Consider the following 57,671-nt stretch of genomic DNA (forward strand, 5'->3'; position numbering starts at 1 on the left):
AAGAAGTTTTTAACCTTCTTAACCAACGTGTTAATAAGTACCTTGATACAATTCAAACCCCTAAAAACGTCAATGAAATTACAATGATTCGTCGAGCCTACCTTCAACGATCGCACTTTTTCAACCGTGATTCACGAGTTGATGCCGATAGAATAAATGCGCTCTTTGTTGAAGCGTTTCAGTTAGAGCACTCGTATGTTCAACAATGTCTCGTTGACGGTAAATTCTCCCAATCACTTGCTAACGCGCTTAATGAACAAATTTCAACTGATGAACTTGTAATGGTTCAATCAATGGAATAAAAAATAAAGCTGGAAATCAAGCTTTTTTTAAGAGTCCGTATGGCTAGTTGAGAACGGCGGTTGGTTCGATTAGAACCGTTCTCCGTTCTCAACTAGACACTAGGGCTCTGCTTGATTTCCGCGATTAGACTCAGTAAATCGCGAAATTATCGGTAATGGCAAGAGGCTGAGAAAAAACGTTTTGTTTTTTCTCAGCCTCTCAGTTGTTTAAAGCGATAAGATCAATCCAATTACCGCTGGAATAAATTGGAATAGCCAAATTTTCTTTGTAGCGGTTAAGGCACCATATAACCCAACGACTGCAACGAAAATAAGTAATAAGCGTCCTACCATGATCGCCGTGATCCCCGGGAAAATAAACTGACTGACAATTAATAATGCTCCAAGCATCCCGTTGTAGATTCCCTGATTTGCCATCGAAACTCTCGCGGCCTTTTGTCGGAGAAAAGATTCTTCCATATCAAACGCTTTAGCCTGTTTGGCAGGACTAGCAAACATTTCCAGTACCATAATTCCCAGATGTTCAATTCCAATTAAGATTGTAACGATTTCAAATGCAATTCCCAATTTTTGATTCTCCTATCCGTTTTTGCTTTAACGGTTAATTATAACATTGTTGAAATGCGTTTGCCGTGACCGCAACTTCTGGCTAGGTAATATAGTCAAGATCTGCTCCCTCGGAACTCGCTAGAGCTAACGACCTCCACCTCCGACGACTTATCGCCGTTCGGTGGAGAAATCGTTAGCCACCGGAAGTTTTTAACGGCTTCACACTCTATTTTAAACGTGCTTCGCCCGAGTTTCCTAGAGCTAGCAACCTCCTTCCTAGGCGCAAGTCGCCTTCGTCAGGAGAAATTGCTAGCTTTTCGGAAACTCTTTGGGGCGAAGACACTCTACTTTACATATCTCTCCAAAAACTTTTCAAGATGGTGGCGGTAGGATTGGGGAGCGTGGGCGAAGGAAGAAGCGTGGGAGGCACCGTTAACAACCCATAATTGCTTAGGTCCCTGCGTAGCCCGATAGTTGGAATACACCATGTTGGTTGGTACAAAATGGTCATTACTCCCGTGAATGAAGAGCATTGGCAAATGATTATGGTGCAGACTATTAACGGAACTAGCCTCACCGGTAAAGAAGCCGTTACGAACCCGATTGATTAAGCTAAGGGTTTTAATTAATGGCCAACGAATTGGTGTTGGAATGTTATATAAATTGCCAGCCTCATAATTAAGCTCGTCATTAAGACTGCTGTATCCACAATCTTCAACATAGGCCTTCACTTGTTTTGGCATGTGAAGACCACTCGTCATCATCGTTGTGGCCCCACCCATGCTGACTCCATATATTACAACCTGGCTATTTCGACCATTATGGGTAATCAGTTTTTGCGTCCACTTGCGGACATCATAACGCTCCGGCCAGCCATAGCCAATATATTTCCCCTGACTTTGACCATGCGCACGGGCATCCGGCATCAAAACGTTGTACCCCATCTGGTGAAACAGCGCCGCATACTCACCCATCTTTTCTTTATTTCCCATAAAGCCATGAAGAATTACCACGTTCTTAGTCGTTTGGTGACTCGCAGGAATATAATCCGCCACCAACCGGTAATCTTTAGTGGCAGATTTCATTGTCCATTGCTGTTTTTTAGCATGTTTAAACCACATCTTCTGGTCATATAGCGGATCGCTTTTTTCGATTCGCTGGTTATTATTAACGAATGACTTATGCCCCGGAACCATTCCAACGTGGAAAAAATAAGATCCTGCGCCAAAAAGCGTAATCCCAAGTACTACTAATACCGTGACTATCCCGCGACGTACCCAATGTTTTTGTTTCTTTTTTTGTAAGCTCAAAATAATTAACCCCATGTTGTATTTTTATTAACGGTCATGATTTTATCACAGAATATTTTTAATTGCACATTTTTCCACGAAACGTGGCTTCCAATGTTAAAATAAAGGTTAGTATTAAAGGGAGTGACTTGATGTTTCCAGAAAGATTACGCGCCTTACGTAAAGGGCAAAAGATCACATTAAAAGAATTAGCTGAACACCTTAACCAAAACCTCGGCCCCAACGAAAAGCCGAATACCGCTTCACAAATTGGTAACTGGGAACGGGGAATCCGGACGCCATCTTACATTGAAGCCCGCAAGCTTGCCGAGTTCTTTGATGTCAGTCTTGACTACCTTACCGGAAAGTCAGATCGAGATGATTTTGACCTCGCTAAACTATTAATTTCAGCTCGCAATTTAACCTTTAACCAAACTGATATTGGTAGCGACGACCGTTACGAAATTTTCCAACTGATCGATGGTTATTTAAAGGGGCGAAATAACCGTCTTGATACTGACAAATTCTATGGAAAACAAGAACAGCTTAATTTGAAGCTAAAGTAAGGAGTTATTATGAACCCAAAGCAATTAAAGAAGCTTAAGAAACGGGTCAAGAAGGCCCAGAAAACTCTTCAGCAGCCCAAATATATTGAAGAGCTTACTCAATATCGTGACCTATTTGATCCTTTTCCGGAAGTTAAATTCTTAATTAATAACGCCTTGGAAAGTGACCGGCTACTTAAAAACGGTCTCTTACCACAACCATTACCTCATCTTCTTCTTCCTGATGACATTCAAGATCAAGTATTCACGTACGTTAACCAACATTATCCAAAGGGCGATCCACGGGGTGACGCTTTATGGAATAAATATTCAGCAACCCTTCCTAAGTTAGATAAAGCCCTTCGTAATTTTCGTGACTACCTTGAAGATACTTATGGCATGTGGTCATACGTCAATGCTCCCTTTGCCAAGGCATTAGCGGAATACTTAAATGGTGATCCAGTTCTCGAAATTATGGCTGGAAACGGTTATATCTCTAAGGGGATCCGGAATAATAACGCTACGGAAAAGATTTTTACTACCGATAGCCAAGCCTGGACAAAGGAGAACGAAACCGGGAAACATCCTGTCACCCAGATTGAAAAGTTAGATGCCATTGAGGCAATTAAAAAATATGGTAATCAGGTTAAGTTCGTCATTATGTCCTGGGCACCAGATAAGCAGGAAACCGATTGGGAAGTTCTCCAACTTCTCAGAAAAGATTATCCAGAAATTAACCTTCTCGTGATCGGTGAGAAAAATGGCGCAACTAACTCAAAAGCATTTTGGCATAATGCCCAGTTAAGTCAGGATGAAGCTTTGCAAAAGGTTAACCGGCAACTTCATTCATTCGATTTAATTGACGAGCAAATTTATCTCGCGAAGTAACTAAAGACCGCAAACTTTTTAGTGGCGGGTCTTTTTTTGTGGATGCCCTAGTAATTCAAGTTATTATTCGATACAATATTGCAAGTTTGGAATTTTTAAAGAAAGGAAATCTGTCCGGCATTCTGTCGTTCAGTAAGGGTTGAATACAATGAGATACCGTCTTCAATCAATTTTATTCGTGTTTGTTGCGTTTATGCTCGGTTGTAATGAATACATGATCGTTGGGGTCCTTCCCGATATTGCACACCAGTACCACGATTCATTATCAACGCTTGGACTGCTCGTAACTGTCTTTGCACTTGTTTATGCTATTTTCACCCCAATTATTACATCACTCGCGAACCGCTGGCGACGACACCATGTTTTGCTGGCCTTGATGGTGGTATTTTTTATTGGTAATACCTGGACTGCCCTTGCTAGCAACTTTATTTCAATGCTCTTCTCACGGGTGCTAACGGCTACTGTTGCCGGAGCAATTATTTCAATCGTGTTAGTAATGGCTAGTTTTGTAGCACCACGGGAAAAGCGGGCCAGTCTGGTTTCCTGGGTTTTTGCTGGCTTTAGTATTGCCTCCGTTATTGGGATTCCAATTGGTACGGTAATCAGTACTACTTTCTCATGGCACGACAGTTTCTGGATGATTTCTGGTTTAACAATTTTTGTCTTTATTTCTTTAATCTGGCTGGTCCCAAAAGACACACCACAATTCAAGAGTACTTTAAGCAAACAATTCACCCTCTTAAAAGATACACGGGTCCTGCTTGGGGTTATCTTTATTGTTACGGTCTGTGCCGCCGATTACACTATCTATACTTACATCCGGCCATTAATCACTAATGAAATGGGCTTTAGTAACACCTGGCTAAACTGGTTGCTATTCGGTATGGGAATCTTCTTTATCATCGGGAACAAGTTTGGTGGCTACATTGCCGATAATGGCGGGATTCACCGGTTAGGCGGAATTTACATTGCAATGACGATCCTCTACCTCTTATTTGGACCGCTGCTCTCATTCAAGTGGATTGCTATTATCATCGTCGCATTACTTTGTGTTGCCTTCTCCTCCTATGGTTCTTCAACTCAGCTAATGTTCCTTGATATTGCTGAAAAAGAGTATCCGCAGTCGTTAGATCTTGCTTCATCCCTTAACTCGATCTTCGCTAACATTGGGATTTCTCTTGGATCATTCACCGCTTCCCAAGCAGTAGCCTTTTTGCCGATGCGCAACTTAGGCTACGTCGGTGCTGTTTATGGTCTTGCCGCAACAATCCTCGTCTTAGTTCTAAGTAAGAAATATACTGGAATGCGTTTTTAAAGATCAACATTCATTTCAATAATAGAAAGAAGCTGACGAAAACAAAAGGATTCGTCAGCTTCTTTCTATTATTAAATATTAAAATATTTTTTAGTGGATAAACGTACAATATGCGAATAACAGAAGAACGAACAAAACAAAGTAACCAAAGAAATACCATTCTCTCATTTCGATCACCCCTCGTTTTTATTGTAAGCCCTTTCAACAAAGAAAGCTAGCAATTAGGTAAAAAGAAAAAGCGGACCTAGAGCTGCATTAACAACTCTAGGTCCGCTACGTGTATTGATACTATCTCAGGAAACTAGTCAGTGTCCACTCCGACCATTTCCAGGCACCTCACAATCCGGTGAGTTTTGTGCCCCACATTCGAAATGTCTTATGGTAGCTATTTGGGTTGCTACCAGACCTCTCGACTCATCGCAAAATATAATTTAACACGAGTGAGCTATTTGCGCAAGTCTTATGCCTCTGCTCGTGCTTCCATCACATCGGCAAGATGCTCAGCAAGCCACTCTTGAAGCCGCTCAACAAGGGGATCAATACTTCCTGATAAGTCGGTTTCATTAGCTAACTCATCGATTCGTAGTCCAGACTTATTAACATCCTCACTCTCCATTACCATATAGAGGTTTACCGGGTAGCTAATCTCCTTATCCAAAAGCTTGCCGTCTAGTCGTTCAGCTTCTGCCATTGGGATATTAATCAGGTTGGTATCAAGATGAAAAAACACTGGATCGCCTTTCTTGACCCTAATAGTAATTTGATACTTTCCTAAATGTCCTGTATCCAACGCTTCGATCACTGTCTCGATTGCTTTTTTTAGTATTGTCTTTTGTTGAGCTTTTGATGCGGTTGTCTCATTTTCTGTAATCAGCACCTTGTTACCAACAACCTGATCTAAATAATCTGCAACTGTTAATTTCATATTCCGTCTCTCCTTACCGGATCAAAAAATGTGGTTAATCCACCATCCGGAAATGATCAATCAACCACATTTTACTAAAGATCGTGGTAAAGCTCAATTAAGCCAATAGATCCGCAATTTGATCCGTTGGAATTCCAGTAATGTATTGCTGGGTACCATTCTCATTCAAAACCTTTGCAATTGCGTCATGGTCATACTTAATTCCCTGAAGTTTGACCGCTAATTCATTAATATCTTGTGGACCAAAGAAGTCACCGTAGAACTTTACATTCTTAATCACACCATCTTTAACATCAAACCGGGCATCAATTGTCCCCATGTCGAAGTGCTTCCGCCGTTTAATGGTAAATTCAGGAGACTTACCGTAGACCCAATCCCAGTTGTTATAGTACTGTTCATAAATCTTATCAATTTCCTTTTGATCTTCTGGAGTAACCACGTATTGCTTATCCTTAATTTCGTCTAAACTATCCACGTGAAAGAGTCCCTTAATCAAATCATCACGGAAAGTTGGCACATCAATGTCCTGATATTCCTTATCAAGGAATGGACGTAAGTTAGTAACCCGTGACCGAACTGACTTAATTCCCTTTGATGCGATCTTATCCTTGGCAACGTGGAGGGCATCCGCAACGACGCTCAGATCAACATTCAACATCAATGTCCCATGAGAGAACGTCTTACCATTCCGTGAGTACATTGCGTTACCAGAAAACTTCTTACCATCGACTAGAATATCATTTCGTCCGCTAACTTCTGCAGTCGTTGCCCCCATTTTATGCAGAACATCAACAATTGGTTGGGTAAAGGACTTAAAGTCACCGAATTCTTCACTATCACTTGGGACAACAAAACTAAAACAGAGATTACCGAGATCTTGATAAACGGCACCACCACCGGAAAGCCGCCGGGTTACCCGAATATTATGCTCTTTAACGTAATCTTGGTTAATTTCCTCAAGAGTATTCTGGTTCCGTCCAACAATGATGCATGGTTCTTCATAATAGAAAAGTACTAATGGTTCCCGACCAAAATCCTTATCATTCATCAAGTACTGTTCGGTTGCTAAGTTCATCCCAATATTATGGGAAGTCATTGAAACATATCGCATATTAACTGCAACTCCTTTGTGAAGATTCTAATTATTATTAGACTAAATTCGGTAAATTGTCCTTTAATCTACTTTTAAAGTTTAGTCCTATTTGCAACCGTTTTCAATCATGGAGATTAATTTTACTAAAATTATCTTTTTATTAACTGCGATTTAAGATAAACATTTATAATTAAAGTAACGAGTTCGAAAGGAAGTAAGTTCGATGAAGGATATGCAATATCAAAACATTGTTGCGGCAATCGATGGTTCAAAAGCAACCATCCCCGTGTTAACAGCGGCAGTTAAGTCTGCACTTCAAAATCATGCCCACCTGGATCTTCTCACGATTGAACAAGTAGGCCAAATTACTGACGGCTACATTACCGATACAACGGTCAGCAGCGATCAAACTTATAGCTTAGTGGAAGCCACTAAAGAACGCTTAAAGGATCTTAAAATGCGTGCTTGGAAAATGGGGCTTCTTGACGTTAGTATCCACATTCGTTTCGGTAATCCCAAACGAGTCATTGCTGAGGACTTCCCCAAGGATCACCATAACGATTTAATTGCTATTGGTACTACGGGGCTCTCAAGCGTTGAACGGTTTGTTCTTGGTTCAGTTACTAATTACGTTAACCGTAATGCCATCTGTGATGTTCTTGTTGTTCGGACAGAAGATAATAATTAGGAGGAGCTCGTGAAAAAAATTGTCGCAGGAGTTGTCGCCCACGTTGACGCAGGAAAAACAACCCTTTCAGAAGCGCTTCTTTACCGTGGAGGAACACAACGACAACTGGGACGGGTTGATAATGGTGACTCTTTTCTTGATCCGAACACCCTTGAAAAGCAACGCGGAATCACTATCTTTTCGCATCAAGCAAGCGTCACTTATGACGATTTCCACCTCACCCTGCTCGATACTCCAGGACACGTTGATTTTGCGGGGCAAACTGAACAGGTGCTCCCCGTTCTCGACTACGCTATTCTAGTTGTCTCAGCAACTGATGGAATTCAGGGTTCTACCCGAACACTATGGCGACTCCTAGAGAAGTACCAAGTTCCAACCTTTATTTTTATCAATAAAACAGACGTCGTTGGTGCTGACCCAGCCCAAGTAATTCAAGAATTACAGGCAGAATTTTCTCCTGCCTGCTTACCCTTCTCTGAACCACTAACTGCTGACACAACTGAGTCAATCGCAATGACCGATGATAAAGTTTTAAGTGCTTATCTTGAATCCGGCAAACTTAGCGCTGACACAATCCAGCAATTAATTAGCCAGCGGAAGATTTTTCCAATCTATTCTGGTGCAGCTCTTAAATTAACGGGGATTGATGATTTTATCGCTGGCCTTTCGAAATGGACCGTTAAGCCATCACTACCGACAGAATTTCAGGGACGCGTTTTTAAGATCTCCCACGATAACAAGGGAGAACGTCTTACCTGGATTCGAGTTCTTGGCGGCAACCTCAAGGCAAAGGAAGAACTCCTCCCAAATGAAAAGGCCAATCAATTGCGCGTCTATAACGGTGCCAAGTTTACCGTTGTTCAGAAAATCTTAGCTGGTGATGTTTGCGCAGTTACCGGTCCTACCACAACCTTTCCGGGTCAGGGATTAGGGACTGCTGATGATTTACCACTCAACGAAATTCAACCAGTTCTTAGTTATGCAGTTAAGTTAAATGGTACTGATCCCCATAAGTGCTTATTAGCATTACGAGAACTAGAAGACGAAGAACCCCACCTTAATGTTCAATGGTCAGAACACCTTCAGGAAATTCATCTTCAAATCATGGGAGAAGTCCAGCTTGAAACCATTCAGCAACTTCTTGACCAGCGATACGGGATCAATGTCACCTTCAATGAAGGAAACATTCTTTATCAGGAAACTATTACTTCAAAGATAATCGGCATTGGTCATTTTGAACCACTGCGGCACTATGCTGAGGTTCACCTTTTAATTGAACCAGGCAACCCAGGAAGTGGCCTATCCTTCGCTAACGAGTGTAGTGTTGATATTCTTAACCATAATTGGCAGGAACAGGTAATGACCAGTTTATGGGATAAGGAACATCGGGGCGTATTAATTGGCGCCCCGTTAACGGATGTCAAAATTACCCTAGTTAACGGTCGCGGAAGTATTGTCCACTCTGTTGGCGGTGATTTCCGTGAAGCAACTTCCCGTGCCATTCGCCAGGGGCTGATGGAACTTAAGCAGTCCGGAAACTGTGAACTGCTTGAGCCTTGGTATCAATTCAGATTAACTGTCAGCCAGGAACATGTTGGTCGCGCAATTAACGACATTCAGCAGATGGCCGGTACATTTAAACTTAACGAAAATAATTCTAATTCACCTACCACCGTTATTACAGGGGCTGCCCCGGTAACCGAGATGCACAAGTACGCATCAGTAGTCCGAGCGTATACTCATGGACAAGGACAACTCGAATTAACGGTTAGTGGCTACCAAAAGTGTCATAACGCTGACGAGATTATTACAAAGGCGAACTATAACCCAACCGCTGATTTGCCTAACACTCCAGATTCTGTTTTCTGTGCTCACGGTGCTGGCTATCCTGTTAAATGGGATCAAGTCCCAGCAATTGCACACGTAAAAGATAACTAAAATGAGGTCTGAAAAACGTTTTGTTTTTTCAGACCTCGTTTTAATTAGTTGCTTAATTAATTGCTGCTCGCCAATGATGAATTAGCAACCATTCAATTAGCTTTAAGATCCCGGCACACAAGAGCGTCAATACAACCGTTAACAACGTTCCCCATAGGATTGGTACTACTTGCTGTGCCTGAAGGCCTTCAAACAATAGCTGTCCTAAGCCACCAGCATTAATCGTAGCTGCAATTGTAGCGATTCCCATTGTTGAAGCTAAGGCAACCTGGAGTCCGCTAAAAATAGCAGGCGTAGCAAGAGGAAGTTGAACCTTAAAGAATACTTGCCTCCTTGTCATCCCCATTCCTTTAGCAACTTCAATTAATGCCGGGTCGATCTCCTGAATACCGGTAATGAATGTTCTTAATAGAACGTACTCACAATAAATTGTTAAGACAATAATTGCCGTACGCATCCCTAAGCCAGAAACAGGCAATAAGAGAGCAAAAAAGGCAAAACTGGGAACTGAATAAAGTAACGAGAAAAAGTAGGTTAAACCATTCAACCAGTTTCTTCTGTTCATCAGTAATAAAATAATTACTCCTGCAACTACTAGAGCAATCCCTAAAGAAGCCAGAACCATCACAGCATGCTGTTGCAAGTCGATGATTATCGTTGGCCAGTTAGTTTCCCAGTATTCAATCATGATATTGCCTCCAGAGCTCTTGATTCTGATGAACTGTTCCCAAAAGTTCTTTAACAAAAGGAGTCGCAGGATGAGAAATAATTTCTCCCGGTGTTGCAAACTGTTCAATTCGTCCTTCGTGCATTATCATTACTCTTTGCCCCAAGAAGAATGCTTCATTAATATCGTGAGTAACAAACATGAATGTTTTATTTGCCAGTGATTCATGAATTTGTTTAACTTCTTTTTGTAACTCAATTCGCGTTAGAGCATCTAATGCTCCAAAAGGCTCATCAAAAAGAACATATGGCGGGTTAACAGCTAATGCCCGGGCAACGCCAACTCGTTGTTGTTGCCCACCAGAAAGTTGACTAGGGTACCGATCAGCATATTTTGCTGGATCAAGTTGAACTAAAGCAAGTAATTCCTTCACCCGCTGATCAATTTTTGGCTGCTCCCAATGCAGCATCTTCGGTACTACCGCAATATTTTCCGCAATCGTCATGTGAGGAAAAAGTCCGATCTGCTGAACAACGTAGCCCATATGACGACGTAATTTTACTAGATCAAGATCACTAATTTTTTGGCCATCAATCAGAATTCCCCCAGCATTCGGCTTCCAGAGACCATTAACCATTTTAAGGGTCGTTGTCTTACCAGAACCAGAAGAACCAAGGATTGTCACAAACTCTCCCTGGTTGATCTCAAAACTCAAGTCCGGAATTACCACATTTTCGCCAAACCGCTTTTGAACATGTTTAAATTGAATAACTGGCTTCGTCATACCGCCGGGCCCTCCTAATCAAAAAATCAAATCCAGCCATTGAAAGCAACGCCAGGAGCGCTACACTAACTCCACCGATAATGACATAGGTCATATCATATAACCCCAATCCGGTAAAAATTAATGTTCCTAAACCACCGGCGCCAATGTAAGTAGCAAGGGTTGCACTCGCAATAATTTCAACAAGGGCCAGCTTAATCCCGTTCAATATATAGGGTAAGGCGAGCGGGATCTCGATTTGTCGTCTTAGCTGCTGACGATTCATTCCTAGGGCAGTTCCGACTTCCTTATATAACGGACTAACCTCGTTAAAGCCTAGAATTGTGTTGATTAATAATGGTGGTAATGCCAAAACGACAAGTGCAATCAATGCTGGGGTCATCCCCGTTCCGATAAACGGAATTAATAAAAAGAGTAACGCTAAACTTGGAATAATTCGTAACACCTGGGAAAAAGCTGTACAAAATGCCGCTACTGCCCTAATCCGCGAACCAATATATCCCAATGGCAACGCAATTGCCATTGCAATTACCAATGTAATTCCACTAAGGTAAATATGCTGCCAAACGTATAGCCAGTATTGACTACTATCCGTTTGAAAATAATGAATAATTTGCGTTAACAAAACGTCACTCCCCAACTCCTTTGAAACGACCTATCTGCTAATTCAATACGTGTTCGTTATACCAATTTTTTGCTACTGTCTTATAGTTCTGACCATCAACATCAACCTTTTTATTAAGACTAGTCAACTGCTTGGTAGTCAACTTAGCATCAACCTGGTTCAAAGCTTTTTCCATCTTTGGGTGACTCTTAGCTGCCTTTTTATTTACTAGCGGAACAAGGTTATATGGCGACCATAGTCCTTTATCATCTTTCAACAGGGTAAACTTACTAGTAGCAAGCTGACCGTCCGTAGTAGAAACCGGTGCTGCGTCTCCCTTGTTTTGTGACATAATTTTATACTTTAAGCTATCATCGTAATCCTTATGGGACTTGAAATTATATTTTCCGTATTTCTTATTCATCCCGGGTAACGCATCCGCCCGTTTATCAAACTCACCCTGAGAAACAAACCGAATATGACTTGCATTCTTTTGGAGATCGCTTAACGTCTTAATATTATATTTTTTAGCAACGCTCGCCCGCATTCCAATTCCCTGACGATTGTCACCTGGTGCATAATTAAAAGTTACTAAACCATCTTTTTTTACACCATTCTGTGCTAATGATGCCATCTGTGAAGCATTCTTACCACTAGCGCTTTTCTTTAAGTATGCCTCGACAATTGTTCCGGTGTATTCTGGATAAACATCGATTTGCCCAGTCTTGACTGCACGAAAAACAACAGAATTAGAGATATTCGGCTTCCGCACTACTTTATATCCGGCATGTTCTAACGCTAATGCGTAAATTTCACTAACTGTTTTACTTTCCGAAAAGCTTTTAGAACCAACGATGATCGGCTTACTGCTTGCACTGACGGTCGTTGAAATACTACTACCAACCAAAATCATTATGCAAAGCAAAGCTAGTCTAGCAATCAACTTTCTTAAATGAATTGTCATTCTTCCATCTCCATAATTAGTAACTTAAAAAGTTTCATCGATCAATCTTATAATCCTAAGCTTATATTACCAATAATACGTTGTCAAGAAATACAAACAACTTACTTCTGGATAATTGTAACAACGGCTGTTACAATTAATTATACAGAAAAGGAGTAATTAACATGAGAATTTCAACCCGTTTTAGCGATAGTATCCATATTCTCGCTTTTATCGAAACTTATAAGGGTAAATTACCATTAAGCAGTGAGCACATCGCCGCAAGCATTGAAACTTCTCCAGTTGTTGTTCGTCGATTAATGGGAAAACTACGAAGTGCCGGATTGCTCAAGACCGTCCATGGATCAGCTGACCCTAAGCTGATGCGCGAGCCAAAAGATATTTCACTCTATGACGTTTTCCTTGCGGTCGAAGATGAACAGCACCTCTTTGCAATTGATCCTAAAACAAATCCTGATTGCATTGTTGGTGGTAACATTCAGGCAACCCTTAGTAATTTTTATAATCAGGCAGAAATGGCAGCAAAAGCAAAACTAGCAACAATTTCTTTGCAAGATGTTCTTAACTCAATCCTTGTTAAGCAGAGCGAGAAAGACCCGCAAAAGTTAATAAATAGTAACCTGAAATGAGAAAGCAGGAACCAGAAAATATTTTGTTTTTCTAGTCCCTACTTTCTCTTTTTATTTTTCAATTTTTAAAAGCAACCCGTAAAGCGCACCAAGAAGATTAGCCTCATTACCAAAATTAGCAGCTTTGATCGCTGGCATTATAATATCAGCCATCAATCGACGATCCGCTTGTTGAACTTTAATAAACTGGTTTTTAATTTCCTCAATCAAAATTGGCTGAACACTAATTCCACCACCGATGAGAACCACTTCAAGGTCAAGAACTGCCTGAAGAGCAACGATTAGATAGGCAACCCGTCGACAATACTCTTCAAAGATTTCCCAAGCAAGCGGATCATGAGCAATAATTTTTTGAAATGCCTGTTGACCGTCTGCCGAATCAGGAAGATTGCAGGCTTGGGCTACCATTTCAACCATCCTAACCGCTGAAGTAGTAGCGCCAACCGTTCGTTGTTCAGCTAGTGGATCATCACGATTAGTTACGATCGCACTTAATTCTCCCGCACGACTATGTGGACCATGAAGGAGTGTTCCGTTAACTACGATTCCGCCACCAACAGATGTTCCCAGAGTAATAACCGCGCCATTGTCAACATCGACCAGGTTTCCTAGCCATTGTTCCGCTAATGTTGCACAATTAGCGTCATTACCAACGTAGACAGGCAACTGGGTCGTCTTTTCAAGATACTGGGCCAACTCAAATTTTCCCATATAGCTCAATACCCCTGTAAACTGAACACTCCCCGTTTGTGGATCAACAATCCCAGGAACGCTCACGCAGACGGCAGCAATTACTGGATTTTCTTGGATAATTGTTTGCAAGACCTGCAAGAAAGCATCTTTGGAGCGTGGTGTTAGCTGTCTCCCCTTAGTCATAATATTTCCAGAATGATCAATTCGGGCACTTTTGATCGTTGTTCCACCAATATCAATACTTAGGTACTGCCGTTGCATACTCACTAACACCTCACTTCAGTTATCATTAATATTATACACAACTATTTTCCGTAGAGAAGAAAATCAGTGGTTTGAACTAAAATAATCAATTTAACCCTCCAGAGTCGGCTAAATAGCTAACTCTAGAGGGTTACACCCGGACCTAATGCCGTTTTAGCATCTCTAACTTAACCTGATGCCGAGCTTCATGTTTTTCATCGCGTTCAATAAAGAAGTACGATACAGCAGCAAGCACGGCGACAACTACTCCTACAGTAATTGTTTTAATTGTAAAGTTAGTCACCATATAACAGGAAATTATCAAGGCAAGTGCGGGAATTACATACTTACCTGGTAATTTAAAGCCATGGTTTGGAAATTCATCAGTATGCTTAAACTTAATTACCGCCAAGATTGACGGAACGTATTGAACAAATGAGGCAAGCACAATACAAGATACCAAGAACAGGTAAGATTGCGTTACTAGAAGAAGTGAAATTACTGCGGTTAAAATAATCGCTACCCATGGAGCATCATGAGAATTCTTCTTTCCAATCCACTTTGGTAACATTGCGTGTTCACTCGCCAAAGAGGCAATTAAGGATGGCGTATTAAATGAGGCTGTAAATGCAACACCAAAAATACTAATCAGCATCCCAGCAATAACCAAAATATATCCCCAGCGACCGACACCGGCATTAAATGCATTCGCAATTGGTGTGCTATAATTTACCATTTTCGTTCCCAAAATCCCAATCGCAACTAACATCATTAACGAATATAAAATAGTTACACTAATCATTACTGAAATCAAAACCCGTGGAATGTTCTTCTCAGGATTATTCATTTGTTTGGCAGCAATCGGAATAAAGGAAAAACCAGTAAACATATAGAAAACAACACTAAAGGCCGCACCAAAATGTTTGGCTAACGGCATTGCACCAGTCATCGCTGCATGCGGAATGACTGGCGAAAAGTTTGCAAAATGGATACAAAAGGCACCAATAACAATGAACACGATCATCGTAATCATTTTTGCAGCCGATGATAAGTTATCAACAAATTTTACGATTGTTCTTCCATAAAAATTAATAAGTGAAAAGAACAAAATTAAACCAAATACAGATGAATAATAAACCCAATGATTGCTAAAGACCGGTAAGAAACTCTTCAGCGTTGTTAATAACGCAACAACTTCTGCTGATAAAGTACAGCACCCTAAGAACCACGTAAAGATCCCTAACTCGTAACCCCAAAAGCGTCCAAATGCATTGTAAGAATATAGCCAGGCCGCTCCTGAACCCGTAAACCTACTAGAAAGATCCGCATAACATAGGGCAACCATACTAACGGTAATAGCTGCACAGAGGAGAACAAGCACACTTGCTAAATTCATGTCCTTATAAATAACCTGTGGCAACAGAAATGCTCCAGAACCAATAACACCATTAATGCCTAAAAAGTAAATTGAAATAAAAGATAACTTCTTGGGACTTGTTGCTTTTCCACTGATAATCTTCACCCTCAATCTTTTATAACAAAAATAATATCTACACTTAAATTGTACCCTGCAAGAAATCAGTTTACAAATCTTTTCGTTCAACTTAAGAACAAAAAAATAGCCGAAGAAAAGCAAGCTTTTCTTCAGCTATTTTCAATTTATTAAGTGTTTAATTAGTAATCACCGTTGATTACTTAAGACCCTTCCAAGTCCAGTTAGTAACTTCTGGTAAGTCCTTACCTTCTGAACGGATGTAGTGGTTGTGCTTGTTAATCATGTTGTCCATCTTGGCAACAAATGCAGCACTCTTTTGTTCGTAACCAGGAACACTTTGGATAGCATCCTTAGCTAAGTGGAAACGGTCAAGTTCGTTCAATACACGCATGTCGAATGGAGTGGTGATGTCACCATTTTCTTCGTATGAGTGAATGTGAACGTTCCGGTTTGCACGATCGAAGAACAATGCTTGGATCATGTCACGGAATCCGTGCCATGCAAAGATAACTGGCTTGTCAGTAGTGAAGTAACGGTTGAATTCTGCGTCAGACAAACCTTCTGGGTTCTTGTCTTGCTTCATCAACTTCATAATTTCAATGATGTTGATGTAACGAATCTTCAATTCAGGGAAGTTGTCATGAAGAATGTCAATAGCAGCAAGAGCTTCTTCAGTTGGTTCAGTACCTGCTGATGCAAAGACAACATCTGGTTCGCTACCTTGGTCAGTAGATGCCCAGTTAACGTAGCCAAGACCGTTATCAACTAACTCAGTAGCTTCGTCAATGGAGAACCATTGTGCACGTGGGTGCTTGGAAGTTACGAAGATGTTAATGCATTCTTGGTCGTTGAAGGCCTTGTTAGAAACAGCCATCAGAGAGTTAGTATCTGCTGGTAAGTATTCCTTAACAAGATCTGGACGTTCCTTTTCGAACATGTGAGTTAACAGACCTGGATCTTGGTGAGTGTAACCGTTGTGGTCTTGTTGGAATACAGTTGAAGTATCAACAAAGTTCAATGCTGGGTATTGGTGACGCCAGTAGAGATCCTTAGCCTTACGTAACCACTTCATGTGTTGAGTAAGCATTGAGTCAACAACACGGCCGAATGCTTCGTAAGTTGCGAAGAATCCGTGACGACCAGTTAAGGTGTAACCTTCAAGGAATCCTTCAGCTTGGTGTTCGGAAAGTTGTGAATCAATCATCCGACCTGCAGGTGCAAGGTTTTCATCGTTTGGTTCGTGAATACCTTCCATCCATTGACGCTTGTCATTGTCAAGGAATGCGTAAAGACGGTTTGACTTAGATTCATCAGGACCAAATCCACGGAAGTTGTTAGGGTTCAATTCAGCCATCTTGCTGAGGTACTTACCCCATTCAAGCATATCTTGCTTTACAACAGAACCTGGTGTTTGAACATCAACAGCAAAGTCCCGGTAGTTTGGCAATACAAGTGGCTTAGGATCGATACCACCGTTAGTGATAGGGTTCATAGCCATCCGACGGTTACCTTCTGGTGTGTTCTCTTCAACAAGAGCAACTGGGTGACCGTTTTCGTCAAACAATTCTTCTGGCTTGTATGACTTCATCCAGTCAACAAGCATGTCCTTGTGTTCCATGTCATCTTGTGATACCGGAATAGGAATTTGGTGAGCACGGAATGAGTTTTCGATTGGGTTACCATTAAGATCCTTAGTAGGACCAGTCCAACCCTTAGGGGCACGGAAGATGATCATTGGCCATTGTGGTAATGAGTCATCGTTGTTTTCACGAGCATTCTTTTGGATAGCCTTGATTTCTTCAATAGCAGTATCCATAGTCTTAGCCATTTGTTCGTGAACTTCCATGTGGTCCTTGTAACCATCAAATTCACCTTCACGATCAGCTTCCTTGTAAGCTGAAACGAAGTAAGGCTTCCAGCCCATACCTTCGAAGTACTTAGTAAGTTCTTCGTCGCTCATCCGTGAAAGGATAGTTGGGTTAGAAATCTTGAAACCGTTAACTTGGATGATTGGTAATACCGCACCATCCTTGATTGGGTTGATGAACTTGTCTGAGAACCATGATGCCATCAATGGACCAGTTTCGGCTTCACCATCACCAATTTCAACAGCGGCGATAACGTCTGGGTTATCTAAGATTGCACCAACACCGTGTGAAAGTGAGTAACCAAGTTCCCCACCTTCGTGGATTGAACCTGGAGTTTCAGGTGCGGCGTGTGATGCAGTACCGCCTGGGAATGAGAAGTGCTTAAATAACTTAGCCATTCCCTTAGTATCTTGAGTATATTCTGGATAAATTTCAGTGTATGAACCATCCAAGTATGAATTGTTAACCATAACTTGGCCACCGTGACCTGAACCTTCGATGTAGAACATGTCAAGGTCGTACTTCTTAATTACACGGTTTAAGTGTGCGTAAATGAAGTTTTGAGGAACAATAGTACCCCAGTGACCAATTGGCTTAGGCTTAACGTCTTCTGCCTTTAATGGTTGACGTAATAATGGGTCACCCATTAAGAATAATGTACCAACTGAAAGGTAGTTGGCTGCACGCCAGTAAGCATCAACACTTTCCAAGTACTTCTTGGAATCGTAATCTACTGCCATTCTAATAAACACTCCTTCTGAATAAATAAATACGTTCTTGCCGTTAAACAATACGTAAATCATTCAAATTTACATTACTAATAATAACGGATTTAAAATAAAAGTCAACCTTTTAACAAATTGATCCGATCCAATTTATATAATTTGCTTTTACGGATAATTAGCTTACCAAACTAGTGACGAAAAAAGAATCTCGCTTTACACTTATTAATGTAAGTTTAAATAACAATATGGAGGAGTAATTTTGCAACAATTAGGCGCAAACAGTCAGGCGGATATTGGAGACTTTGTAAAACTTTTCGCTGTGATTACCGTAATGATCCAATCAATTATCAGTTTTCTGATGCAAACTCCCTTACCCGTGGGTCAACAATTCTTGCTTGGAGGAATATATGAAGTAGTTAAGTTTTCCGCATCGGCTTTTATCTTTGGTATTCTTTTTTCATCAACCCGTACCCATCCCCAGGCTCGGCTGTGTGATTATCCTCGGTTTATGATTAATCGTTGGCACATCTTGTTCATTCCTTCAATTCTTTGGACAACGGTCTACCTAGTTTTCCTGCCACAACTACAACAACATGGCCACTATCACGACTTAACCAGCTTTGTTTGGCAGTTCATCAACGGAAATGCCGCCCCACACCTTTGGTACAACGTCATGATGCTTCAGTTTATCGTCTTAATGCCCTTTTTCTGGGCACTAGCCCGTTGGTGTACAGATAACCCGCAACGCGGAATAATTGTCTTTATCCTCACCCTAGCGTTTGAATTAGCCTGGCATTGGATTTACAAATTAGAAATTTTTCACGGTCCGCAAGCACAGCAATGGTACTTGTTTGATCGGATATTTCCGAGTTTTATTATTTTTGCCGTTAGCGGTACCCTCTTGTGGGTTTTCCATGAGTCAATTTGTTTATTCGTAATGAAACATTGGGGACTGCTAGTTAATATTTGGTGTCTCCTTCTTTACTATGTTACTTTCAACTTCTTTAATTATGGTACGCCAGTTAGTTTAGATAACGCTCCCTATTATTTACCATCAATGATTTTCTACAATTTAGCTTCAATTGGCTTAATTGCAACAATTGCGATGTATATGCAAAAGTTTCGCAGTCAATGGCTACCCCTAGTTCACTGGGTGGCACTTTATGCTCACCGTGCTTACCTTTCCCACGTATTCTGGCTTTACTGGAACTGGAAACTATTAGCTCACTGGACAATTCCGTTAATGATTAAATTTCCGCTTCTAATTTTAATGACCGTTTTGTTAGCATTTATTTCCGCCTATGGTTTTCATTGGTTATGGTCAACTCTTAAGTACAACTTTCACTTTCGCCACCTAATTAATGGCTAATTTATGTTGTCTTTTTAGAATTTAGCTGGTAATATCTTAAAAGTTATTTTGGGAGGAGTTATCAACTTATCGTAAGCTAGGACGACAATCACTTGCTGGCAACTGGACTTATGGCGTTCTGCCTACTAGCCTCAATTCTTGCTGGATTGATTGGTAGTCTTACCGGTGGCTTTGGAACAATCATTGCTGGACTAATCGCCGCAGGAGTTGGCATTGCCTTTTTGCAACTCGTTGATGGTAACAAAATCACCAACTATTTTACGGCACTGTTTTTCGGCTTTACATCTAACCGATTAATCTCCATCTTTTTAACCTGGCTATTATCAACGATCTTCTTCTGCCTATGGACAATCCTCTTAATTGTTCCTGGGATCATTAAGGGTCTAGCTTATTCACAAGCCTACTATATTGTTAAGGATCGAGTTGACAATGGAGAGGAACTGACACCAACTCAAGCAATCACTGAAAGTCGGCGGTTAATGGATGGGCACAAATGGGAATTTTTCTTACTTCAATTAAGTTTTATTGGTTGGGCAATCTTAGCAGCAATTCCGTTTGGTCTTGGTTTTCTTTGGCTGATTCCTTACATTCATGCAACTAACGCTAATTACTATCGAAAGTTATCCGCTAATCAAACTGATAATTAAATATTAAGAACGGCAAACCTAATGCTAGCGTATCTATAGCATCAGATTTGCCGTTCTTTGTATTTTAATTTTCCTGATCCAGACTTACGAAGGTATCATATTTCATGTAACGATAATGAACACGCATATTAGAAACCTCAAATGGTGTTCCATCGTCAAGGAAGAAGACCCCTTCCATAATGGCAACCGGTTCAGTCGGCTTTAATTTAAGCAGTCGCTGATCATCCGCCTTTGATGGAGCAACGCTGATCGACATAAAGGATTTTGTAACTCGCTTCCCCTTTGCGGTTTCCAAATAGTTAAAGATCGAACTCTTAACAATGTCTGGTGAAAGTGTTGGAATAATCTTAATTGGAATATAGCCAGTTTCGATAATAAAAGGTTGATCATCAATTAGGCGAAGTCGTTTAACCTTGTAGACAAAATCATTATCTTCAAGGAAAAGGTCCTGCTGAAGGTCTTTACTTGCGGGAATAACCTGATAGTCCATTAGTTTAATGCTTTGCTTCTTGTCACCAAACTTAAAACTGTCGGTAACTCCCAAGTTACTTCCTTCGTAGCGAAACAGTGACCGGTTTTTTAGGTATAAGGGATTAATAAACGTTCCAGAGCCTCGTTTTTTGAAAATAATTCCCTGCTGAGCTAAAACACCAAGTGCGCGTTTGATCGAACTACGACTCACCTTATAGCTTGCACTGAGACTTCGCTCGTCAGGTAATTTCATTCCTGGATATTGATTTGCTAAGATTTTTTGTTTTATATCACTCATCACTGAGCGGTATACTAAATCTGCCATGTCATTTACTCCTCGGATTATTTGATAGACGATTAATTCTGTTTCTAGTATAGCAGACCTATTTAAAATTGGGATCTATTTCAGTAAAAATTGGTTCGTCCCAGAAAAAAGGAGCTTAAGATTTATGAGTAAAAAGAAAAAAAGCAAAATGAAGAAAACCCAGGTTGAACAAATCCTGGATAAAAATAATATTCCATATGAACAAGCAGAATTTCCTACCCACCAAGATGGTGACGTCCGGACGATGAGTGTTGATCATTCTGGTGTTGATGAACACCACATTTATAAGACATTAGTTCTTTCGGGGAATGTTACTGGTCCGCTTGTTGGTGTGATTCCGGTAGATCAGCACCTTGATGAAAAAAAGCTTGCAAAAGTTTCTGGAAATAAAAAGGTAAACATGGTGCCGTTAAAGAACCTCTTAAAGACTACGGGATATGTCCATGGTGCCAACACGCCAATTGGTATTTACGAAAAGTTTCAGTACCCAATTTTCATTGATAATGAGGCGAAAGAACAAGGGGAGATTTACGTTTCATCCGGTAAGCTTGGCCGTTCGGTTAAATTGAATTCAGAGGACTTAGCTAGACTAGTTCACGCTGAATTTGCTGATCTTGAACAACATTCTTAGCATTGTTAACTTATGCGGGTAAATTGATAACCGGTATTAAGAAGCTTAGAATAATAATGACCAATTTTTTATGTTTTATCTAGAAAGGTCTTGAAATAGATGAAGAAAAACTTATCTGCTTGTACCACCGTCCTGGTTGGTAAGGACGCTACAATTGACGGCTCAACAATGGCAGCAAGAAATGATGATACGTTTGGCCCATTAACACCACAGCGGTTCGTCACTTATCCTGCTTACCATAATCACCCTAATCAAGTAAAAGCATACTTAAATAAGTGTGTTGTTGATCGGCCAGCTGATGGTTATCGGTACCAAGGAACTCCAAACGTTAATTACAAAACTGAGGGAGTTTTCGATGAAAGTGGCTTTAACGAAAAGAATGTTGGAATGAGTGCCACTGAAAGTGTTTATGCTAACGAACGAGTTCTGGCATGTGATCCGCTAAATACCGAATCCGGAATTAATGAAGACCTAATCGTTGCCGCAACACTTCCATTTATTGATAGTGCTAAAGATGGTGTTAAGTACCTCGGTCAATTAATCGCAAAGTATGGTTCTGCTGAAGGAAACGGGGTTATTTTTAGCGATAAAAATGATATCTGGTACATGGAAATTGTTACTGGTCACCACTGGGTTGCTGAACGAATCCCAGATGATGCTTATGCAGTAACTGGTAACCGGGTTGCCATCCAACAAGTAGACTTCAACGATTCTGATAACTTTATGTGGTCAGAAGGTATTCAAGAATTTGTTGAAAAGAATCGCCTTAACCCTGATAAGTATGGCTGGGATTTCCGTCACATTTTTGGAACGGCAGATGTATTTGATCAACACTACAACACACCACGGCAATGGTATGGCCATAAGGTCCTCAATCCAAGTGTAGAACAGGATCCGCTCGACTTTGATCTTCCATTCATTATGCGAACCAACCACCGGATTACTTTGGCAGATGTACAAAAAATTTTGAGTAGTCACTACCAGGGTACCCCGTATGATCCGTTAGGCCATGGTACCGAAGAAAAAAAGCACTTGTTCCGGCCAATTTCTCTTAACCGAACACAAAACTCCCATGTTCTTCAAGTACGGAATGATTTACCAGAAGCCGCCTCTACCATTATGTGGATGAGCTTTGGTATCCCAACCTTTACTCCATATATTCCATTCTTTGGTAACGCAGATGATATTGATGTCAGCTACCGTGAAACACCAAAGAAACTTAATATGGATCTAAAGAGCGCTTACTGGATGTATCGAGCACTTTCAATGATTGTTGAAGCTCATCACGCTGAATTTGCTCAAGATGACCTTAACTACTTAAAAGATTCACGTGAATACCTTTACCGGTGGGTCAGTCAAGTTGCACCAAAGGTTGAAGGAATGAGTGACAATGATGCTTGTGCCTATCTCAGTGAAGAAACCCACAAAATGGTTGCAGAAATGGCAAAACGGACTAAAGAGTTAATGAGTAACTTGATTATGCATGGTCTTGAGCTTTCTAAATTAACCTTTATTATGGATAAGAATTTGTAGTACATTCACCACTAAGAGGATGAGAAAAAACTAGGCGTTTTTCTCATCCTCTTTCCATATTTAGCGCTCTCCAAACCTATAGAGTCTAATCGCGGGAATTAACTGAGGGACTCGAGCCTAACGCAGCGGAGCAAGCCTATTTGGCTACGAACGATTCTGATGATTTCATCATCATTCATCGTTCTAGGTTAGTCAACCGTCCCTCCGAGAAAGTTAATTCCCAGCTTCTTATTTTGTTCCATGTGAAACGTTTCTCCTTTCTTCGTCAGTCGCTAACTACATAATCTGCTAAAATGAAGGTAACAATTTTATTGGAAGGACTGACAATGATGGTTATGCCGATGCTAGGATTAAAGGGAAGCAGCGATCAACAGCAAATTGACGATCGTCTTCAATATCACCCAGACGTATATGAGTTTTATACAAGTGCTGCTGATTTTACACCTGAAGGGTATCAACGGCTTGATGAAGCAGTTCAATATGTTCAATCAAAAGGGATTACGAAAATTGTCATCCATCACCCCATGGTCTATAAGAACTGGCACTTAGAAGTAGTCGCACCAGAGAAAAACTTTCCAGAGCTATACCGTTTCATTGAAAGTTCAACCGAAAAGTTAATTGATTTAGCACAAAAACGGGATATCCAGATCCTGGTTCATGGAGGTTATGCCGGAAAAGAAGTCCAGGAAATGGTCAGCCTTTATCCTAATGTTGAAACCGCACGCCAGGCTGTCTATCACCGTCTCGATCGCTTTGCTCGCGCCGGTGGTAATCATATTATGTTTGAGAATTCGATTGCACCAGTATTTGCATATGGTCATCCCGAACAAGAAGACGAGATACTAAGTCACGATTACCGACTAGCATTCGATACTTCTCACTGTTTTATTGAGATGTATGGTGATAATCAAGCCTTACAGGCATCACTTAAGCATTTGCGTGATCACGTTGTCCACTACCACCTTGTAGATTCAATGGGACTAACACATGATAGCCTGCAGCTCGGTAAGGGGAAAATTGATTGGGCACCTGTATTAAAGCTTCTAAACCCAAATGCTAGTAGCATCTACGAAATCAACCTTCACGATCAATGGAATTGCCATGAACAAGTTGAAAGTCACCGTTATCTTACCACCATCGCTAAAAAGTTAATACAAGGAGAATAGCGTGAAAATTAAAATTCAAAAAAACCACCTATCATTAATAATCGCTCTTTTTTGCTTGTACCTGGCAGTGAGGTATTGGCCCGCAGCGGCTAAATTGATTAGTTCAGTTACTAATGCTGCAATGCCACTCTTAATTGGTGGAATTATCGCATACATTGTTAACCTTCTTCTCAATCAGTATGAGCATCTCTATTCCAGAATGTTTAAGACAAAGCGAGCTCAAAAATACCGGCGATTATTCGGGATTATTTTTTCTTACCTAACAATTATTCTGATCCTCGTGATCGTCTCATCATTGGTAATCCCAGAACTCGTTTCTTGTATCAAATTACTGGTGGCTAATCATGGCCAAGTGGTTAATCGTTTCGTAAAGTTTATCGAACATAATAAGGATCTAAATACCTTATGGAATAGTTTTGACTTAGGTAAGATTAAATGGAATCAGGTCGGCAAATACCTTACTACTGGTTTTGGCGGAACTTTTAAGGCAATCATTTCAACTGCATCATCAGTATTTTCAACTGTTGCGACTGCAGTGGTTGCTCTCTTTTTCTCCATTTACCTCCTAATTTATAAGGAAACCCTGAGCCACCAAATAAAACGCCTTATTAATGCCTACCTTCCCCGGTTAGGCAAACATATTTTCTACGTTACCAAAGTTTTTAATGATAGCTACAGCAGCTACATTGTTGGTCAGTGTAAGGATGCCGCTATTTTAGGAATTTTCTGTTTTATTGGGATGAGTGTTCTTCGAATGCCATATGCATCAATGATTGGTGTGGTAACAGCAATTGGTGCCCTAATCCCCATTATCGGTGCAATTCTTGGTGCCGGAATTGGCGTAATTATTATCTTCGCTGTTTCCCCAATTCAGGCAGGAATGTTTTTAATCTTTATTATCGTCCTTCAACAGCTTGATAACCGAATTACCTACCCGCTAGTTGTCGGTAAATCAATCGGTCTGCCTAGCGTTTGGGTCTTTGCCGCCGTTATTATTGGTGGTGGAATTTACGGTATTTTAGGAATGATGTTTACTGTACCGTTGTTTGCTGCCCTCTATAAAATTATTAAGACAGATACCCATAAACGCTTAGCAAATGAATAATTTAATGGGAGAGTTACTCTAAAGTCACATAGGACTCTGGATTAACTCTCCCATATTTTTAATCTTCTTCTGTTTCATTACTATCTGCCATTATTTCTAGCAGGTATCGAGCTTTCAATCCAGCCAGGACAGCGTCAATCCCCAGAACCATTAACTGTTCATTTGACGAGTTGAAATTAGGATTAGTGGGGATCGGCTCATTCCTTAACCGTGCATTAAGGACCTCCACAAACCGATCATAGGCTTGCTTAGGATAATCTTTAGTAGTGACTTGAAGAATTCCTTGTCGAATATCATTAATCGTAAAAGTATTTTTGAAGAAACCAATCAACAATAAGTCAACGATTTGGTTAACTGCATACTTTTTCTTAATTGGTGCTTGAATGGTTTTCTTTTTTACGTAGTTATTAATCATTGACTTGGTAAGAGGTTCCATCCCCAAGCTAGTTAAATACTCATTAATTACTGCTGCTACTTGATCAACATATAATCCCAAGCTTGGTAATTCTTCCCACTTTGGAAAATGCATCCGGGAAATACCATTCTCCCAGCGTTTAAATTCTGTTAAGTTTGTCATTGTTGACCTCCCTCGCTATTAACAATCCCAATCGACTGATTAAGGTAGCGGTTGGTTTCAAGAACCGTCTGGAAAACCGAGACTAGTTGGTTTATTCCTAATTTATCACTAGTCATTGGTTGTCCTTCACCAACAACTGAAACACTTGTATTAGCCGACGTCAATGGTGGAACGCGGACAATCGTATACGGGATTTCAAACTCATCAATCATCTTAATTGCATATTGATGCGTCATTATCATCGAACGTGCATCCTTACCATACCACTTCTCTACTTGCTCAAGTGAAGCATCGTCTGCTGTTCCAGGAACGCTTAACATGATAATTTTTATTGGTAAAAACGTACTCTGATCTATTAAATCGGCCAATTCCTGAACTTCGTCATCCACGTAATCGCTTGGCTTTGGTAACCAGCATAGGATATCGCCTGATTGAAATTGAACCCTGAAATTTGTTGATACAACGGCATCCGGCACCTTCTTCATAATCTTAAGTGCCAATTCGTCCTCCCGGCTATCAACCAGTACTACTCTACCCACATGCATTCCTCCTTAAGCACTTACCAAGTCATCAATTCATCCTCCACCGTTGCGTCCTCAATCCGAACATCAGTAATCGTGCTCTGCTCTAAAAGCGGCAGCAAGACTTGAATATTACCGGTGAAAAGGAAGCGTGTTTCTTTCGGGGCTTCTTCTAACATATGAGCTCCTAATTTTACCGCATTTTCAACCGGAAAACCTGTTCCAATTATTGTTACTACACAATCAACGCTATCCAACATTTCAACATTACGAGCAGATGTAAGGTGGCTGCCTTCAAAATAATAAATTATTTTAGAAAAACGCATCAGTGTTGAAACGTCCTGACTCGTAAAAATGACTAATGAGTCAGTCTTTTTAGTATAGTCCGCAACCAGCTCACTCATTGTTAGGCGACTATTCTCATCAAGACCATCAAAGGCATTATCAAGAAGAACAATCGGCCGACACCAAGAAAGGAGCAGCACAATTCGAAGCTTTTGCTGTTCGTCGGGAGTTAAGTCCGCAATTCGCTTTCCTGGAACAATGCCAAGCGATTCAAGCATTTGATTGGTCTGATCAACCGTTAAAACATTTTGGTGATGCTTAAGGGAATTTTTTACTACCTTTAAAACGGTTTTCCCCTTCAGTTCAACATCATCAAAATGGGCTACCAGTGGGTTCCCGTGACGACGATTTACCTTTCCTAACGGCTCGCCATTTACGAGTACTGCTCCCTCTTCAATACTCCCCTGAGCATCTAAGAGCTGTTTTAATGCTGTTGTCGCACCATTATCATTGCTACAAAAAGCAATCACTTGTGGCGAAGTTAACTCTAACGAAACATTTTCAAGTTGATCCCCAGACTTAGCATCGAATGTTAGGTTATCTAAAACAATACTACTCAAATCAAGTCCTCCCAAATTAAGAAACATTATAGATTAATTTTATCATGTAATTATATAAATAGACTATGTCATCGGTTCAAAATGATTTTTATATTTTGCTAATTACAGATTGCTTAAATATTTCTTAGGCTATTTTTAGAGCTTAATGGTTTTCGCCATTATTTACAATACTATCAGCAATCCTTAACAATAAAATAATTTATACTGTTATTTATCGCCCTATTCATCTAAAATAGACTAAGAATCAATTACGTTATAATAAATAGAAAGAGGATCTCAAATGACAGCAATGAACATTATTTATATCTCTATTGAGGGAAATACGCGTTCATTTCTTAGTCGTATGGAAACATACGCTAAGCAACAACATAGTTTTAATCCCAGCAGCCCACTATTAAACCTTAAGGAAATCACTGACCAAACAGAACCAGCTGATGAACAAGAACCATTTTTTGTTTTTGTTCCGACATACTTGGACGGTGGAGATGGTATTACTTCTGGCTTTACAGAAATTATGACTACCGCTCTAGGTGAATACATCGCTTACGGCAACAATGCTAAGAAGTGTCTTGGAATTGTCGGCAGCGGCAATCGAAACTTCAACGAACAATACTGCCTAACTGCAAGAAAGTATGCTAAGCAATTTGATGCTCCTTTCCTCGCTGATTATGAACTCCGCGGAACCTCTCAAGACATCGAGGTTATCTACGATCGGCTTGCAAAGAGATGGAATGAAAAATAGAGTGTAAGCAGGATAAAAAATAAGAGGATGGGAAAAAACTAAGCGTTTTTTCTCATCCTCTTTCCATATTTAGCGCTCTCCGAACCTATAGAGTCTAATCGCGGGAATTAACTGAGGGACTCGAGCCTAACTACGAACGATTCTGATGATTTCATCATCATTCATCGTTCTAGGTTAGTCAACCGTCCCTCCGAGAAAGTTAATTCCCAGCTTTAATCTTCCTGCATCAATTTACCACTACAAATCAACCAAGTGATTCCGTATTTGTCTACTACCTGACCAACTTGATTATCAGCTGTTTGATTACCGAACGGAATTGTAACGCGCTGTTCATCAGAGCTTGCTACCTTATTAAATAACTGCTTTGCCCCAGCTTCATCTTCGCCAAAATCAATCATAATAGAAACCATTGATGATGGTTGGGGGTTCGTCATCGTTGCATCTGCACAAATTAGCTTCTGACCAGCAACCTGAAATATCCCACGAAAAGTTGTAGTGCTTAACGAGTCAATATCCAATCCCAAGTTTTCCGCTTGCTCTTCACTAAGTGGTTGGTGATAAACAATTTCTGCATCAAAGTTCTGAACATAATAGTCCATCGCTTCCTTTGCATTCTCAAATGTTAAATATGGGTATATCTGTGCAGTCATGTTTTTCCTCCGTTAAAATCCTCTTTTTTGATTATATTGTTCATTTTGTGCCACGTCAAACAAGTGTCCCAAAATGAGGCACCGAAAGTTACCTTTCTAATATACTAGAACGAGTATTTTTTGATTTTTCATTCGTAATTTTGCTTAATTCTGTATAAAAAGCAAAAAAGTTTTGTTCTAGACCAATTATTTATCAAGAGCGAACGTTCTTTTCATATAGATAAAAATCTCGGTTGATCCATTATCTTTGCAAGTCATTCATAGCGAAAACGTTTACCATTTTTAATGCAGAATCGCTGTTGAAAGTATATAATTGTAGCGTTAGAAGATTTTCTGAATATTCAGAAGGAGTGAACATTTTGGCTACAGAAAATAAGGCATTAATTACATTATTCGGTGCAACTGGTGACTTAGCTAAGCGGAAGCTTTACACTTCCCTTTTCAAACTTTATCAAAAAGGCTACTTAGCTGACCACTTTGCATTACTTGGTACTTCACGTCACGAAATGAGCGACGAAGAATTCCAAGAAATGGTTTTAAATTCAATTAAGGATATTCCTGCAAAGGATGGCGAAGCAGAAGCATTTTCTAAGCATTTCTTCTACTGTGCTCATGATGTTACTAAACCAGAACATTATGCTAAGTTGAAGGATCGCTTAACTGAGCTTGACAAGCAATTCGGTACTGAAGGTAACCGTTTATTCTACATGTCAATGGCTCCACAATTCTTTGGTACTATTGCTATCAACATCAAGAAGCAAGGCTTATTAACAGATGATGGTTACAACCGTCTTGTTATCGAAAAGCCATTCGGTCGTGACTTCGATTCAGCTAAGAAGTTGAATGATGAATTGTCACAAACATTCGAAGAAAACCAAATCTTCCGGATTGACCACTATCTTGGTAAGGAAATGGTTCAAAACATCCAAGCATTGCGTTTTGGTAACCCAGTTATCGAAGCTCTCTGGAACAACCGTTACATTGACAACATCCAAGTAACTCTTAGCGAAAAGCTCGGTGTTGAAGAACGTGCCGGATACTACGACAATTCTGGTGCTTTACGTGATATGGTTCAAAACCACATCATGCAAGTTGTCGCTCAACTCGCAATGGAAGAACCAGTTGCCTTTACTGACGACGATGTTCGTGTTGAAAAGATCAAGGCATTGCGTAGTTTACGTGTCTACACCCCATCACAAGCCGCTGCTAACTTTGTTCGTGGTCAATATGGTGCTGATGGTAGTCAACCTGATTACCGCCATGAAGATGGTGTTGATCCAGAGTCAGGTACTGAAACATTCGTTGCTGCTAAGTTAATGTTTGATAACTACCGTTGGTCAGGTGTTCCATTCTACGTTCGGACTGGTAAGAAGTTAGCTGACAAGTTTACACGGATTGATGTAGTCTTCAAGAAGCCATTAATCGATATTTTTGCTAATCCAAACTCTGGTAATGAACAAGCACTTCATTCCAACGTTTTAACTATCTTTGTTGAACCTAAGTCTGGCTTTGCTCTTCAATTAAATGCTAAGCACGTTGGTCAAGGCTACACAACTGAACCAGTTGACCTGAAGTTCCTCCAAAGCGATTCTGCCAAGAAGGAATCACCAGAACCATACGAACGTCTTTTCCACGATGCTCTTGAAGGCAACCACACTAACTTTGCTTCATGGGCTGAAATTGCTTACGCATGGAAGTTCGTTGACGTTATTCGGAACCTTTGGGACATCGAAAAGCCACAATTCCCTAACTACACTCCAGGATCAATGGGTCCTGCCGCAGCTACTGAATTGTTAGCTCGTGACGGTCGCAAGTGGGTTTACGATCTTAACAAATAACATAAATTATCGATAAGGTCTGAGAAGAAAATAATTTTCTTCTTGGCCTTTTTTGTTTTTACTTTCAAAGTCGTTTGCTGTATAATAATTATTGTGAAAATAAACACAAGATTAGCTAAGGAGTGTAAGAATATGTCAGATCAAAAAGCACAAATTGGTGTTGTTGGTTTAGCTGTTATGGGTAAGAACCTCGCCTTAAACATTGAAAGTCGCGGTTTTACTGTTGGTGTTTATAACCGTCACCGTAATCGAACTGATGAAATGATTCGTGATCACGGTGATAAAAAATTAGTGCCAAGTTACACAATTGAAGACTTTGTTAACTCACTAGAAAAGCCTCGCCGGATTCTGATGATGGTTAAGGCTGGTAAAGCTACTGATGCTGTTATCGATGAATTATTACCATTACTTGATAAGGGTGATGTTTTAATTGATGGTGGTAACACTAACTTCCATGACACAATGGCCCGGAATGCCAAGTTAGATAAGTCTGGGATCAACTTCATTGGCATGGGTGTATCTGGTGGTGAATTAGGTGCTCTCTATGGTCCATCATTAATGCCTGGTGGTCAAAAAGAAGCTTATGACTTGGTAGAACCAATTCTTACTAAGATCGCAGCTAAAGCTGAAGAAGACGGCAAGCCATGTGTTGCTTACATTGGTCCTAACGGTGCTGGTCACTACGTTAAGATGGTTCACAACGGAATCGAATATGGTGACGAAGAACTGATCGATGAAAGTTACAATATCATGCGGAACGTCTTAAAGATACCTGTTGACGATATTGCTAAGACCTTTGCTGAATGGAACAAGGGTGAACTTTCCAGCTATCTTGTTGATATTACCGCTGACATTCTTACCCGAAAAGATGACCTTGGCGATGACAAGAGTAAGCCAATCGTTGATATGATTCTTGACCGTGGTGCTAATAAAGGAACGGGTAAGTGGAGTTCTGAAACCGCTCTTGACGGTGGTGCACCACAATCCGTTATTACCGAAGCCGTTTATGCTCGTTACATCTCAATGATGAAGAAGGAACGGGTTCAAGCAAGTAAGGAATTGCCTGTTGATACTGAAGCTGTTTCAATTGACAACAAAGAAGAATTAGTTGAAAAGATTCGTCAGGCTCTCTACTTCGGTAAGGTAATGAGTTACGCTCAAGGATTCGAACAAATGCGGATCGATTCCGAACGTTACGATTGGAATCTCCAATACGGCGAATTAGCTCAAATTTGGCGTGCTGGTTGCATCATTCGTGCCCAATTCTTACAAAACATTACCGATGCCTTCACAAAGAACCCTGATTTGAAGAATCTCTTATTTGACGACTACTTCAAAGATATTGCTAAGAAGTACCAAAAGGCTATTCGGGACGTTGTTGCACTTGCTGTAAAGGCTGGTGTACCAGTTCCATCATTAAGTGCTGCAATTAGCTACTATGACTCATTCCGTGCTGAAGTTCTTCCTGCAAACTTACTACAAGCACAACGGGATTACTTTGGTGCTCACACCTACGAACGGACAGACCGTCCTGGTAACTACCACTACAGCTGGTACGAAGAACAATAATTTAACTAAATTTCTATTGAATTAAGGACTTATGATAAGATCATCATAAGTCCTTTTTGTTCATCATTAAATAAATATTTACTAATCGTTCATTTCCCCTAGCCATTTTATTCTCACTAAGTCATCGTTGCTTGTTGTATTTCGCCTATTAGCACTATACCAATTGAACATTTTTTACCTAATGGGCAAATTATTTAGCAAATTTTTTCGTAAAAATTTACTAAAAGAATATTGACATCTTTTATGAAAGCGCTTAACATAATGGCTGTAAGTTATTATAAATGTTGATGCAGAAAAGGGGAGTCTACAATGAACAATAGTTCTAAGAGTCAAGAACACGTTGGTCGTGCCCGTTTCGCCTACTCAATGGGTGCATTTGGACACGATGCCTTCTATGCCTTGCTCTCTACTTACTTTATTATGTATGTTACCGGACACTTATTCCATTCTGGTAACAAAGCCTTCAACGATCACATGATTCTATGGATTACCACAACTATTGCGGTTCTCCGGATTATCGAATTGTTAATTGATCCAATGATCGGGAATGCAATTGACCGGACCCATACTCGTTGGGGTAAATTCAAGCCTTGGGTTGTTGGTGGTGGAATTATTTCCGCTGTTATCTTAGCAGCACTTTTCACCCCACTAGGTGGCTTAAACGTTTCTAGCCCTTATCTTTACTTAATTATTTTTGCCATCTTATACATCATTATGGATATCTTCTACTCATTCAATGATGTTGGTTTCTGGTCAATGCTACCAGCCTTATCATTCAATTCACATGAACGTGATAAGATTGCTACCTTTGCCCGGGTTGGTTCAACCGTTGGTGGTCAGATTGTTGGTTTTGTTATTATGCCAATGGTCCTATTCTTCTCTGCTAACCAAAATGGTGGTACTGGTGATGACCGTGGTTGGTTTATCTTTGCAGCAATTATTGCCGCCATCGCTGCCATTACTGCTGTTGGTGTTGGTTTAGGAACTCACGAACAACAATCATTACTTCGTGAAAACAAGGAACAGACTAAACTTAAGGATGTTTTCAAGGTTCTTGTTAAGAACGATCAATTATTCTCCATTGCAATGTCCTACTTGTTCTACACAACCGGGATTACGCTTGTTAACAGTATGGAGCTTTACTACTTCACATACATCCTTGGTAATGCCAAGGCCTTCTCAATCCTTGGTGGTTTGAACACGGTTGTCGGTGTTATCTCAGTTCTTACTTTCCCAATGTTTACTAATAAGATTAGTCGGCGGAAGTTATTCTATGGCTCCATCAGTATGTTGGCACTAGGATTATTAATTTTTGCTTTTGCTGGTCATTCTTTAGTAATGGTTCTGATTGGTGCTGAATTATTCTTTATTCCACAACCACTTGTCTTCTTAGTTGTTTTAATGACAATTACTGATTCAGTTGAATATGGTCAATTAAAGTTAGGACACCGTGACGAATCATTAACCCTTTCGGTTCGGCCGTTGCTTGATAAGTTTGCTGGTGCCGTTTCCGGTTGGATCATCGGACCTACTGCAATTGCCGCCGGAATGACTGCCGGAGCTACCGCATCATCACTTTCTGCATCAGGCGTAACAACATTTAAGCTTGTTATGTTCCTTGCTCCTGCAATTATGCTTGCCATTTCTGTTATTATTTTTGCTACTAAAGTTAAATTAGACGAAAAGATGCACGCTAAGATTGTTGCTGAACTTGAACAAACTTGGGGTAAAGAGCTTAACAAGAGCGATGACGAAGGGACCATCATTGCTGATGAAGATGAATCAGTATCAACTTCCAAGCCTGGTGTAACGGAAATCCCTGCCCCAGTGGCTGGTACTGTTGTTGACCTGAAGAATGTTAGCGACCCTGCCTTTGCTAATGGAAGCATGGGACAAGGATTTGCAATTAAGCCATCTGACGGCAAGGTTTACGCACCATTCAGCGGTACTGTTCGTGCAACCTTCTCAACCCGTCACGCTGTCGGTTTAGTTTCTGATAATGGTATCGCATTGTTAATCCACATTGGTATTGATACTGTTAAATTACACGGTACTGGATTTGTTACCTACTTCCACAAGGGACAACACGTTGCTAAGGGTGACGAATTAATGGAATTCTGGGACCCAACTATTAAGAAGGCTGGTCTTGACGATACCGTTATCGTTACCGTTACTAACAGTGAAGAATTTAACTTCAAGCAATTAATTTCTGCTAACCAAGAAGTTACAACAACTGATAACGTTATGGAAGTTACTAAGAAGGACCAAGAAAAGTAGTTCTTATCCTCTGAAGAAAAAGGCAACTGAGATTTTTCTCAGCTGCCTTTTTTTGTTCTATAATCAAGGACGGAGGTGTGAAAATGGCTAAAAATAAAGTTGTCGCCTGGTTTTTCGTTATTCTGTGGGCAATTGTCCTCATTTTAACGTTTATGAATAAGATGATGCCAGCAATGGATCTGATGGCAATTGGGATGTTCCTTGATGCAATCGTCTGTTTAATTAAGTCCTGAGTGTAAAAAGAGTACGAAGTCAAAATTGTAATTCAGCGAATTACGGGTTTGACTCCGTACTCTTTATTTATTGGGTTATGTGTTCTTGGCAACATAGTCAAGATCTGTTCGCCCTAACCTTCCTCGAGCTAACGACCTCCGACTCCGACGGCTAATCCGCCGTTCGTCGGAGAAATCGTTAGCCGCCGGAAGGTTTTAACGGGCTCACACTCTATTTTACCTGATCCACAGCCGTACGAACGACGAGGACGTCAACAGGGGCATTACGCTTAACATAGGACGTAACAGAACCCATGATAGCCCGTTGCATCCGTGACAAGCCACTGGCACCCATCATAATCATATCGTTATGGTGATCCCGAACAAAATCAAACGCGATAATTGTCTTTGGGTTTCCTAAACGAATGTGGATATCAATATTATCAAAGTTTTCCTTATCCTTAACACCCTTCAAAACGTCATCGAGGTATTGCTTAGACTTATCAACCAATTGATAAGCAATACTGCCATCAGACATTCCAGCAAAGTTGTAAGCCATTGCACGGGTATCAATAACGTTTAATACATCAATGTGTGCCTTACCATTACGCTTAGCAACCGCTACTGCACGTCCTAACGCTAATTCAGATTCCTTTGAGCCATCCATTGGAACTAAGATGTTTTCATATTCTTGATCCATAATCGAACCCTCCATTCAACCTCTTACATTTATTAATTACTATTGTACCATTAATTAATCCGCGCTTGTAACTATGCAGTTATTATTTATCACTTTTAACAATTATTCTCTACTGATTAAGCATTTGACTTGCATCATGCAATCAATTACAATCAACGGTAAATAATATTAAGATTTAATTAGGGATGCTTAATTAATTCTAATTTTGCATCTAATGAAATGAGGTAATTAACGTGGACAAAATTGATCGAAAAATTGTCAATATTTTACAAACAAACGCTCGAGCGTCCCTAAAGGATCTCTCAAAAGAATGTTTTATCTCCTCCCCTGCAATTGCAGCAAGAATTAGCAAGTTGGAACGTTCCGGTATTATCAAGGGCTATCAAGCAGATATTAACCTCGAAAAAATTAACTTCCATGTTAAAGCTTTTATTCAAGTTCAACTTGAACCTCGGCAAAAGAAAGAATTTTATCCTTATATTCAGAACATTCCGAACGTCATTGAATGTAATTGTGTCACCGGTGATTTTTCCGAAGTAATGGAAGTCGTTTTTCCATCAACAACTGATCTTGATGACTTCATTAATGATATTCAACAACGCTTCGGCAAGACAAGTACCCAAATTGTCTTTAGCACCAGCGTTGACCACCGCGGCGTTCAATTAAGTGATCCCCAAGAATAGGAGCGATTACTAATGCTTAGTTTTCGTCGAGCAACCACAAATGATCTGCCAAGAATCGTTGCAATTTACAATAGTGCAGTTCCAAGCCATGATATCACTGACGATGAAATGCCTATCACTATCGATAGTCGCCAAGACTGGCTCAATCATTTCACGGATCATTTCCCAATTTGGGTAGTAATCAGCGATTCAATAATCATTGGTTGGTGCTCACTTGGTCAGTTCTATCCGCATCAGGCTTATCAATTTTCTGCTGAAATCTCAATTTATTTAGCTCCCGGTACCCAAGGACGAGGCTACGGAAAGCAGATTTTAAAGTTCATTGACCAGCAAATTACCGACAACCTTGATATTAAAACTGTGATTGCTTACGTTTACGAAAATAATCTTCCTAGTCAAAAACTTTTTCAAAAGTGTGGCTATCAGCAATGTGGCGTCTTACCACAAATTTCAATCATTGATGGCAAATTCAGAACACTCAAAATCTTTGTTAAACACTTCTAAAAGAAGCCTAAAATTTGTCCAAAGTGAAATTCATTTTGAACAAATTTTAGGCTTCTTTGAATAAGAACTGAGATCCGTTCGCCAGGAGCTGACTCACCCTCTAGTTCTTACCATAAGTATCTAGGTAGTGATTATATTCTTCACGGTTAAATTCTTTTTCAGATTCACCAATAACCAGGGTTGCAATGGAATTACCAACAACGTTTACGGCCGTTCGTCCCATATCAACAAACCGGTCAATTCCGGCGATAAAGGTTAACCCTGCAATCGGCACACCAATTGTCGAAACACTGGCCAAAAGAACAACGAAGGATGCCCCCGGCACACCGGCCATCCCCTTACTGGTAATCATCAAGACAACCAATAAAGTAAACTGGTGGGCAAAGGTTAAATGAATCCCGTATGCCTGAGCAAGGAATAATGCTGCTAATGACTGGTAAATTGCTGAACCATCAAGATTAAAGGTATACCCAGTTGGAATAACGAAGGAAACAATCCCCTTGCTAACACCCATCTTTTGTGTCTTCTCCATTAGCCGTGGCAACGTAACCTCAGAGCTCGCTGTTGTAAAGGCTAAAATAATTTCATCAAGAATAACGTGCATTGTCTTCCAGTAACGCAAGTGGAATAAGTGGGCAGTAATCCCTAAAATCACCACAACAAAAATGATCATTGTCATATAAGCAATCACAATAAACAAACCTAGTGGCAACAAAGCACTAATTCCCATTTCGGCAATTGTCATCCCAATCAGACCAAAGACCCCGATTGGCGCAAACTTCATTACCCAGTTAGTAACCTTGAACATTACTTCAGCAACTGCATTTAACACATCAATAAGGATTTTGGCTTTCTCACCAACCGCAGCAATCCCCAAACCAAAGAGGACTGAGAAGAGAATTACTGGCATCATATCCCCATCAGACATTGACTTAAAAATATTCGTCGGAATAATTGAAAGGATTAGATCCCAGAAGCCACTGTCATGTGAGGCAGTCTTTGCGCTTGCCATGTATTTTGAAATGTCAGTAGCATGAAGCTTATGGATATCAATAAACGTTCCCGGGTGAGTAATATTCCCGATCACTAACCCAAGAATAATAGCAATTGTAGTTAAAACTTCAAAGTAGATTAAGGTTTTCCCACCTATCCGTCCTAACTTCTTAATATCACCAATGTTCGCAATCCCGACCGTTAAACAAGAAACAACGATTGGCATGACGATCATTTGGATCAAACGAATAAAAATAGTTCCTAAGCTCTGCATGACCTTAATCGCACCAGTATTATGATAAAAGATCATCCCACAGATAATCCCTAATACTAGCCCAATCATAATTTGCCAGCCCATGCTTAGGCGTGAAATTCGGTATTTTTTCACCTTAAATCAGACTCCTTAAAAAATGTCTTGTTCTACTTTAGCATATTTTTTAGGGTTTTTCTTAGTAAAATTTAAATTTTGCTTAACAAAAGACGAACAGTTATTTCATACTAATAATTATTTATTCACTTATCCTTTGCTTGGAAGCGGTTTATTTTTCGTGTAAATAGAAGTAGGATATTACTATAGTCTATTTCAAAGGAGGAAATCGACAATTGACCAAACAATGGGCAAATAGTCTCACTGGTCGCTGGTGCTTTTTAGCATTTTCCATTTTGCTAAATGCTTGTTCCAACGGTCTTACCGTTTCTACAAACATGGGAAGTGCAATCTGGACTGCCTCCGCTGCTAACCTTAGTAACTGGCTCCACTGGTCACTAGGAAATATGCTGTTGATTGAAGGAGTTATCGTTGCAATCGCTAATTTGCTTCTGTTAAGAAGATTTGATTACTTTCGGTTAATCCGTAATCTTCTTTACATCATCCCTTTTAGTTATATTCTTCAGGGATTTGCTGACTTCTTCAATCATATTGGCGTTCCCGAACTCAATATTTGGCTTCGCGTTGTTCTTGATATTATTGGGCTATTTGGCATTGCTGCCGCTGTTTCACTTTACCAGCGAGCCAACCTGATTATGCATCCGAATGATGACTTCCCATATATTTTACGGTTTCGTTTTATGCACGGTTCCGCTGTTTGGTCACAATGGACAAGTTATATTCCGCCAATTATTTTAATCATTATCTCAGTAATTGAGACTCACCAGTTAGTTGCCGTTAACTTCGGGACAGTTTATAACATTCTTACACAAGGTTACCTAATTGGTTGGTCTGATCATCATTTCTTTAGCAAATTACACCACCACCTAAATTACAAGTATTAAGAGAGGTAATTTTATTATGAAGGAAACCTACATTAATGGTCATATTTTTGTTGGCGATTCAGAAAATCACTTTGCCAATGGCATGATCGTTGAAGACGGCCGAATTAAATGGATCGGTAATGATCCGGTCCCTGAAGGAGAAACAATTGATCTTAAGGGACAAACCGTTCTTCCAGGATTGATCGACTGCCATACGCATCCAAAATACATTGCCGATGCATTACACGGTGTCGCTTGTACCCCGCCAAACGTTAACAGTATCAAGGAAATGCAAGAAGCATTACGTAAATCTCCCGCCTATGGTAAGGGTGAAGATGTCTGGATCGAAGGATGGGGATTTGACGAAACCAAATTAGCCGAGCACCGGAGCCCTAACCGGGACGATCTCGATACTGTTTCAACTACTCAACCGATTTTTATTTACCGTTCAGACTGTCATTCTTCTGTTGGTAATTCTAAAGCCCTTGAACTCGCTGGAATTGACGAAAATACTCCTGACCCAATTGGTGGAAAGATCGAACGCTTCGCTGATGGCCGACCGACTGGTTTCATGCGAGAGGTTGCCGCATCTCAGCTTTTGATTCGTGCTAAGTCTGCTCAAAGTTATGAAGGCGATGTCCAGAACATGATTAAGAGTTCCAAACATTACCTTGCCAATGGAATCATTGCAATTGGCGAAATGATGGGACGAATGAAGCCATATACCTCTCTCAAGCTCTACCAGGATGCGATTAAGGGTGGTTTTGTCCCTAAGGCATCAATTTACTATGTCTTTGATGAAATTGATCCTGAAAAGGGCCTCCAACCAAGTGGCGACGCTAAACTCCGCGTTGCTGGGATTAAAGTTTTCATGGATGGTAGCATTTCTGGTGAAACAGCATTTAACGCTGAGCCATACCCATCAGGGAAAATGGGAGTTAGTCTTACATCGAAGGAAAAGCTGGCTCGTGCTGTTAATATGGCACGTGAAAACAAGCTGCAGTTAGCCGTTCATGCAATGGGCGATCAGGCTATTCAAACCGTTATCGACGTTACCAAGGATCTCGATCCATGGCTTGATGAAATGCCATCAGTGCGGATTGAGCACGCATCCTTAATGAATGATGAAATGTTCGCTGAAATTGCTAATAGTAAAATGAAGTATGCCTTAGTAACTCAACCGATCTTCTTCTTTGCTGAAGATGAATCATACCGTCATTACCTTAACGCTGAACAATTCAAGCTAGCATATCGAGTAAAGACAATGTTAAATTCCAAGGCAATGCTTGGGTTGAGTTCAGATGCTCCATGTACTCCATGGGCTGAACCTGACAGCCCCTTCTACAGTATTTATGCCGCTGTCACCAGGAAAGCAGCTAATGGTGATGTTGTGAATGCTGATGAAGCAATTACGGTTCCACAAGCGGTTCTGGGATATACCCGTGATGGTGCTAAAATCGGTGGCTTTGACGATAATGGTACTCTGGAAGCAGGCAAGGCAGCTGATTTCGTCATCCTCAATAAGGATATTTTCTCTGTTCCCCATGACGAGCTTCAAACTGTTCGGGTTAAAGAAACCTGGATGGCTGGGGAAAAAGTTTTTGAAGAATAAATATTTGACTTTGAAAAAGGCTGGGATTGGTTCCTGGCCTTTTGATTTTGGAAATTGCTAGAGTCCTAGGCAACAAAGTCGAAATTGGCTCGCCCTAACCTTCCTCGAGCTAACGACCTCCACCTCCGACGACGAAACGTCGTTCGGTGGAGAAATCGTTAGCCACCGGAAGGTTTTTAACGGGCTCGCACTCTAATTTTCCAATTGATGCCGCTTTCAAAGAAGTTTACAATAGGGTTGTGAATAGATTTGCAAATTAGTTTTTTGGGGATTGGAGTGAGAAATTTGCAAGAAGTTAAGAAAAAGCATCGGTTTCATATGCCGTCAGCGTTCACGATTCTATTTATTATCATTGTTATTATTGCTATATTAACTTGGATTATCCCAGCCGGAACATACGCAACCGACAAAGCGGGAAATATTATTTCTGGCACCTATCGTTCGGTTGCTAGTAAACCTCAAGGGATCTGGGACGTCTTTATGGCGCCTGTTATTGGGATGGTTGGTGACAAAAAAACTGAAGGAGCAATTTCAGTTTCACTATTCATTCTTGTCATTGGGGGCTTTCTTGGGGTTGTAAATAAGACAGATGCTCTCAATGAAGGGATTAGTTCAATCGTTCACCGTTATAAGGGACGAGAAAAATTACTGATCCCGATCCTAATGATCCTTTTTGCCATTGGTGGTTCTACTTACGGAATGGGTGAAGAAACAATTGCCTTTTACCCATTACTGATCCCTGTAATGATGGGCGTTGGCTTCGACTCATTAGTTGCCGTAGCGATTGCCCTTGTTGGGACCCAGGTTGGTTGTTTAGCATCAACCGTTAACCCGTTTGCTACCGGAGTTGCTTCACAAACATTAAATATTTCACCAGGTGATGGTTTAGGTTCACGGGTTCTTCTCCTGATTATTACGACGACCATTAGTATTATCTATGTTTATCACTATGCTTCTGTAATCGAAAAGCATCCTGAAAAATCGCTTGTTTATCACCAACGAGCAGCGGATGAAAAGCGGTTCGCAATTAAAGTTCGGTCTGACGATGGCGATTTCAAAATGTCGAAACGACAAAAAGCAGTTATTTGGCTCTTTGGTCTTACGTTTGCAATTATGATTCTTGGTCTAATTCCATGGACTAACCTAAACAGTCACTGGACATTCTTTGACAGTTTTACTAAATGGCTGACTAGTATCCCGTTCTTAGGCAATTTACTCGGTCATGATATGGCACCACTAGGAACCTGGTACTTCAACGAAATTACCATGCTCTTCCTCTTTATGTCGGTTCTGATTATGTGGGTTTACCACATGAAAGAAAGTGAATTCATCGACGCCTTTATGCAAGGTATGGCTGACTTCCTTAGTGTTGCAATTATTGTTGCCGTTGCCCGGGGAATCCAAGTTGTAATGAACAACGGGATGATCACGGGAACCGTCCTTCATTGGGGTGAAATGGGTCTTCATGGCCTTTCACAAAGTATCTTTATTATTTTGACCTACATTTTCTACATCCCAATGTCCTTCTTAATTCCATCTACTTCTGGACTAGCAGCTGCAACAATGGGGATTATTGGTCCTCTTGGGCACTTCGCCCACGTTTCTGGAAGTCTAGTTATTACGGCTTATCAGGCTGCTTCAGGTTGGGTCAACTTAATTACTCCAACTTCTGGAATTGTTATGGGAGCATTAGCGATTGCTCACGTTAACATCAGTATTTGGTGGAAGTGGATGTTGAAATTGATGATCTACCTATTCATCGTTACCTGTGTATTCTTAGGAATCGCTGCCGTACTCTAGGAGGAATTAAATTATGACAGAATTAGTTACCGAAAAAGAACAACAAGAGGCTGTCGACGCTCTTGAAGAGTTAATTTCCGTACCTTCTTACAATCAAGCTGCTGAAGATGGTGCTCCATTCGGTCGGGGGATCCGGAACGCCCTTGATAAGATGATGGAAATTTGTGAACGGCTTGGATTTAAAACCTACGAAGATCCTGATGGCTATTATGGTTATGCTGAAGTTGGTGAAGGCGACAAGATTTTTGGTGTAATTTGCCACCTTGATACTGTTCCTGCTGGCGATCCCAAGACCTGGGAACATGATCCATTTAAGGGAACAGTAGTTAACAATGCCGTTTACGGACGTGGTTCTCAAGATGACAAGGGACCTGGAATTGCTGCATTATTTGCTGTTAAAGCTTTGATGGACCGTGGTTATAAGTTTAACCAACGAATTCGCTTTATCTACGGAACCGATGAAGAAATTCTTTGGCGGGGAATTGCTCAGTATAACAAGAAGGAAAGCCAAATTGATAGTGGAATTTCTCCTGATGCGGAATTTCCACTGATCTATGCCGAAAAAGGTCTTCAGCAATCCTACCTCGTTGGACCAGGAACGGACCAACTTAAGCTGAGTCTAAAGAATGCCTTTAATGCCGTCCCAGATAAGGCCGTTTATGGTGGGCTAAAACAAGATGAAGTAAAAGCTGCCCTTGATAAGCATGGGTTTGAATACACCAGCGATAAAAATTCAATTACCGTTCTCGGAAAGTCAGTCCATGCAATGTTAGCACCACAAGGAACTAATGCCGTTCTTCGACTGGCAATCGCCCTAGATGATGTCTTTGACTTTAAACCACTTGATTTCATCGGTAAGCTCTTCAAAGAGGATGCCACCGGTACTAACCTCCTCGGTGATGTTGAAGACGAATCTGGGCACTTGACTATCAATATTTCAAGTCTTGAGATTAACGAAAAGGAAACCCGGATGCAAATCGATCTGCGGATCCCGGTTACCGTTGATCGGGATAAACTTTTGGAAAAGCTTGCTCAACGGGTTGCTCCATATGATCTCAAGTACGTTCACTTTGATTATGTTGCACCGCTATACGTTCCAAAGGATAGTAAACTAATTCAAACCTTGATGGACGTCTACAAAGAACAAACTGGTGATACTACTGCCACACCACAAATCTCCGGTGGCGCTACCTTTGCTCGAACAATGAATAACTGTGTGGCCTTTGGTGGAATGCTACCAACCACTCCCGACTACATGCACCAAGCAAACGAACAATGGCCTCTCAAAGACATGTTCAAAGCCATGGAAATCTACGCTCAGGCGATAAGGAGGTTGTGCGTAGATTAGAAGAGTGCGAGCCAGCAGAGAACTTGCGGAAGGTTAGCGATTTCTCCTGACGAAGGCGGCTTGCGCCTAGGAAGGAGGTCGCTAACTCTAGCAAGTTCCTGGTGAGCAGATCTTGACTCAGTTGCAGTAAAACAACAAAAATTGCGGTCACGGCGAGCAAATCTTAGATATGTTGTAGTGAACCCGTTCTAATCATTGATCTAACTAAATAGACTGAGAGTTAAGAAAATTTTTCTTACTCTCAGTCTATTTTTTTCAACAATATATTGTTGATTTCATTTTAGTTTCGCCTTATTATCCATACAAGAGATTAATTGTATGGATTGCAATATAGGAGAGCGATTTGAATGCCAGTTAACGACTTTAGCCATCACCAACTTACCTGGTACCCCGATAAGGGTAAGTTACAACGGCCAATTTATAAGAGCTTACTAGAACAACTAAAAGTCGCAATTAATAACGGAGAGCTTGCTCCAGGGACTAAACTTCCACCGCAAAGAGAATTAGCTGACTTTCTCGATATTAATTTCACTACCATCACCCGGACATATAAATTGAGTGCACAGCTTGGCCTAACTTTTGGGATTCACGGTAAAGGAACATTTGTTAGTCCTAATGGGATTGATCCGCTAACCGCTAATTCTCACCAACGACACACCATTGATCTAGGGTTTGCTGCCTCATTTGAACAAACAAACCACCTCTTGGATCAAGTAATTAAAAAAACGGTTAAGCAAGGAGCCACCCAGCTCTTAACGTATGACTCTCCTACTGGTCGCGAAGTAGATAAACTGGCTTTTAAGAGTTATCTTCGGTGGCTAGGAGTCGAACTTCACATAAATCAAGAAGTTCTTGTAACCGCTGGTGGAGAGAATTCGTTAACCCTTCTCCTCATGATCATTTTTTCACGCGGCGATAAAATAGCGGTTGATGAATTCACTTATGGTAACCTAATCGCAACTGCTCAGCTTAACAATATCCAATTAGTTGCAATCAAAAATGACCAGTACGGGATGGACCCAACTGATCTCGAACGTAAATGTCAAAGTAATAATTTAACTGGTCTCTACCTAATGCCCGAATACGGCAACCCCATGGGAATAACATTGAACACTAACCGCCGCAACAAACTAGCAATGATTGCTAAAAAGTACCACCTTAAGGTTATTGAAGATGATTACCTAAGCTTTCTAAGTCGAAATAATCATGAAAAACCGCCAAAAATAATGCAGCTTCTTCCCAACCAAACCTTTTACATCTGTAGCATGTCAAAGGTGCTCGCATCAGGATTACGCATCGGCTATCTTGTCTTTCCTCAAGCCTATAAGCAACAAATTGAGAACGGCTTCTTCAATACGGTAGTCAAAGTTTCTTCCCTCAATAGTGCGATCGCGACCGAAGCAATCAATAGCCTAACTATTTACAAAATAATCGACCATAAGATGTCTCTAGCAAAAGAAGCTAATAAGCTATTTGATAGTATTTTCACTGATGCTCCAAAAACCAGCCTAACTGATATTGCATTTTTTAGACGGCTTCCTATCAAGAAGAAAATAAGTGGTCAGCAAATTGAGCGTGGATTAGCAGACATTTCTATTCGTTGTTTTAGTTCTGATCGTTTTAAAATAAATGCTTCAGCAACAGGTGCTTTTCTTCGTGTTTCACTTTCCGCTACTAGTTCTCTTAACGAGCTAGCATACGGCTTAGAGAAGTTAAAAGGATACTTAGAATCGCAAAAATTAATATAGAAAGAGCTAGCCCAGAGCGAGTCGAATTTCGCTCTGGGCTAGCTTTGCTTATTCTTATTTCGTCGTCTGTCGCTTAATCAAATGGGTTCCAACAACCGTTTTACATGGATCACTAGCTGGATGTGCGAGGCGTTTGACCATCACATCAACTGCGGCGTGAGCCATTTCATCAGTTCCCACATGGATCGCCGACATACTTGGATAAACATACTTCACAATTGCCGTATCATTAAAGCTAATCATTGCTAAACGATCAGGAATATTAATTTTTGCTTCCTGAACGGCCTTTAGTGCCCCGACAGCCATCGGATCATTAGCAATAAAAATTGCGTGAGGTAACTTGTCACCAAGTTCTTCAATTGCCCTCTTCATTGCCCGATAGCCCGACATTGACGTATAATCACCGGCAAACATAAATTCTGGATGATAAATACCACGTTGCCGTAAATCTGCTTCAAAATATCGCCGACGTAGATCAGGAACGACTTCATTGTCCGTTGTCTTTTCTGTTCCGGCGAGCATTCCAATATCCTGAATTCCTTCATCCAAGAACTCGTTAATAACAGTATGGACAGCATTCTCAAAGTCGGGCACTAAGCAGTCATACCCCGCGGCTAAACTATCGAAATCAACAAAAACAATGTTGTTAGTTACCAGTTTTAACTCTTGCACTTGCGAATCACTAAATTTACCAATTGCAATAATTCCCGTTACATTCCGGGGAATCTTCTCTAAGTCGTTTTGATAAATTGGCACTGTTTGGATCCCGCGTTGTTGAGCAGAACGTTCGATCTCCATCCTGATCCCCATATAGTAAAGGTCATCAAGTTCTTGGGTAAGCGAATACCATTGAACAATTGCTACTCGTTGCACCTGGTCACTTCGCGTCCGCTTATGCTTCGTGTAATCTAGCTCTTCTGCAGTACTTAAAACCCGTTGTCGAGTATTTTCGTTAACAGAAAGCGTCGAATCATTATTCAAAATTCGCGAAACCGTTGCAATAGAGACACCAGCTCGACTGGCAATATCACGTAACGTTGCTGCCATGGTAATCACCCCTTCCCATTTTTAGAACTTATTTTACCTGGATTACCGTTAATTTGTCTAGACCGAACTATAATTGAGCGATAAAACGATCCCAACCAGCGTTCCCGGCTTCATCATCCTTGAAGACACCGGCATTCTCGAGAACATTAGCAAATACATTAGCCAATTCTTGCTCCATGATTTCATCAACGTTGTCAGCATTGATATCCATCTTTTCGGCGATTTCCTTAGCCCATGGAAGGTGACTATCAGCAATATTATTTGCTTCGCCTAACCAGAACTTCTTAACTTCGGCTAATTCACCCTTTAACCGAGCTGGCAAAATTGCTCGTCCCATAACTTCGATCAAACCAATATTTTCCTTCTTGATGTGCCACAACTTTTCGTGTGGGTGGAAGATACCAAGTGGGTATTTGTCACTAGTATTGTTGTCCCGTAAAACAAGGTCAAGGACGAATTTCTTTCCATCACGGTGCATAATTGGCGTTACTGTGTGGTGACGAGTATCACCATCAAACGCCTTTAAGGACAGACTTTCATCGTCATAGTGATCCCAAACATCAATAATGTGAGAACCAAGGTTGATTAATTCAGTGGTGTTCGCACTGGTTAATCGAATGTCACTCATTGGCCAGTTAACAATTCCGGCTTCAACGTCTGGGTATTCGTCAAAGTGAAGCGGCTTTTTGATTTCAGCTTTCATCATTGGGAAACTGTGATGACCACCTTGGTAGTGTTCGTGAGCTAACATTGATCCACCAACAATTGGTAAGTCAGCGTTACTGCCGACGAAGTAAGCAGGTAGTTGTTCTTCAATTTCAACTAAGTTAACCAACGTTTGGCGATTAATTTGCATTGGTTCATGCTTACTGTCAAGGAAGATACAGTGTTCGTTGAAGTAAGCATATGGTGAGTACTGGAAGCCCCACTTGTGGCCGCCAACCACGATCCGAATTACCCGGTGATTACTCCGGGCCGCTTGTCCTAGACGTCCCTTGTACCCTTCGTTTTCCATACAAAGAGCACATTGTGGATACTTCTTCTTGGTATCATGAGCAGCCGCTGCAATCGCCTTTGGATCCTTCTCAGGCTTAGATAGGTTAATCGTAATTTCTAGATTACCGTACTTGGTTGGCCGATCAAACACAATGTTCTTCTTAATCGCAGCAACCTTAACGTAATCATTCGATGTCATTAACTTGTAGAACCAATTAGTCGCAGTTTCAGGAGACTCTTGGTACTTCTCCCAAAATTCTTCATTCACAGCGGATGGCCGTGGCGTCATTAAGTCATAAAGTTGATCATTCAAAATTTCCCGTTCTGTTTGACCATCTTCAATCTTACCCCGCTTAACAGCCAGGTCAACTAATTGGGCAACAACTGGCTGGTCTTCATTACCATCAACATCCTCATCGCCCACAAAGCCACGAATCTTATTCATTACATAAATCTTGTCAAGTGGCTTGTACGCTCCACTGGCAATTACATCATCAGCAAACTTTTCGATTAACTTCATCTTTTAATTCCCCCACTCACTTAAATACATTCCTCAAGCTAACGTTCTAGGCAGTATAGTCGAGATCTGTTCGCCAGGAACTTGCTAGAGCTAACAGCTTCTAATATTACACAGCCGAAACGTGCTCGCCGTGACCGCAACTTCCGCCTAGCCATCCTAGGCAGCATAGTCAAGATCTGCTCGCCAGGAACTTGCTAGAGCTAACAACCTCCCTCCCAGATGCTTTCAGCATCCAGTCGGGAGAAATTGTTAGCTTTCCGCAAGTTCTCTGCTGGCTCGCACTCTACAACTTGTGTGGGCCATCCACAACTTCGGCGTCGTAGAAACTGGCGTCGTAACCAATCTTATCGCGGTAGATCTTACCAACATTCTTCTTGAAGTTTTCGGCCTCGGACTTCTTAACAATGGCAATTGCACTACCGGCAAACCCACCGCCGACCATCCGTGCACCAAGACAGCCAGGTTGATCCCAAGCATTTTCTGCTAAGGTGTCTAGTTCCTTACCAGTAACCTCATAGTCATACTTCAATGAAACGTGTGAAGCGTTGATTAAGCAACCAAGTTCTTCAAGGTCACCCTTTTGCATTGCGTCAATGGCCCGCTTTGTCCGTTCGTTTTCACTAACTGCATGACGAGCACGACGAATCAAAGTGTCATCATTAATTAAGTAAGTGTATTGATCAAACGTTTCAGAATCAATTTCACCAAGCTTATTGATGTTTAACTTCTTGCTGAGACGCTTTACAGCTTCTTCACATTCTTGAACCCGTTCGTTGTACTTAGAACCAGCCAATGAGTGGGTCTTGTTCGTACTCATGATGATAATTTCGTAGTCGCCAAGTTCAAGTGGTAAGTACTTGTAGTCCAAGGTATTGCAGTCAAGGAAGATTGCGTTATCTTTCTTCCCCATCCCCACAGCAAATTGATCCATGATTCCGGAATTCAAACCAACAAAGTCATTTTCGGTCTTTTGACCAAGCTTAACGAGATCAATTTCATCAATATCTAAGTTAAATTCTTCCTTTAACAGGTTCCCCATCAGCATTTCAATTGAAGCAGATGATGAAAGACCTGAACCATATGGAAGGAAGCCATGGATGTAAAGGTTAAATCCATGATCGATCTTATAACCGCGTTGCTTGAGGTAAACAAGCATCCCCTTAAAGTAGTTAACCCACTTTTCATCTTTAGCAGACTGTGGTTGATCATCATTAATATCAAAAGTAATGATCTTACTATTTTCAACCTTGGCGGAGTTTGCTGAGTAGATGGCTACGGTAGTGTCTTCACGTGGGCCATAAACACCGTAAGTACCAATGCTAATTGCACATGGGAAAACGTGACCACCATTGTAATCCGTGTGTTCACCAATCACATTAATCCGACCTGGAGAGAAGAAAACATCCTTTCCCGGTTCCTTAAATGTGTCTTGATATTCTTTAAGAAAATCTTGCTTATCCATGTCAAAATACCTCCATGACCACTTGAACAAAGTGGCTAAACAAATTAGTAAACTTTTACTAAACTATAATTTAGACTCTTTTACTTCATTTGTCAACAAGCGCTTTCATTTTATAAGCAATAGCGTTGTAAGCGTTTTCCGAAAAAGGCTGGTAGGACGCCTGTTTGTCTCCCCTTAGTTCGGTTTAAAGTCCTATAATTATAAAAAAAGGAAAGGGATTTTTTCATGCGTCACTACTCCCCAACTTCTCTTTACGAATTAACATCTCCTCATGGTCGCTGGTTTATTAAAAAGATTAATCAATCTGCAACGCTTTACACAACTAACCTTGGAAGCCGGTTACGGTTTATTGCTAAAGACGTCAATAACCTGACAGTTAATGTGCTGGATAACCGCAATCCACTTTCACCCTCACAAATTTACGCCTGGCGAATTGACGGCAACCAGTGGCACCGAGAACTAGCAAGTCACCGCAGCTGGCAAATAAAATGCGGACCGGCAACACACCTAATTGAAATTATAACGGCTGGCAATACAGATCTTGATCGTGTCTGGAACGGTAACGAAGGTTTTGCGATCACTTCGGTTGATATCAGTCAAGGAGAATTAACCTGCGCATCACCAGTTCCGGTAATTGATTTTATTGGTGATTCAATTACCGCTGGCTGTTGGGTAGCTGGTCGCAACGCTTCGACTGATTACCGACCAGAAAGCAATTACGCGGGTACCGCCGTTGACTTGCTTCACGTAACTGATGTACGAATTGCTTACTCTGCTGGTGGCGTACTTCGTCAAGCTACTGGTGGGGTCCCGACCGCAAACCACTTCTTAACGAATCTTGACGTCACAACTCCTTGGCAAGTAAACACTCCCGATCTAGTTGTAATCAACCTTGGCGTTAACGACCGCCGTTTTTCGTTAGCTCAGTTCAATGCAAGCTACGATCACTTTTTATCCCTTGTTACTAATCTTTTTCCGTCAACCCCAATTCTTCCAATGATTCCGTTTAGCCAGACTTTTGCCGAGTCAATTCGCTCTCTTACCAAGAAACACACCCTTCCCCTGATCGAAACTAGGGGGTGGTGTTCTAGTTTTACCGATGGCCTCCACCCTGATCAATCTGGAACCACCGAAAGCGGGTACCGGTTAGCGGAGAAGTTATCAAACTGGCTAAAGTAGGGTACAATTAATAAAGTAAAGTACTTAGGATGGTCGCAAGTAGTTCATCCTAGTAAAGGAGGTTTTGACATGACGGGTCAACGCTTATTAGACATTCAAGATGGTCATAATTTTCGTGATCTGGGTGGCTACGAAACTAAAGATGGACGTCATGTAAAGTGGCACCGGCTCATTCGTTCCGGTTCCCTTGCTCATTTAAATGAACATGATTTAAGCACTCTAGCAGCGATTCCCGTTACGATCGACATTGATTTACGGGCACCAGAAGAGGTTAAGCAAGCTCCTGATAAACTCCCCCAAACTGCTAATTATTATCATCTACCGGTATTTAAGTCTGATGAGACTGATGCTTCTCACAGTGATGAAGAAATCATGAGTCGGATTCTAAAACCAGGTAATGGCTATCAGCACATGCTTGATGTTTACCAGCGGATGGTAGAGGTTCCGACTGCTAAGGCTGCTTACCAGCGAATGTTTGAGCTCCTATTAAGTAATACTCAGGCTAGTCTCTTTCACTGTACTGCTGGAAAAGATCGTACGGGGATGGCTGCTTACCTAATTCTAAGCGCCCTCCAAGTACCTGAAGAAACGATTCTGAAAGACTACCTGCTCACCAATAAGGCAACTCAAGACTTTCGGGAACAGTGGCTTCAAGCGTTGCGTGATAAAGGTGAAAGTGAAGTAGTAGTGGAAAATCGCCGTGCTCTCGGCTCTGTTTCAGCCGACTACCTTAACCAGGCAATCAATTTGATTAACACTAATTACGGGGATGTTCAAAACTACTTAACTGAATACCTCGATCTCTCACAAAACGATCTTAAGCAACTACAACAACTATATTTAGATTAAAGAAGTGATTTTAATGAAAATTTCAGTCCCGCTCATTAATGGAATGTTAGCTGATGAATACGGCAAGTATGCTCCAGATAATTTAATGTTGGCTGGCCATCCGATTAAATCTTTCCCGATAGAGATCAATGAAGCGCCGGCCGAGACAAAGACATTTGCCATCGTTTTTATTGATTATGATTCCACTCCGGTGTGTGGGTTTACCTGGATCCACTGGCTCGCTGCGAATATTCCTAGTGACATGACTTCCATTCCAGCAAATGCTAGTCGCCAACTAAGCGATCAATTTGTGCAAGGAAATAATAGTAATGCTGGTTCCCTAGTTAATGGCGATCCTGCAATCTCTAGCGGTTACGTAGGTCCACAGCCACCAGATCAAACTCACCACTACACACTAAGGGTTTACGCTCTTGATGACCAGTTGCCGCTTAAGAACCACTACTGGTTAAACGAGTTTATCCATGCCGCTAAAGGTCATATCTTAGCCCAGGCAGAATTTGATATTCCAAGTCGCGCATAAGGAGGAATAATAAAATGGAAACAAGAATTTTCTTTAATCCTGGCGATTCAATCGCTAATATTCATGATTACAACGAAGCAGTTCGCAAGGGACAAATCTTCAAACGTGAACGAGAAGCCGATGATCTCGTCATCGCTAAGGGACCCGATGACGAAGAATACGCAATCTTCTATGCAAAGGATGCGCAAGTCCAGCCGAAAGCTGATAAGGTTAAGCCATATGAAATTAAGAATCGGCTTTAGCGTAATAAAGGGAGTGAGACAGAACTAGCTCGCTAGTTCGTTTTCGAACCCCCGCAAACACAAATAGGGCTTCAGTGTTCGGATTTTCCGAGCACTGAAGCCCATTTGTGTACTGCGTCGTTTGTATTTTATCTAGGTAATATAACTTATGTCACAACTCTTTTTTCATTTTTTCCTTTACCGGCCACCAACCAGCTTAGCAACTTGAGATTCAAGGTAGCCAATCAATGCGTCTGAATCAGCTTTGAAGTCATCAACAAAGCTTTTGCCGTTTGGTGTAACAACACCAACTTGTTCACCCATTGCATCGGTAACAATTAACTTATCCCCGTCACGTTTTACCTCATCGTAGCGTCCTTCAAGTGCCTCATCCAATAAGGCCTGCAAAATATCTGGAACAGCCTGTTCGATCACTTCTTCTGGTGTTACTTGTTCACCATGAACCTGATGTTTAGCTACCTGAACAGCCACTTCATCCATATTCTCAGGAATATATGCACTCACTAATCTCAGCTCCCTTTCATCACGACAAAATGAGTTAACTACTTTTTTCGCTTTTTTCGTCGTTTCTTGCTAAATTTAATTCCTTGTGGGACCCGCTTCTTTCTTAATAATTGCCGATCCTTCTCTACCGGAACTGGTTGACGGGTTGCCTGTTGCCGCTTATGCAATTGTTGTCGTTCGTACTCACCCCATGGACTAAGGATCGAACGCATGAATGTTGCTACTTGTGATTGGTGGGCATCCATCCACTTTTCGGTTTTATTCACGTTATCAGTATCGACACCTTGACTCTGAATGTATGAAAGCATCAATTGAGTTGTCCGTTGACGACGCTCCATTGAAGCCAGCATATTTTGAGAGGTTTGCATATGGGCAATCGACTTCAAAGCAACCCGATACTGATCCATATCAATCTGGTCGGTTCGTTTCAGGTAGTCAAACAGTGCTTGAGCAGTTGGAACAATATTCAAAATCTCTAACTTGGTAATATTTGGATCTAGCGGCATCATCATCCCCAAGACCAATTGCAAGTCAGCAAACCGCCACTGATTAATGCCTTGATGACATTCCTGATACATTAATTGCAGAAATTCCGCAACCAGATATTGCTGATCAGCAATGCTGAGGTCTTTCTCCTTAAATTCTGGAGCAGTAGCGACCTCTCTTTTGATCCGCGTAATTTCCTGTTTCATCTTCCCTGCTGGAATTAACTTCACAGGGGCTGTCGGTTGCTTTAGTTCTTCACTTACCGACTCTTTGACGGATTGATCTTTTTGTGGTGCTTCATGGTTACCGGTTTGCTTTTTTGGACCCGAAGCAACTTCATCATTTAATTCAGCTAATGTCTGGTGAGCTTTCCGGCACTTATTCATTACTGGACGCTGCTCATCAATAGCCTTCTCAATTGCGCCTAATTGCTTATTCCCCAAGAACTTTTGATAAGCCTTCAGCACTGGTGCCACGGCAATTCCAAACGAATTAGTTAATGCTGGATCGGCAATAAATTGACCAACCATTACTTGTTGAACCGCTTGGGGTGTCCACGCGGTATCATCCAGTTGGTGCTCTTCGGTCATATACTTATTAAACCGAGTCAAAATGTTTTGAGCATGTTTCTGCTGATTAGCAGATAACTGGTCATACGTGGACGAATTTAAGAACCCTTTAATATGTTCTTCCTGTTCGCTCATTTCCCAATTATTCCTCCATCAAAAATTGAATTATCCTCTCTATCATATCATAATTACAGGTGAACAATTAATTAGGCCGTCAGCAAGACGACAAGGAGCGATTTTCAATGCAACGTAAAAAGATCCAAGAAGCAATGGCCCACGTATATTTTCAAAAGATGACACCGAATGGCTATCACGAAATTGAAAAAGAAATTGCCAAATTACAAGCACAGCGACCAGCTAAAATCAGTCAATTAAAGGCTGCTCGCGCTCTTGGCGATTTGTCAGAAAATACCGAGTATAGTACCGCTAAGCGTGAATTACGTCATTTAGAAAGTCGGTTACGCTACTTAAATAAGCAACTCCAATACGCTAAAATCATCAAACCTACCGATTCACAAACCATTGATCTTGGAACAACAGTTACCCTTCAATTTATTGACGATAACGAACGGGTTAATTATACGATTGTTGGTAAGCAAGAAGCTGATTTGCAAAAGCAAAAGATTTCATTTGACTCACCGCTCGGGCAAGCACTACTGCATCAAAAGGTGGGACAAACGGTTTCAGTTCAGGCACCACAATCCACCTACCAAGTTAAAATTTTAGCTGTTCGATTAACCTCCCCTGAGGAATCGGTTTAAACTAACTTCGTAAAAAATATTTTGGAATTAACTCGGTCCCCTGCACTAGCCTAATTAAGGCAAATATCGACTGATTAATTAGCTAATTTTTTGCTTGTTTCGCTAGCGAAGAATGCTATACTAGATCCCGTTGCATTTGCACAGCGCCCACAATATATTGTATTTTTTGCTTTTATTTATTTAGTGTGGGCACAAGATATTGATATAGGAGACTTTGAGTAATGAAAAACTATTTACACTTTCTCGCTCACCAACTTAAGGGTTGGCCCCAACAAAACTACTACCTGTTTTTCTTCAGTCTTGGCTGTCAGGTAATGACCTTGGTAAACGATAAAATTACCTGGATTACGGTAATTACCTTTATCGGAACAACACTGGGAGTCCTTTGTATTCTAGCAATCAACGCTGCTAAATCCGTTAACGGTTGGTTAGGGATCCTCTCTGCTATCTGTTTTATCATCGTTGGTTTCAGCGCCAAAAATTATCTCAGTATTGGTGAACAGCTTGCTTACGTTGTTACTCTAGATATCCCAGTCCTGCTTTCTGCTAATTGGAATATCAACATGGTCTCCAAAATCCGGAAATTCACTGGCAAAACTTGGGTCATTGCAATTCTCTCAACTATTGCTGTTTACCTTGTTTCTGGTTATCTAATTGGTGCCTTAACTAACGATCCACGTCCATGGATTGATGCCATTAGCTTCTCAATTAGTTTAACCGCTGGTGTTATTTGCTTTCTTCGGTACAACAACCAATACTTCTGGTGGCTGGCTTCTGGAATTTTCCAGATGGTCCTTTGGGGAATTACCTTTGCCCAAGGTGATGCTTCATTAGCAATGGCCGTTAACAGTATGGTTTACATTATCAATGATGTCTTAGCCTTTACCATTTCACCATGGTATAACAAGCGTGAACGTGCTCGCCTTGAAAAAGAAGAAGCTAAGTATTCAGCAAACTTACAAGCTTAAACTAAATAGATGAATCCCCAATTCAAGTCATCACGATTTGAGTTGGGGATTTTCTTAATGTATGATCTGATTAGTTATTTGACTTTGGGGGTTCAAAGATGGCTAAAATCTTCGTTGATAAGTTTACAGTCAGCCGCAGAAAATTAATCTCAAAAGAACTCTTAGTATTGCCATATTCAGCGTACTAAGAGTTTTTAGTTTGCTCACCTATTGATTAATGAACCCCCCCATATAAAATTAAGGTGAATTCAACTTATTGGGGAGATGATTCAATGTTAACCGTGAAGAATCTTAATATTTTCTATGGTCATAAGCAAATAATTGAGAATGCTTCATTTAGTATCCAACCGGGTGAAATCGTGGAGTTAATTGGGCCAAACGGTGCAGGTAAAACAACCATTATGAAAACACTCTTGGGTCTGACAAAATTCACTGGATCGATTTCTTTTAATAATCAACCTATTACCGCCAATAACCACAAGGCACTGCAAAATGTTGGCGCCTTGATCGAAAATCCCGCAATTTACCCGTTTTTAAGCGGAAAAGATAACCTCTCCCTATATTCAACTGATAAAGATGAGGTCGCGGAGTTAATCACTAAGCTACAAATGGATTCTTACATTCAGCGCCAAGCTAAAAGCTATTCAATTGGGATGAAACAAAAGTTAGGGATTGCATTAGCCCTGCTTAACCACCCCCAGTTTGTGATCCTAGATGAGCCAATGAATGGTTTAGGCATCGAAACCATCATTCTCATCCGAAAAATAATCCATGAGTATGCCCATAACGGAACCGCATTCCTTATTTCAAGCCATGTTTTAAGCGAACTGCAAAAGGTAATGACTTCCGTAATCATTTTAAACCAGGGACATATCATTATGGATGTCCCAGTTTCCCAATTCCAAGAAAGAGACAGTCAGCAATATCGCTTGGTAACCACTGACAATCAAACCGCCATTAAGTTATTAACTGCTAATTCCGTTACCGTGACCCCTACCTCTACTGGACTTGTTGTTAATAAGGATGATCTCTCGCAAATTCAACAAATACTGTTCAATAACCAAATCTGGTTACGGGAGCTTGTTCCTAACGTCCCATCTTTCGAAAAGAAAATCATCACTGTCCTTAAAGAAAGGCGGGAGACCTCAAATGGAAAATAGTTTATCACGAGAAACCTATAAATTCACTCACCAGCGAACCCCGCTTTACGGCTTCCTTGTTATGGTTTGCTTAATGCTCTATAGCAGTGTTCCCTCATACAAGGTTAACCCCTTCTTGATCAGCCAGGGATTTGGTGCTATTCAATGGTGTGCAATCATCATGGTCGCTGTCAGCGCTGATTTTATTTCAATGGAGTACCGTAATAACACAATGATCACGCTTCTTTTTAGAAGTAACAATCCCCTTACAATTTATCTTGCTAAACTGATTACCCTAGTGGTTTATGGAATTGCTTTGTTGGTAGCTGGCTTTGTTTGCTCACTGGTTTTGATGCTATTTCTAGGGAATAACTATTCATGGTCTGATAGTTTTCATGGTTATTCCCTAATTACCGCATTAGGATATAACTTTCTAGGCGCTTTTATCTACCTAATGTTTACCATTTCTCTCTCACTACTTTTGGTTATCCTGTTGAAGTCAAATTCAGTTGTTATCATTATTGGCCTTGCAATCGATTTTCTTGGGGCTAATTTTTCTGGGTTATTAATGAATATCCTCCCGAAAAAATTATGGGCGTGGAACCCACTCAATATGATTAACATCATTGTTCAACTATCCAATCAAAGTACGATTAAAATTACCCATCTCAGTAATTTTGAATTAATTCTCGGTAACGGTTGCTATACCCTACTATTCATTATTTTGGGATTGTGGGCCTTTAAAAACTACCAAAAATAGAGGGAGGGACAAGTATGTATCCCGAATTACATCGTGAACTTTACAAACTCAGTCACCGCAAACTCACTTGGTGGATGCCCGTGATAATGATCGGTTTGATGATTATTATGGGGTTAGCAATGGGAAGAGACTATTCCAATTTGCTTGTAATGACCTGTTATAATTCTAGCGACATTATTATGCTAATTCTTGTTATCCTTGGATCGACTATTTTTTCAACAGAGTTTCAAAATAATACGATCCTTGCACTGATTTATCATTCATCAAGTAAACTAGCGACCTTTATGG

At 40.8% G+C, this 57,671-nt stretch carries 57 protein-coding genes (2 of these 57 cut by a window edge); 34 read left to right on the forward strand and 23 right to left on the reverse strand.

What is annotated here, in order from left to right:
• Positions 1–302, forward strand: the 3' end of a protein-coding gene (locus MR181_RS03140) for a cation:proton antiporter (protein WP_242334750.1). Its footprint begins 1,669 nt before the window's first position; 302 of the gene's 1,971 nt are visible here — the last part of the coding sequence; its start codon lies beyond the left edge, outside the window; it ends in the stop codon at positions 300–302.
• 207 nt (positions 303–509) lie between these two features.
• Here MR181_RS03140 and MR181_RS03145 read toward each other — a convergent pair whose 3' ends face one another.
• Both MR181_RS03145 and MR181_RS03150 read right to left on the reverse strand, forming a co-directional pair.
• Positions 510–869 carry a DUF1304 domain-containing protein gene (locus tag MR181_RS03145; RefSeq protein WP_369807483.1) on the reverse strand — a complete coding sequence of 120 codons (360 nt, stop codon included), beginning with the start codon at positions 867–869 and terminating at the stop codon, positions 510–512.
• A gap of 326 nt (positions 870–1,195) precedes the next feature.
• Complete coding sequence (locus MR181_RS03150) at positions 1,196–2,176, reverse strand: alpha/beta hydrolase (RefSeq protein ID WP_242334753.1); 981 nt, start codon at positions 2,174–2,176, stop codon at positions 1,196–1,198.
• Positions 2,177–2,292: 116 nt separating this feature from the next.
• Between MR181_RS03150 and MR181_RS03155 the strand changes: the two genes are divergently transcribed.
• The 3 genes from MR181_RS03155 to MR181_RS03165 all read left to right on the forward strand — a co-directional run bounded on the left by MR181_RS03155 (position 2,293) and on the right by MR181_RS03165 (position 4,888).
• Positions 2,293–2,706 (forward strand): helix-turn-helix domain-containing protein, encoded by a 414-nt coding sequence (locus MR181_RS03155; RefSeq protein WP_102168395.1) that lies wholly within the window; start codon positions 2,293–2,295, stop codon positions 2,704–2,706.
• A 9-nt stretch (positions 2,707–2,715) separates the two neighbouring features.
• Positions 2,716–3,573, forward strand: a complete 858-nt coding sequence (locus MR181_RS03160; protein WP_242334757.1) for an SAM-dependent methyltransferase — start codon at positions 2,716–2,718, stop codon at positions 3,571–3,573.
• Positions 3,574–3,721: 148 nt separating this feature from the next.
• Positions 3,722–4,888 (forward strand): MFS transporter, encoded by a 1,167-nt coding sequence (locus MR181_RS03165; protein WP_191911086.1) that lies wholly within the window; start codon positions 3,722–3,724, stop codon positions 4,886–4,888.
• Positions 4,889–5,348: 460 nt separating this feature from the next.
• Here the strand turns inward: MR181_RS03165 and MR181_RS03170 are convergent, their stop codons facing one another.
• Positions 5,349–5,813 (reverse strand): hypothetical protein, encoded by a 465-nt coding sequence (locus MR181_RS03170; RefSeq protein ID WP_242334760.1) that lies wholly within the window; start codon positions 5,811–5,813, stop codon positions 5,349–5,351.
• A 97-nt stretch (positions 5,814–5,910) separates the two neighbouring features.
• The gene (locus tag MR181_RS03175; protein ID WP_242334763.1) at positions 5,911–6,924 is read right to left on the reverse strand and encodes a lipoate--protein ligase; all 1,014 of its coding nucleotides are present in this window, start codon (positions 6,922–6,924) and stop codon (positions 5,911–5,913) included.
• 205 nt (positions 6,925–7,129) lie between these two features.
• Here MR181_RS03175 and MR181_RS03180 point away from each other — a divergent pair, with 205 nt between their 5' ends.
• Together MR181_RS03180 and MR181_RS03185 are read left to right on the forward strand one after the other, a co-directional pair.
• On the forward strand, positions 7,130–7,594 hold the full coding sequence (locus tag MR181_RS03180) for a universal stress protein (protein ID WP_242334766.1): 465 nt from the start codon (positions 7,130–7,132) through the stop codon (positions 7,592–7,594).
• 9 nt (positions 7,595–7,603) lie between these two features.
• Positions 7,604–9,532, forward strand: a complete 1,929-nt coding sequence (locus MR181_RS03185) for an elongation factor G (RefSeq protein ID WP_242334769.1) — start codon at positions 7,604–7,606, stop codon at positions 9,530–9,532.
• A 52-nt stretch (positions 9,533–9,584) separates the two neighbouring features.
• On the opposite strand, the gene MR181_RS03190 is transcribed toward MR181_RS03185, so the two are convergent.
• Genes MR181_RS03190 through MR181_RS03205 form a run of 4 tightly spaced genes read right to left on the reverse strand, consistent with a single transcriptional unit; the run spans position 9,585 to position 12,551 of the window.
• Entirely contained in the window at positions 9,585–10,220 is a 636-nt protein-coding gene (locus MR181_RS03190) for an ABC transporter permease (protein ID WP_242334772.1), read from the reverse strand.
• Positions 10,213–10,983: an ABC transporter ATP-binding protein gene (locus MR181_RS03195; RefSeq protein WP_242334775.1), complete on the reverse strand. Its 771-nt coding sequence runs from the start codon at positions 10,981–10,983 to the stop codon at positions 10,213–10,215. The genes MR181_RS03190 and MR181_RS03195 overlap by 8 nt, the downstream gene beginning before the upstream one ends.
• Entirely contained in the window at positions 10,958–11,623 is a 666-nt protein-coding gene (locus tag MR181_RS03200) for an ABC transporter permease (protein WP_242334777.1), read from the reverse strand. Before MR181_RS03200 ends, MR181_RS03195 begins: the two co-directional genes overlap by 26 nt.
• Before the next feature lie 22 nt (positions 11,624–11,645).
• On the reverse strand, positions 11,646–12,551 hold the full coding sequence (locus MR181_RS03205; RefSeq protein WP_369807482.1) for a glycine betaine ABC transporter substrate-binding protein: 906 nt from the start codon (positions 12,549–12,551) through the stop codon (positions 11,646–11,648).
• A gap of 164 nt (positions 12,552–12,715) precedes the next feature.
• Here MR181_RS03205 and MR181_RS03210 point away from each other — a divergent pair, with 164 nt between their 5' ends.
• Positions 12,716–13,180 carry an Rrf2 family transcriptional regulator gene (locus MR181_RS03210; protein WP_191911094.1) on the forward strand — a complete coding sequence of 155 codons (465 nt, stop codon included), beginning with the start codon at positions 12,716–12,718 and terminating at the stop codon, positions 13,178–13,180.
• A 51-nt stretch (positions 13,181–13,231) separates the two neighbouring features.
• Here MR181_RS03210 and MR181_RS03215 read toward each other — a convergent pair whose 3' ends face one another.
• The 3 genes from MR181_RS03215 to MR181_RS03225 form a co-directional block, all read right to left on the reverse strand.
• Entirely contained in the window at positions 13,232–14,134 is a 903-nt protein-coding gene (locus MR181_RS03215) for an ROK family protein (protein WP_242334780.1), read from the reverse strand.
• A gap of 145 nt (positions 14,135–14,279) precedes the next feature.
• On the reverse strand, positions 14,280–15,629 hold the full coding sequence (locus MR181_RS03220; RefSeq protein WP_369807484.1) for an APC family permease: 1,350 nt from the start codon (positions 15,627–15,629) through the stop codon (positions 14,280–14,282).
• A gap of 178 nt (positions 15,630–15,807) precedes the next feature.
• Positions 15,808–18,219 (reverse strand): phosphoketolase family protein, encoded by a 2,412-nt coding sequence (locus MR181_RS03225; RefSeq protein ID WP_102169542.1) that lies wholly within the window; start codon positions 18,217–18,219, stop codon positions 15,808–15,810.
• Positions 18,220–18,463: 244 nt separating this feature from the next.
• On the opposite strand from MR181_RS03225, the gene MR181_RS03230 reads away from it, so the two are divergent.
• Both MR181_RS03230 and MR181_RS03235 read left to right on the forward strand, forming a co-directional pair.
• Positions 18,464–19,573 carry an acyltransferase gene (locus MR181_RS03230; RefSeq protein WP_242334786.1) on the forward strand — a complete coding sequence of 370 codons (1,110 nt, stop codon included), beginning with the start codon at positions 18,464–18,466 and terminating at the stop codon, positions 19,571–19,573.
• 92 nt (positions 19,574–19,665) lie between these two features.
• A complete protein-coding gene (locus MR181_RS03235) occupies positions 19,666–20,220 on the forward strand; it encodes a DUF975 family protein (RefSeq protein ID WP_242334789.1) in 555 nt (184 codons plus the stop codon).
• A 64-nt stretch (positions 20,221–20,284) separates the two neighbouring features.
• On the opposite strand, the gene MR181_RS03240 is transcribed toward MR181_RS03235, so the two are convergent.
• On the reverse strand, positions 20,285–21,016 hold the full coding sequence (locus MR181_RS03240) for a GntR family transcriptional regulator (RefSeq protein WP_102169543.1): 732 nt from the start codon (positions 21,014–21,016) through the stop codon (positions 20,285–20,287).
• Between the two features lie 124 nt (positions 21,017–21,140).
• Between MR181_RS03240 and ybaK the strand changes: the two genes are divergently transcribed.
• From ybaK to MR181_RS03260, 4 genes are all read left to right on the forward strand, one after another.
• Positions 21,141–21,647: a Cys-tRNA(Pro) deacylase gene (gene ybaK / locus MR181_RS03245; RefSeq protein WP_242334792.1), complete on the forward strand. Its 507-nt coding sequence runs from the start codon at positions 21,141–21,143 to the stop codon at positions 21,645–21,647.
• A gap of 99 nt (positions 21,648–21,746) precedes the next feature.
• Positions 21,747–23,180, forward strand: a complete 1,434-nt coding sequence (locus MR181_RS03250; RefSeq protein ID WP_242334794.1) for a C69 family dipeptidase — start codon at positions 21,747–21,749, stop codon at positions 23,178–23,180.
• A 329-nt stretch (positions 23,181–23,509) separates the two neighbouring features.
• On the forward strand, positions 23,510–24,346 hold the full coding sequence (locus MR181_RS03255; RefSeq protein ID WP_242334976.1) for a TIM barrel protein: 837 nt from the start codon (positions 23,510–23,512) through the stop codon (positions 24,344–24,346).
• 1 nt (position 24,347) lies between these two features.
• Positions 24,348–25,451, forward strand: a complete 1,104-nt coding sequence (locus MR181_RS03260) for an AI-2E family transporter (RefSeq protein ID WP_242334796.1) — start codon at positions 24,348–24,350, stop codon at positions 25,449–25,451.
• A gap of 58 nt (positions 25,452–25,509) precedes the next feature.
• Here the strand turns inward: MR181_RS03260 and MR181_RS03265 are convergent, their stop codons facing one another.
• From MR181_RS03265 to MR181_RS03275, 3 genes are read right to left on the reverse strand one after another with little or no spacing between them, the layout of a single operon-like run.
• Positions 25,510–26,028 (reverse strand): DUF1836 domain-containing protein, encoded by a 519-nt coding sequence (locus tag MR181_RS03265; protein WP_242334798.1) that lies wholly within the window; start codon positions 26,026–26,028, stop codon positions 25,510–25,512.
• Positions 26,025–26,567, reverse strand: a complete 543-nt coding sequence (locus MR181_RS03270) for a saccharopine dehydrogenase related protein (RefSeq protein ID WP_369807471.1) — start codon at positions 26,565–26,567, stop codon at positions 26,025–26,027. The genes MR181_RS03265 and MR181_RS03270 overlap by 4 nt, the downstream gene beginning before the upstream one ends.
• 20 nt (positions 26,568–26,587) lie before the next feature.
• Positions 26,588–27,454, reverse strand: a complete 867-nt coding sequence (locus tag MR181_RS03275) for an ATP-binding cassette domain-containing protein (RefSeq protein WP_191911102.1) — start codon at positions 27,452–27,454, stop codon at positions 26,588–26,590.
• Between the two features lie 280 nt (positions 27,455–27,734).
• Between MR181_RS03275 and nrdI the strand changes: the two genes are divergently transcribed.
• The gene (nrdI, locus tag MR181_RS03280; RefSeq protein WP_242334804.1) at positions 27,735–28,196 is read left to right on the forward strand and encodes a class Ib ribonucleoside-diphosphate reductase assembly flavoprotein NrdI; all 462 of its coding nucleotides are present in this window, start codon (positions 27,735–27,737) and stop codon (positions 28,194–28,196) included.
• 212 nt (positions 28,197–28,408) lie between these two features.
• On the opposite strand, the gene MR181_RS03285 is transcribed toward nrdI, so the two are convergent.
• Entirely contained in the window at positions 28,409–28,846 is a 438-nt protein-coding gene (locus tag MR181_RS03285) for a VOC family protein (protein WP_191911104.1), read from the reverse strand.
• A gap of 359 nt (positions 28,847–29,205) precedes the next feature.
• On the opposite strand from MR181_RS03285, the gene zwf reads away from it, so the two are divergent.
• The 4 genes from zwf to MR181_RS03305 all read left to right on the forward strand — a co-directional run bounded on the left by zwf (position 29,206) and on the right by MR181_RS03305 (position 34,763).
• On the forward strand, positions 29,206–30,684 hold the full coding sequence (gene zwf, locus MR181_RS03290) for a glucose-6-phosphate dehydrogenase (RefSeq protein ID WP_242334807.1): 1,479 nt from the start codon (positions 29,206–29,208) through the stop codon (positions 30,682–30,684).
• 132 nt (positions 30,685–30,816) lie between these two features.
• Positions 30,817–32,253, forward strand: a complete 1,437-nt coding sequence (gene gndA / locus MR181_RS03295) for an NADP-dependent phosphogluconate dehydrogenase (protein ID WP_242334810.1) — start codon at positions 30,817–30,819, stop codon at positions 32,251–32,253.
• A 309-nt stretch (positions 32,254–32,562) separates the two neighbouring features.
• Complete coding sequence (locus MR181_RS03300) at positions 32,563–34,530, forward strand: sugar MFS transporter (protein WP_242334813.1); 1,968 nt, start codon at positions 32,563–32,565, stop codon at positions 34,528–34,530.
• 83 nt (positions 34,531–34,613) lie between these two features.
• Positions 34,614–34,763 carry a hypothetical protein gene (locus MR181_RS03305; protein ID WP_242334817.1) on the forward strand — a complete coding sequence of 50 codons (150 nt, stop codon included), beginning with the start codon at positions 34,614–34,616 and terminating at the stop codon, positions 34,761–34,763.
• A gap of 211 nt (positions 34,764–34,974) precedes the next feature.
• Here MR181_RS03305 and MR181_RS03310 read toward each other — a convergent pair whose 3' ends face one another.
• The gene (locus MR181_RS03310) at positions 34,975–35,442 is read right to left on the reverse strand and encodes a universal stress protein (protein WP_102167902.1); all 468 of its coding nucleotides are present in this window, start codon (positions 35,440–35,442) and stop codon (positions 34,975–34,977) included.
• Positions 35,443–35,675: 233 nt separating this feature from the next.
• Between MR181_RS03310 and MR181_RS03315 the strand changes: the two genes are divergently transcribed.
• Together MR181_RS03315 and MR181_RS03320 are read left to right on the forward strand one after the other, a co-directional pair.
• Positions 35,676–36,125, forward strand: coding sequence for an Lrp/AsnC family transcriptional regulator (locus MR181_RS03315; RefSeq protein WP_003716441.1), 450 nt, complete (start codon positions 35,676–35,678; stop codon positions 36,123–36,125).
• Between the two features lie 12 nt (positions 36,126–36,137).
• Positions 36,138–36,629: a GNAT family N-acetyltransferase gene (locus MR181_RS03320; RefSeq protein WP_242334820.1), complete on the forward strand. Its 492-nt coding sequence runs from the start codon at positions 36,138–36,140 to the stop codon at positions 36,627–36,629.
• A gap of 100 nt (positions 36,630–36,729) precedes the next feature.
• On the opposite strand, the gene MR181_RS03325 is transcribed toward MR181_RS03320, so the two are convergent.
• Positions 36,730–38,010 (reverse strand): cation:dicarboxylate symporter family transporter, encoded by a 1,281-nt coding sequence (locus MR181_RS03325; protein WP_242334823.1) that lies wholly within the window; start codon positions 38,008–38,010, stop codon positions 36,730–36,732.
• Positions 38,011–38,225: 215 nt separating this feature from the next.
• Here MR181_RS03325 and MR181_RS03330 point away from each other — a divergent pair, with 215 nt between their 5' ends.
• From MR181_RS03330 to MR181_RS03350, 5 genes are all read left to right on the forward strand, one after another.
• Entirely contained in the window at positions 38,226–38,894 is a 669-nt protein-coding gene (locus tag MR181_RS03330) for a YczE/YyaS/YitT family protein (protein ID WP_242334826.1), read from the forward strand.
• A 16-nt stretch (positions 38,895–38,910) separates the two neighbouring features.
• Positions 38,911–40,485 carry an amidohydrolase gene (locus MR181_RS03335; protein WP_242334829.1) on the forward strand — a complete coding sequence of 525 codons (1,575 nt, stop codon included), beginning with the start codon at positions 38,911–38,913 and terminating at the stop codon, positions 40,483–40,485.
• 318 nt (positions 40,486–40,803) lie between these two features.
• A complete protein-coding gene (locus MR181_RS03340) occupies positions 40,804–42,285 on the forward strand; it encodes a YfcC family protein (protein WP_369807473.1) in 1,482 nt (493 codons plus the stop codon).
• Positions 42,286–42,298: 13 nt separating this feature from the next.
• Positions 42,299–43,633, forward strand: a complete 1,335-nt coding sequence (locus MR181_RS03345; RefSeq protein ID WP_242334835.1) for a dipeptidase — start codon at positions 42,299–42,301, stop codon at positions 43,631–43,633.
• Positions 43,634–43,980: 347 nt separating this feature from the next.
• Positions 43,981–45,381: an aminotransferase-like domain-containing protein gene (locus MR181_RS03350; RefSeq protein WP_242334838.1), complete on the forward strand. Its 1,401-nt coding sequence runs from the start codon at positions 43,981–43,983 to the stop codon at positions 45,379–45,381.
• 54 nt (positions 45,382–45,435) lie between these two features.
• On the opposite strand, the gene MR181_RS03355 is transcribed toward MR181_RS03350, so the two are convergent.
• From MR181_RS03355 to MR181_RS03365, 3 genes are all read right to left on the reverse strand, one after another.
• A complete protein-coding gene (locus tag MR181_RS03355; RefSeq protein ID WP_191910854.1) occupies positions 45,436–46,428 on the reverse strand; it encodes a LacI family DNA-binding transcriptional regulator in 993 nt (330 codons plus the stop codon).
• Between the two features lie 67 nt (positions 46,429–46,495).
• On the reverse strand, positions 46,496–47,944 hold the full coding sequence (locus MR181_RS03360; protein ID WP_242334841.1) for a UDP-glucose--hexose-1-phosphate uridylyltransferase: 1,449 nt from the start codon (positions 47,942–47,944) through the stop codon (positions 46,496–46,498).
• Between the two features lie 283 nt (positions 47,945–48,227).
• Positions 48,228–49,406 (reverse strand): galactokinase, encoded by a 1,179-nt coding sequence (locus tag MR181_RS03365; RefSeq protein ID WP_242334844.1) that lies wholly within the window; start codon positions 49,404–49,406, stop codon positions 48,228–48,230.
• Positions 49,407–49,631: 225 nt separating this feature from the next.
• Between MR181_RS03365 and MR181_RS03370 the strand changes: the two genes are divergently transcribed.
• The 4 genes from MR181_RS03370 (at position 49,632) to MR181_RS03385 (ending at position 52,196) form a co-directional block, all read left to right on the forward strand.
• Positions 49,632–50,585, forward strand: a complete 954-nt coding sequence (locus MR181_RS03370) for a GDSL-type esterase/lipase family protein (protein ID WP_242334848.1) — start codon at positions 49,632–49,634, stop codon at positions 50,583–50,585.
• A 69-nt stretch (positions 50,586–50,654) separates the two neighbouring features.
• Positions 50,655–51,434, forward strand: a complete 780-nt coding sequence (locus tag MR181_RS03375; RefSeq protein ID WP_242334851.1) for a tyrosine-protein phosphatase — start codon at positions 50,655–50,657, stop codon at positions 51,432–51,434.
• A 13-nt stretch (positions 51,435–51,447) separates the two neighbouring features.
• Positions 51,448–51,954 (forward strand): YbhB/YbcL family Raf kinase inhibitor-like protein, encoded by a 507-nt coding sequence (locus MR181_RS03380; protein WP_242334854.1) that lies wholly within the window; start codon positions 51,448–51,450, stop codon positions 51,952–51,954.
• 14 nt (positions 51,955–51,968) lie between these two features.
• The gene (locus tag MR181_RS03385; protein ID WP_191910859.1) at positions 51,969–52,196 is read left to right on the forward strand and encodes a hypothetical protein; all 228 of its coding nucleotides are present in this window, start codon (positions 51,969–51,971) and stop codon (positions 52,194–52,196) included.
• Between the two features lie 177 nt (positions 52,197–52,373).
• Here MR181_RS03385 and MR181_RS03390 read toward each other — a convergent pair whose 3' ends face one another.
• Positions 52,374–52,700, reverse strand: a complete 327-nt coding sequence (locus MR181_RS03390) for a hypothetical protein (RefSeq protein WP_242334857.1) — start codon at positions 52,698–52,700, stop codon at positions 52,374–52,376.
• Between the two features lie 38 nt (positions 52,701–52,738).
• Positions 52,739–53,890 (reverse strand): hypothetical protein, encoded by a 1,152-nt coding sequence (locus MR181_RS03395; RefSeq protein ID WP_242334860.1) that lies wholly within the window; start codon positions 53,888–53,890, stop codon positions 52,739–52,741.
• Positions 53,891–53,997: 107 nt separating this feature from the next.
• Between MR181_RS03395 and greA the strand changes: the two genes are divergently transcribed.
• From greA to MR181_RS03420, 5 genes are all read left to right on the forward strand, one after another.
• The gene (greA, locus tag MR181_RS03400; protein WP_242334863.1) at positions 53,998–54,516 is read left to right on the forward strand and encodes a transcription elongation factor GreA; all 519 of its coding nucleotides are present in this window, start codon (positions 53,998–54,000) and stop codon (positions 54,514–54,516) included.
• Between the two features lie 221 nt (positions 54,517–54,737).
• On the forward strand, positions 54,738–55,484 hold the full coding sequence (pnuC, locus tag MR181_RS03405) for a nicotinamide riboside transporter PnuC (RefSeq protein WP_191910863.1): 747 nt from the start codon (positions 54,738–54,740) through the stop codon (positions 55,482–55,484).
• 272 nt (positions 55,485–55,756) lie between these two features.
• Positions 55,757–56,644, forward strand: coding sequence for an ABC transporter ATP-binding protein (locus tag MR181_RS03410; RefSeq protein WP_242334866.1), 888 nt, complete (start codon positions 55,757–55,759; stop codon positions 56,642–56,644).
• On the forward strand, positions 56,634–57,383 hold the full coding sequence (locus MR181_RS03415; RefSeq protein WP_242334873.1) for an ABC transporter permease: 750 nt from the start codon (positions 56,634–56,636) through the stop codon (positions 57,381–57,383). Before MR181_RS03410 ends, MR181_RS03415 begins: the two co-directional genes overlap by 11 nt.
• A gap of 14 nt (positions 57,384–57,397) precedes the next feature.
• Positions 57,398–57,671, forward strand: the 5' end (the start) of a protein-coding gene (locus MR181_RS03420; RefSeq protein WP_242334875.1) for an ABC transporter permease. The gene runs 497 nt beyond the window's last position; 274 of the gene's 771 nt are visible here — the first part of the coding sequence; it begins with the start codon at positions 57,398–57,400; the stop codon falls past the right edge of the window.

Source organism: Limosilactobacillus urinaemulieris (assembly GCF_932750685.1).
Classification (GTDB): domain Bacteria; phylum Bacillota; class Bacilli; order Lactobacillales; family Lactobacillaceae; genus Limosilactobacillus; species Limosilactobacillus urinaemulieris.

Excerpts from the sequence above, each read along its gene's own strand:
- MR181_RS03345 (WP_242334835.1), top strand. The coding sequence starts at position 42,299 with ATGACAGAATTAGTTACCGAAAAAGAACAACAAGAGGCTGTCGACGCT.
- MR181_RS03175 (WP_242334763.1), bottom strand. The coding sequence starts at position 6,924 with ATGCGATATGTTTCAATGACTTCCCATAATATTGGGATGAACTTAGCA.
- MR181_RS03365 (WP_242334844.1), bottom strand. The coding sequence starts at position 49,406 with ATGGATAAGCAAGATTTTCTTAAAGAATATCAAGACACATTTAAGGAA.
- MR181_RS03205 (WP_369807482.1), bottom strand. The coding sequence starts at position 12,551 with ATGACAATTCATTTAAGAAAGTTGATTGCTAGACTAGCTTTGCTTTGC.
- MR181_RS03415 (WP_242334873.1), top strand. The coding sequence starts at position 56,634 with ATGGAAAATAGTTTATCACGAGAAACCTATAAATTCACTCACCAGCGA.
- MR181_RS03385 (WP_191910859.1), top strand. The coding sequence starts at position 51,969 with ATGGAAACAAGAATTTTCTTTAATCCTGGCGATTCAATCGCTAATATT.
- greA (WP_242334863.1), top strand. The coding sequence starts at position 53,998 with ATGCAACGTAAAAAGATCCAAGAAGCAATGGCCCACGTATATTTTCAA.
- pnuC (WP_191910863.1), top strand. The coding sequence starts at position 54,738 with ATGAAAAACTATTTACACTTTCTCGCTCACCAACTTAAGGGTTGGCCC.
- MR181_RS03180 (WP_242334766.1), top strand. The coding sequence starts at position 7,130 with ATGAAGGATATGCAATATCAAAACATTGTTGCGGCAATCGATGGTTCA.
- MR181_RS03195 (WP_242334775.1), bottom strand. The coding sequence starts at position 10,983 with ATGACGAAGCCAGTTATTCAATTTAAACATGTTCAAAAGCGGTTTGGC.
- MR181_RS03360 (WP_242334841.1), bottom strand. The coding sequence starts at position 47,944 with ATGAAGTTAATCGAAAAGTTTGCTGATGATGTAATTGCCAGTGGAGCG.
- MR181_RS03165 (WP_191911086.1), top strand. The coding sequence starts at position 3,722 with ATGAGATACCGTCTTCAATCAATTTTATTCGTGTTTGTTGCGTTTATG.
- MR181_RS03170 (WP_242334760.1), bottom strand. The coding sequence starts at position 5,813 with ATGAAATTAACAGTTGCAGATTATTTAGATCAGGTTGTTGGTAACAAG.
- MR181_RS03305 (WP_242334817.1), top strand. The coding sequence starts at position 34,614 with ATGGCTAAAAATAAAGTTGTCGCCTGGTTTTTCGTTATTCTGTGGGCA.
- MR181_RS03350 (WP_242334838.1), top strand. The coding sequence starts at position 43,981 with ATGCCAGTTAACGACTTTAGCCATCACCAACTTACCTGGTACCCCGAT.
- MR181_RS03240 (WP_102169543.1), bottom strand. The coding sequence starts at position 21,016 with ATGGCAGATTTAGTATACCGCTCAGTGATGAGTGATATAAAACAAAAA.
- MR181_RS03340 (WP_369807473.1), top strand. The coding sequence starts at position 40,804 with ATGCCGTCAGCGTTCACGATTCTATTTATTATCATTGTTATTATTGCT.
- MR181_RS03375 (WP_242334851.1), top strand. The coding sequence starts at position 50,655 with ATGACGGGTCAACGCTTATTAGACATTCAAGATGGTCATAATTTTCGT.
- MR181_RS03320 (WP_242334820.1), top strand. The coding sequence starts at position 36,138 with ATGCTTAGTTTTCGTCGAGCAACCACAAATGATCTGCCAAGAATCGTT.
- gndA (WP_242334810.1), top strand. The coding sequence starts at position 30,817 with ATGTCAGATCAAAAAGCACAAATTGGTGTTGTTGGTTTAGCTGTTATG.
- MR181_RS03300 (WP_242334813.1), top strand. The coding sequence starts at position 32,563 with ATGAACAATAGTTCTAAGAGTCAAGAACACGTTGGTCGTGCCCGTTTC.
- nrdI (WP_242334804.1), top strand. The coding sequence starts at position 27,735 with ATGACAGCAATGAACATTATTTATATCTCTATTGAGGGAAATACGCGT.
- MR181_RS03150 (WP_242334753.1), bottom strand. The coding sequence starts at position 2,176 with ATGGGGTTAATTATTTTGAGCTTACAAAAAAAGAAACAAAAACATTGG.
- MR181_RS03285 (WP_191911104.1), bottom strand. The coding sequence starts at position 28,846 with ATGACTGCACAGATATACCCATATTTAACATTTGAGAATGCAAAGGAA.
- MR181_RS03210 (WP_191911094.1), top strand. The coding sequence starts at position 12,716 with ATGAGAATTTCAACCCGTTTTAGCGATAGTATCCATATTCTCGCTTTT.
- MR181_RS03395 (WP_242334860.1), bottom strand. The coding sequence starts at position 53,890 with ATGAGCGAACAGGAAGAACATATTAAAGGGTTCTTAAATTCGTCCACG.
- MR181_RS03255 (WP_242334976.1), top strand. The coding sequence starts at position 23,510 with ATGGTTATGCCGATGCTAGGATTAAAGGGAAGCAGCGATCAACAGCAA.
- MR181_RS03370 (WP_242334848.1), top strand. The coding sequence starts at position 49,632 with ATGCGTCACTACTCCCCAACTTCTCTTTACGAATTAACATCTCCTCAT.
- MR181_RS03225 (WP_102169542.1), bottom strand. The coding sequence starts at position 18,219 with ATGGCAGTAGATTACGATTCCAAGAAGTACTTGGAAAGTGTTGATGCT.
- ybaK (WP_242334792.1), top strand. The coding sequence starts at position 21,141 with ATGAGTAAAAAGAAAAAAAGCAAAATGAAGAAAACCCAGGTTGAACAA.
- MR181_RS03265 (WP_242334798.1), bottom strand. The coding sequence starts at position 26,028 with ATGACAAACTTAACAGAATTTAAACGCTGGGAGAATGGTATTTCCCGG.
- MR181_RS03250 (WP_242334794.1), top strand. The coding sequence starts at position 21,747 with ATGAAGAAAAACTTATCTGCTTGTACCACCGTCCTGGTTGGTAAGGAC.
- MR181_RS03410 (WP_242334866.1), top strand. The coding sequence starts at position 55,757 with ATGTTAACCGTGAAGAATCTTAATATTTTCTATGGTCATAAGCAAATA.
- MR181_RS03380 (WP_242334854.1), top strand. The coding sequence starts at position 51,448 with ATGAAAATTTCAGTCCCGCTCATTAATGGAATGTTAGCTGATGAATAC.
- MR181_RS03310 (WP_102167902.1), bottom strand. The coding sequence starts at position 35,442 with ATGGATCAAGAATATGAAAACATCTTAGTTCCAATGGATGGCTCAAAG.
- MR181_RS03335 (WP_242334829.1), top strand. The coding sequence starts at position 38,911 with ATGAAGGAAACCTACATTAATGGTCATATTTTTGTTGGCGATTCAGAA.
- MR181_RS03190 (WP_242334772.1), bottom strand. The coding sequence starts at position 10,220 with ATGATTGAATACTGGGAAACTAACTGGCCAACGATAATCATCGACTTG.
- MR181_RS03355 (WP_191910854.1), bottom strand. The coding sequence starts at position 46,428 with ATGGCAGCAACGTTACGTGATATTGCCAGTCGAGCTGGTGTCTCTATT.
- MR181_RS03160 (WP_242334757.1), top strand. The coding sequence starts at position 2,716 with ATGAACCCAAAGCAATTAAAGAAGCTTAAGAAACGGGTCAAGAAGGCC.
- MR181_RS03155 (WP_102168395.1), top strand. The coding sequence starts at position 2,293 with ATGTTTCCAGAAAGATTACGCGCCTTACGTAAAGGGCAAAAGATCACA.
- MR181_RS03215 (WP_242334780.1), bottom strand. The coding sequence starts at position 14,134 with ATGCAACGGCAGTACCTAAGTATTGATATTGGTGGAACAACGATCAAA.